The following is a 55,168-nucleotide window of genomic DNA, read 5'->3' as shown; positions in this document are numbered from 1 at the left end:
GTGACCTCTCACCGGAGCAGGTAGGGCATGTTGACCGTGACGGCTCCGGTGGGACAGCGGGCCGCGCACGGGCCGCAGTACCAGCACTCGTCGACGTGCATGTACGCCTTGCCGTTGCTCTCGTCGATGGCGAGGGAGTCCAGCGGACACATGTCCACGCAGAGGGTGCAGCCGTCGATGCACTTCGACTCGTCGATGGTCACGGGCACGTCGGCCCGCTGGGGGACCAAGGGCATGGCTGTCTCCAGGGAATGGCTCGCGAGAAAAATCGCGCGGCGGTGAACCGATCGGACCCCGCGGAACGATGAAGGGGTGAGAGCGGACGGGCAGGGGCGAAAGCGGAGGAAAGGGGCGAGCGAATGGCTGGTCGGGGCAGGTCGGTGAGGGCGGGTGGATCGGGCAGGGCGAGGGGAGGCGTCAGCGGGAGCGGTGCAGCAGACCGCTCATCGAGATGCGGTCGCCGCGGAAGCGGATGAACTCCAGATCGACCGGGCGGCCGTCGTCGAGGTGGGTGAGGCGTTCCAGCATCAGGACGGCCGCACCGCGCGGCGCTTCCAGTACGGCGGCGGAGTGGGCGTCGGCGGTCACCGCCTCCAGGGTGATCTCCGCGTGGCCGAGGCGCCGGCCGGTGACGGTCTCCAGCAGGCGGAAGACGTCGTTGTTCTCCAGGTCGGCGCCGAGCAGCGCGGTGCCGAGGTCGAGCGGGATGTAGGTGAGGTCGAGAGAGAGGGGGATGCCGCCCAGGCGGCGCAGGCGTTCGATGTAGAGCACGTCGGCGCCGGGCGGGACGTGGAGGCGGTCGGCCACCGGGGCCGGCGCCGGGACGGGACCGAGGTTGCGCACCTCGTTGGTGACCTGGCCGTGTTCGTGCAGGGTTTCGGCGAGGCCCATCAGGCGGTCGAGTCCGTGGGGGTACTTCTCGGCGACCACGACCGTGCCGACGCCGGGCAGGCGTTCCACGAGGCCCTCCGCCCGCAGCAGGTCCAGGGCCTGCCGGACGGTGTTGCGGGAGGCGCGGTAGTCGGTGGCGAGCGCCGATTCGTGGGGCAGCGTGCCGCTCGGGAAGCCGCCGGTGAGGAGCTGGCGGCGCAGGAGGTCGGCGAGCTGGCGGGCCTGGTCCGCACGCAGCCGGCGACGCGTCCGGTGGGCGGCGACGGTGGTCGCGCCCTGTCCGGCGTGGTCTCGGATGCGGTCGGTCGGTGGCATGTGCTGGACCATACCTATCCGGTCGGAATTGTGGTGTTGCAGAACTGTTGCGCCACCTGACGAACCGAAAGACGATGCGGTGACCTGGTGCTTTGGGTTCCGTGACAGCAAGATCTGCCACCGGCGCGACCGGTGTCGGCGGCTCAGCCCAGCGCGGTGAGGCCTGGCGCGAAGGTGATCAGCAGCGGCACCAGGGGGACGAGGGCGGCCACCGTCGTCGTCAGCGCGCGCTGTCGGCGCAGCAGCCGGGGAGGCGGCTGCAGGAGGCGGTCCACGCGTTCGCCCAGGAGACGGTGACTCGACGCGCAGGACAGGACGCCTCGGTGCTGGTTCAGCTCGATCAGGGCCAGCGCGGTCGTCAGGTGACCGCAGCGGCGGGACGCCGTGTCGTCGGCGGCGAGTTCGACCAGGCGGTGCGTCTGGTCGCAGAAGTGGGCGAACAGGGGGATGCGCGGGAAGCCGGTGGCCAGCGCGGTCGACAGGTGCAGCAGCCAGTCGTGGTGGGCGCGGGCATGATCGCGCTCGTGGGTGAGGACCGCGTCGAGTTGAAGGGAGGTGAGGCGGTGCAGAGCACCGGTGGTCACGATCAGTTGGGGAGGATGGCCGGGCATCCACCAGGCGTCCGGGTAGTCGTCCTCGAGCACGAGGAGCGGGCCTCGCGCGGAGGGCAGTCCCCCTGGGAGGTCGGGGGCGCGCTCGCGCAGATGCGCGCGGGTCCTGCCGCGACGCCGGCGTGCCTCGAACAGTTCACGGGCGAGCATCGCGGTCGTCCAGGCGGCCCCGCAGGCCAGCAGCAGGGTGAGGACGCTCGCCCACACGGGGGCGGTGGAGAGGTCGTACGCCTCGGTCACCGCCGGCGGGGCGGGGGCGAAGACCTGTGCGCGGACGGTGTGGAAAACGGCGGCGGCGCCCAGGACCAACGCCGTCAGACAGCACAGCAGGACCGTGGCGACCAGGCACTGCCACACCCACAGGGCGACCACCGGCTCCCGCTCGGGCCACTCGGCCCGCGTCAGCGCGCGCGGAGCCGGCAGGGCGGCCGTCAGGGCGACGACGCTGAGCAGGATCAGGCAGAGGGTCATGCTGCGGCTCCGGATCCTGGTCGAAGGGGGCTCGGCGTGCCCGCGCTGCGGGTGGTTCTGCCCTCGGGTGGCGTCCCCGGGCAGGGCGTCCCGCGGGTTGGCGTGCTGTGCGTTGCCGTGCTGTGGGCGGCCGTGCTCCGGGCGGGTGGGGCGGGTTCGGTGTCGTGGACCGTTCCCGCCGCCAGTATGACGGCGGGAACGGCCGCAGTCAGCCCGCCGGGAACTCCCGCCGGCTCCCTGCCCGCTGATCGTCTTCTCAGCCGGAGACGATGCGGCCCCTCACCTCTCCCAGCCCGACGCGCAGACCGCCCGGTCCCGGAGCCCAGGCCGAGAGAGTCACCTCGTCGCCGTCCTCCAGGTACGTCCGCTTGCCGTCGGGGAGGTCCAGGGGGTCGCGGCCGTTCCAGGTCAGTTCCAGGAGGGAGCCGCGCTGGTCGGCGGCCGGGCCGCTCACCGTGCCCGAGCCGTAGAGGTCGCCGGTGCGCAGTGAGGCGCCGTTGACCGTCAGATGGGCGAGCTGCTGGGCGGCCGTCCAGTACATGGCGGAGAAAGGGGGCTCGGAGACGACGTGACCGTTGACGGAGACGGAGATGCGCAGGTCGTAGCCGGCGGGCTCGGCGGCGGAGTCGTCCAGGTAGGGGAGGAGGGGGTGGGTGCGCTCGGGAGGTGAGACGCGGGCCTCTTCCAGTGCCTCCAGCGGAGTGATCCACGCGGAGACGGAGGTGGCGAAGGACTTGCCGAGGAAGGGGCCGAGGGGGACGTACTCCCAGGCCTGGATGTCCCGCGCGGACCAGTCGTTGAGGAGGCACAGGCCGAAGACGTGCTCACGGAAGTCGGCCAGCGGGACCGGGCGGCCCTGCCGCGAGGGCACGCCCACCACGAAACCCACCTCGGCTTCGATGTCGAGCCGCACGCTGGGGCCGAAGACGGGGGCCGGGTCGGAGGGGGCCTTGCGCTGCCCCGACGGGCGGACGACGTCGGTGCCGGAGACGACGACGGTGCCGGCGCGGCCGTGGTAGCCGATCGGCAGGTGCTTCCAGTTCGGCAGGAGGGTGTCGCCGGAGTCGGGGCGGAAGACGGCGCCCACGTTCCGGGCGTGGTGCTCGGAGGAGTAGAAGTCGACGTAGTCGGCGACCTCGAAGGGCAGATGCAGGGTCACCGAGGACAGGGGGTGGAGGAGCGGGGCGAGGGTCGTGTGGCGGGCGGGGTCGGTGACCCACTCCTTCAGGGCGCCGCGCACCTGTGACCAGGCGGGGCGGCCCGCCGACAGCAACGGCCCGAGAGTCGGGGCGGAGAGCAGGGAGGCGTGCGGGGAGCCGAGCGCCCGGGCTGCCGCGCCCGCGTCCAGGACGTGGTCGCCGAGGCGGACGCCCACGGTCCGCCCTGCGGAGCCGGGAAGGGAGAAGACGCCGTAGGGGAGGTTGTGCGGGCCGAAGGGATCGCCCTCGGGGAGGTCGAAGGGGGCCGGGAGGGGCATCGGGTGCTGCCTCGCTTTCCTGCTCGCCATGCATGCGCCGCGTGTGCGCCGCGCATGCGCCATCTGTGCACACCGGGTTCGCCGTGACCGCGGGCTCGCCGAGAGGGAGGGCGCCGCGGGTGCTCGCCGGGGCCCGGCGGTGCTCCGAGCCGCCGCACACGTTACGGCTGACCTCGCGGAAGGGACACCGGAGCGACGCGGAGGAGGCATGCGAACGGCACACCGGCGGCACAAAGGGGTGACGGGTGGGGCGGTTGACGGGGAGTGCTCCGCTTTCGGGCGGACTTGGGAAGTCGGCGACGGAAAGGGCCGCAATCTTGACGGAGCGGTGCGAACAGGGAGACTCTGGGCACCTGTTGGAAGGCCTCGGGGGAGGGGCTTTCCCCAGGCACACCTGGGGGGCTGATGGCCGTAGGGGAGGCCGGCCTCGGGTCGGCACGGCATGGTTCACGGCCGAAGCGGCTGGAAGCGGTCATGCGCGGCAGACTCGGCCGGGAATGCGTGTACGTGCCGTCGTGCCGGTTCGGGCTGTTCGTGGCCTTGCGTCACTGGTGCCCGCCCGGCGGGCGGGTGTTGATGTCGCCGGTCACCGACGACGTGATCTTCTTCGTGGTGCTCGCGGCGGGACTGCGGCCGGTGCAGGCGCCGTTGAAGCCGCTGGACGCGTCGATCGACGTGGACGCGGTGCCCGAGGAGGTGTGGGGCTCGCTGTCGGCGGTGCTGACCACGAACCTCTACGGCAACCCGGACGACGCGCCGAGGCTGCGGGAGAAGTGCGACGCTCTGGCGATCCCGTTGTTGGAGGACGGCGCGCACGCCGTCGGCAGCCGGGTGGGGGGCCGTCCCGTCGGCGGCTGGGGCGACGCCTCCGTCTTCAGCCTGTCCAAGCACGTCGGCGCCAAGGCGGGCGGCTTCCTGTCCTGTGCCGACCCGGGGCTGCGCGAGGCCCTGGAGAAGAGCTGCGCGGACCTGCTGCTGCCGGGCCGGCTCTCGGCCGAACTGGTTTTCACCGTCCGGCCGTACGCGGAGGCGGCCGTGCGGGGGCTGCGGCTGAGACGCGCGGCGTGGGCCACGATGCGGCTGCTCGGGCTGACGGAGCGCGAGGGGATACGGATGCCGCTGCGGGCGGACGAACTGGCCCGGGCGGTCGAGGCGGCGCCGGACCTCACCGCCCACGACTCCTGGGTCCGCGTCGACCTGCACGACTACCGGCTCCGCTCCGGACGTCTCCGCCTGCACCGGATCGAGCGCCGGCTCGACCGCCTGGACGAGACGCTGGCCGCTTGCGGGGCGGGCACCGAGACACTGCTGTCGACGCGGTGGGCGAGACCGGAGGGGCTCGCCACGGCGGTTGGACCTGCCACGGCGGACGCGCCTGCCACAGTAAGCGAGCCTGTCACGACGGACGGGCCTGCCACGGTGAGTCTTGTGGCGGGCAGGGGGGAGCCGCAACCGCTGTTCCGGGTGCCGCTGTTCGTCGCCGACCGGGACGCGGCCATCGTGGCGCTCGCGCGGCGGGGCATCGTCGTCGGGTACCTGTACGACCCGCCGCTCGACGACTACGCGGGCCCCGCCTTCACCGACCCCTCGCCCGATCCCGTGGGGGCGCGCTGGTTCGCGCGGCACGCGTTGCCCGTGGATCCGCTGCGGGCGCGGGAGGTCGTCGAGGTGCTTCAGGAGTGCGACGCCCGGCCGGCCGAGGCGCCGGGAGGGCTGGAGCGGACGCGTGGCTGAGTCAGGTACCGGAACACAGGCCGGGACGCGGCCAGGGGTGAGCGTGAGACCGGCGTCCGCCGAGGCTGCGAGGGGCTCCGGCTCACTGTTCAGGAACGCCTACTTCCTCATGCTCAGCACCGGCGTCTCCGCCGTGCTGGGGCTGGGCTTCTGGCTGGTGGCCGCCCGCTACTACACGGAGGAGGCGGTCGGGCAGGGCTCCGCCGCGATCGCCGCGATGCGTCTGCTCGCCAGCATCACGGCGACGACGATGATCGGCGCGGTCGTCCGCTTCGTGCCGCGCGCGGGGCGGGCCACCGGCTCGCTGGTGTGGCGGACGTACGCCGCGAGTTCGGTCGTCGTCGCGGTCGCGGGGGTCGTCTTCCTGCTCACCCTCGACCTGTGGGGAGCGTCGTACGCGCCGCTCGGCACGCCGCTCGCGGGGGCAGCGTTCGTCGTGGCGTGCGTGGCGTGGGCGCTGCTCACGCTGCAGGACGGGGTGCTGACCGGTCTGCGCAGGTCGGGATGGGTGCCGGTCGGCAACGCGGTGTTCTCCGTCGGCAAGCTGATCCTGCTGGTCGTCTTCGCCGGCACGGTGCCGGTGCTCGGCATCTTCGTGTCCTGGGCCGTGGCGATCGTCTTCTCCACGCTGCCGCTCGGCTGGCTGATCTTCCGCAGGCTGATCCCGGGCCAGGCCGCCGCCGACCGCGACCTGGAGCCGCTGCGGCTGCGCGAGATGGGCCGCTTCCTGGCCGGGGACTCGCTGGGCGCGCTGTTCAGCCTGGCGATGATCAACCTGCTGCCGGTGATGGTCGCGGTCCGCTTCAGCGCCGCGGAGAACGGCTACTTCTACGTCGCGTACACCGTCGGCGGGACCATGGAGTTCATGGCCATCAACATGGCCTCCTCCCTGACCGCCCACGCCTCGCACGACCCCGGGCAACTCGCCGACGGAGTGCGCGGGGCGCTGCGGCGGATGATCGTGCTGCTGGTGCCCGTCGTGCTGGTGCTGGTGCTGTTCGCCCCGCGGATCCTGCTGCCGTTCAGCGAGGACTACGCCGCGCACGGCACGACCGTGCTGCGCCTGCTGGCCGCGGGCGCGCTGCCACGGGTGGTGGTGGAGCTGTACATAGGGGTGCTGCGGGTGCAGGGGCGCACCGGGGTGCTCGCCGGGCTCCAGGGCGCCATGTGCGCGTCGGTGCTGGGCAGCGCGGCGGTCCTGTTCGCTCCGGCGGGCATCGCGGGGGCGGGGTGGGCGGTGCTGCTGAGCATGTCGCTGATCGCCGGCGTCTCCGTCGTGGGCCTGCGGTCCGCGCTGCGGCGCGACGCGACCCTGCCCTGCGACGTGACCCTGTCCCGTGACGCGACCCTGACCCGTGACGTGACGCTGCCCGGCGAAGCAGCCCGGCCCCTCGATCCGCCGGCCTCCGCCGCCCCTGCCTACGGCACCGGCTGGGCGCGGCTGAACGCGGCGGCCGGATACGACGGAACCGGCCTGGACCGCTGCGGGAGTCGCGGATGGACGGCCGTCGACGAGGACACGGTCGCCTTGTACATGGGGCGCCCCGGGAGCCTCACCGGCCCGAAGCGCGCCGAGGGGCGGCCTGAGCGGCGGGAACGGTGGCTCACCGGTGCACTGTGGGGGCTGCTGGGCGTGGCCACCGTGGCGTTCTGGGCCGCGTTGCGCGGTCTGCCGTGGTTCGACGGGGCGTCCAAGGCGATGAGCGGTCGTCAGATGCTGGAGGCGACGCCGCTCCCGGCGCTCATCGCGGTCGGCGTGCTGCTCGTGGTGTTCGTCGGGTCGGTCACGTTGAGGGACGTGCGGGACGCGTGGCTGCCGGGCGCGGCGCTGGGTTCGGCGCTGCTCGCCCTGCACGCCGTACCGGTGGCGCTCGGCCGGGAACCTAGGCCGGTGGACGGGACGTTGTACGTACGGGCGGCCGAAGTCCTCGCACGGGGGGCGGGGTTCGACGGCCCCGAGCCGTTGCTGCGGTGGGCGCCGCCGCTCCTGCTGCTGTCCGGTCTCGTACCGCTGTGGCTGCTGCTCGCCCGCGTGGGCGGCAGGCTGACGTGGCCGGGGCGCTGGGGGGTGCTGTATCTCGTCGCGATGGGCGGTTGGGTGTGGCGGCAGGAGCTCGCGTCGCCGGCCCTGCCGGTGTGCGCCGTGCTCGCGGCGCTCGCGGTGAGCGTCAGCGTGACGGCAGGGGCTGGTGGAAGTAGCCGTTCCGGCCGGCCTCGCGGTAACCCTCCAACCCGGGGCCCTCGTTGACGGTCAGGTCGCACTCGGGCTTCTCGGAGGGCGGCCGGTTCCAGTGGACCAGCGCCCTGACCTCCGGCAGCTTCTTCACGGCGGCGGGGATCTCGGTGTACCAGTCGCGCTGGCGCGGCGGGTCGTCGGCGTCGGGCGCGGTGGCGAACTCGGCGAGCATCACCGGCTTGGCGTCGGAGACGTTCTCGCGCAGCCATGTGTAGCCGGGCCGCTGGCTGTCGAGGAAGTCCTTCCAGTCGGTGGTGTCATGGCAGGCGTAGTAGTTGTACTGGTCCATGGCGATCCAGTCGACGTACTCGTCCCCGGGGTAGAGCGCCTTCATGTCGTCCGCACTGCCGAGGTAGCCGGAGACGGTCCACACCCACACAACGTTGTCGGCGCCCAGCGCGCGGAACCGTTCGTGGAGGTGACGGTAGGCGGCGACGAACTCCTCCGGGGTGCCCGCGCCCTCCTTCACACGGGCGTCGGTCTCCTGGTCGAAGGAGAGGAAGACGCGTTTGCCGTAGGCCTTGATGCGCCGGATCTGCGGATCGAGGAGCTTCTCGTCGTACTTCCCCGAGGCGATGTTCTTCCAGCCGAGCTGGGTCTCGGTCCAGTTCTCGTGGTGCGGCTCGGTCCAGACGGTGGACTCCCAGGCCAGCATGAGCAACCGGTCCCGGCCGAGCTGCTGCTCTTCGGGCGTGAGGAGCTGTCCGTCGAGCTCGCCGCCCGACATGTCGTGGTAGTTGTAGACGAGGTCGAGCCTGCGGCCGATCCGCTTCTCGAAGCCGAGCACGGCGTCCTTGAGGGAACCGTTCTCCGCGTACGGCACATAGGCGCCCCACCACGCCCCGCACGGCGGGACCAGCGTGCCGGAGGGCGCGCAGTCGCCGGTGGGCAGCGCGCCGGAGGCCGCGTTCGCGGGCAGATCGCCACCCGAGCCCCCCGAGCCACCGGAGCCACCCGAGCCACCTGAAACCCCCGAGCCCCCCGAGTAGTCGGGACGGCCGACCCACAGCCCGAGCCCCGCGAGCAGAGCGACGCCCACCGCGAGCACCGCCAACAGCGTCGCGGCGGCGTACCCCCGCTTGGCTCCCCCCGCCCCCGTCACGGCCGGCTGCCGGTGTCGCCGTCGTCGGTACCGCCCCCGCCGGCCCCGGGCCGCCGTGCTGCGGGCAGCGGCAATCCCGGCAGGAGCGTGACGACCGTGGTGAAGCCGGCGAGCCAGAAGAGGAAGGCGGTCACCGAGAACGCCTTCACCAGGAACAGCGAGGTCGCGGTGAGCACACCGAGGGACAGGCTCACGGGCGCGGCCAGCGCGAAGGCCTCCAGCCGCGCGCCCAGTGTCAGCCGTTCCGGCTGCGGGTAGAGCGCGGCGCAGCCCGGGCCGAACAGGACGAAGATCAGCACCGGGATCCAGCGCAGCGGAGCCGGGCCGGGGAGGGCGGTGGCGGCCAGCGCGACCCAGCCCGAGACCGCGACGAGGAGTCTGAAGCGCGTGGAGGCGGCGCTGCCGCCACCGGCGGCCGGCGCGGAAGCGGAAGGGCCGGCGTTCTCACGGCGGGCGGAGTCCATCGGTTCACCTCACTGACAGCGAGGACGGAGCGGCGGCCGGGTGGTACTCCAGGACGACGCCGTAAGGGTGGCTCTCCACCGTGCGGAAGAGCGGAGAGGCCGACAGTCTCGTGAGCAGCACCTGGAAGCCGCCGGCGGGCAGCAGCCCCTCCCCGGCCGCGTAGACGTCCTGGGTGTGGGTGAGGATGACGTACGCCTTCGCCCCCGGCGGGATGCCGGCGGCGAGGTAACGGGCCGGGTCCCTCAGCATCTCCTCGTTCTCCGGCAGTTCCTGCTCGGCGAAGAACCAGTGGTCGAGACGGTCGTAGCGGTGGAGCGCCTGAGGGAAGGAGCCGCTGGTGGCGAGGATGAGGGAGCCGTCGGGCGCGTCGTCGAGGGTCCGGGTGACCAGCGCGGTCTCCTCGGGCGGCGTGTAGAACATCTCCTCCTTGCCGTAGTACGACGGCAGGAAGCCGGCCAGCAGTGCCAGCAGCGCCGTCGGCAGGGCGAACGCCGCGCCTCGGCGCCACAGCGTGGTCGCCCTGCCGCCACGCCCGGCCCCCGCGGCGGCCGGCACCAGCGCGGCTGCGGCGAAGAAGGCCGCGCCGGGAAGGGCGAACAGATAGACCCGGAAGAGCATCTCGCCGCCGTAGTCGTTGACGGCGAACAGCGGCACCGGCGCGACGGACACCAGCAGCAGCGGCAGCGCGCTGCGGGTGAGCCGGCGCCGCAGCACGACGGCGACCCCGGCGAGGGCGGCGACCGTGAGGACCATCAGCACGTTGGCCTCACCGGCGAGTTCGGGACCGGGGCCGGTCAGCCGGCCGGCGTAACCGGCGCGGGAGTTCTGGGTCAGCTCGCCGATCGACTGCCTCAGAGTGGAGAGCGTCTCGACGAACAGCGGCCGGCCCATGGTCAGGTCCCAGGTGAGCATGAGCAGCGCGGCGACGACCAGGAGCCCGTAGTTGCGGTAGCGGCGGGTGAGGCTGAGCGCGGCGAGGCAGACGCAGAGCATCACCGGGGTGAGCTGGTGCGTGGCGTTGACGGCGGCGATCAGCGGGGCGAGGATCACGACGCAGACCGCGCGCTGCACGCGGCCGGTGGGCGGCGGCACGGCGGCGGCCGCCGGGTCGAGGAAGGCGCGGTCGCGCAGCCGGCCGGCGGAACCCGGCCGCACGAAGTGCCGCAGCACGACCGCGAGGACCGTCAGGTGCAGCAGGTAGGCGAGGCCCTGCGGGGAGAAGTAGTCCTGGCCCACCCAGTTGGCGAGCTGGAAGATCCACACGGCGGTCCAGATCAGCCGCCAGTCGTCGCAGAACGTGCGGTAGACGAGGACCAGCACCGGCATCATCAGCAACCCGAGCACGACGGGCGCCCAGTTGGCGTACGAGGAGGAGCTCTGCACGCCGAAGGCGCGCACCAGGCCCGCGTTCAGCGTGAAGAAGCCGGGCCACTGGTCGTAGGCCGACATGTTGCCCGACAGGGCCGCGCCGGGCCGCAGTTCGCCGTTGGCGAGCAGCGTCTCGACGACGGCGTCGTGCTTGGACGCCCAGGGGTAGCGCACCGCGTCGTACAGGATCGCGGGCGGGGCCTTGAGGGCGAACAGCAGGGCGGCGCAGTGCGCGGCCGGCCACCAGGGCGCGGTGCCGGCGCGCCGCAGGCTCAGGACGAATCCGCCGGTGAGGACCAGCAACGACAGGTAGTAGGCGGGCGGTAGGCGGTCGAGCAGACCGTATTCGCCCATCACGCGGAAGCCGATGCGCGGCAGGGAGTACACCCACAGTGCGGCGGCGAGCAGCAGCGCGGGCGCGGCGGGGCCGGGCGTGCGGCGCGGGAACCGCAGGGGTCTCCGGCCGTGTCGGGTGCTTCGCTCCTGGCGGCCCGGACCGGTGACGGCGTCAGGGCCGGGAGCGCGCGGCGGCGTGCCGCTTCCCTGCGCCGGCACGGGCACATGTGACTGCACGCTGGGGCTCCCTCCCCGGGCCGAGTACGGAGACGCTGTTCATGTCGATCGCTGCGAAATGCTCCGGTCTTCCAGGACGGTTCAGCCGGCGAACACCGGCCCTCGCACGACGGCTCGGGCGCGCCGGTACCACCGCCACCCGACCGTCAGGGGCCCGTCCCGGTAGGGGGCGACACGGGCGCCGCCGCCCGCGAGCCACGTCTCGAGGTCGGCGACGGTGTGGCCGCGGCGCACGATGAGGCGGGCGATGCGGTAGCGCTCGTCACGGTCCGAACTCAGCGCGTGGCGCACGGCGGTGGCCGTCTCGTAGCCGGCGGCGGCGGCCGTACGGCGGACCCGGCCGCTGTTGTAGCCGTGCGGGTAGGCGAGATGACGGACCGGATGGCCGAGGGCGTCCTCCAACACGGCTCGTGACGCCTGCAGTTCGCGGGCCAGCGCCCTCGGTCCCAGGGTGTCCAACTGGGCGTGGGTGACCGTGTGACTGCCGATCTCCATGCCGGACTGCTCAAGCCGTGCCGCGTCCGCCAGCGTCATCATCGGCGCGGGCGGCAGCAGACTGCGGCCGCCCGGGGCGATGGCGCCGGTGGTGAGGTAGGCGGTGGCGGACAGTCCGCGTCCGGCCAGCGCGTCGGCGGTCGGGCCGGGCAGGTCGGCGAAGCCGTCGTCGAAGGTGAGCAGCACCGGCCGGGCCGGCAGCGGCACCCGCCCCGCGAGGTGGTCGGCGAGCGCGCTGATGGTGACGGGCGTACGGCCGCTGTCGACCACGGCGTCGAGATGCCGGCCGAACTCCTTCGGACCGACCGTGAACTCGGCGATCCAGTCCGGCGGGTCGTCCGTCACGGCGTGATACAGCAGCACCGGTACGGCGGTCATCGCGCACCTCCCGGCGGCGTGAACGGCCCGTCCAACGGCTCGTCCGCAGAGCGCCTCAGGGGGCCGACGAGTGCTCGTCGGGCGCGGAGATAGCCCACGGGGCCGTACAGCATCCCCCTGCGCTGCAGCCGCGACAGCCGCCGAGGCCAGGCGTGCGTCCGCTCGTCGTACCCCCCGGGCGCACTCCGCGCACCGGCTTCCACTCCGGTGCTCGCACCCACGAGAGCGCCGCCGCCCGCACCCGCGCGCGCCTCCGTCTCGGCCCCCGCCTCCCGGCCGGCCGTCAGCGTCCGGGCGTGGGCCAGCCCCCGGGGCAGATGGGCGAGGAACGCCGGGAGGAGGGAGGGGCGGTTGACCAGGAGGGCGGTCAGGTAGGCGGTGAGGCCGGCGCCGTAGCCGTACGCCTGGTTCTCCAGGTCGCGCCAGGTCTGACGGTGGTGGTGCCAGACCAGGGCCAGCGGCGTGTAGTGCAGTCGGTGGCCCTGGGCGAGGACGCGGACGAACCCGTACAGGTCGTCGCCCCCTCGGGCCGGGGTGCCGGCGCCGGTCGCCGGGTCGAAGCCGCCGACCGCGCGCAGCACGTCCGCCCGGAACGCCATGTTCGCGCCGGAGCCGAACCGGCCCGCGGTGAAGGGGAACAGCGGCTCGTCGGCGGGCGGGTCGTACGGGTCGTACGTCCGTGCCGTGAAGCCTTTCGCGAAGCCGCCGTGACTCTCCAGCAGCACCTGGGCCGGGGTGCGCAGCCGCGCGGGCAGGATCAGGCCGGTGACGCAGCCGAGGCCGGGGTCGGCGGCGAAGGGAGTGGTGAGTTCGGTGAGCCAGCGCGGGTCGGCCACGACGTCGTCGTCGGTGAAGGCGACGACCTCGCCGTGCGCGGCCCGGACGCCCCTGTTGTGCGCGACGGCGAGACCGGGCACCGGCTCGACGATGTGGCGCACCCGCTCGCCGTACTTGCGTTCGATCAGCTCCCGCGTGGTGTCCGTGGTCGGCGCGTTGTCCACGACGACGATCTCGAAGTCGGGATGGTCCTGGGCGAGCAGCGAGTCGAGCGCGTGCGCCAGCCGGTCGGTGCGCTCGCGGGTGGCGATCACGACGGTGGTGAACGGCACGGGAGGCGTGGGGGCGGTGGTGGACGGTGCGGGAGGCGCGGTCGGCGCCGGCCGTGGGCCCACCTGCTCCCGGGCCTGCGCGGCGAGAACGGTCCTGGGGTCGGCGCCCTCCGGGACCCGTCCGAGCAGAGTGCCGACCGGCCGGCCACCCCTCCTCACCAGGAGGAACACCTCGCCGTGCGTGACGGGCGGACTGCCGGGCCCGGGCCTCAACGACACCTCCCCACCGGCGTCCCGACCGACACCGACGTCCCCATCGGCACCAGCGTCCCCACCCGCGTACGCGTCCCCGTCGGGCAGATCCAGTTCGGCGACCTGAACCGGACCGATGTCCAGGAACCTTCGGATCTCCCGCTGGACACGTGGCGCACGCGACACGATGTGCTCCCCTCTCCCGAACCGCAGGCTCCTCCCCGTCAACCGCCCTCACCTCCCCCGGATCCGGCCCGCGCTCCTCAGCGCCCGGTTCGCCGCCGAGGCCAGCCTCGGCCGGCTGCGGACGAAGTGGTGGGCGCGGCGGGACGGCTCCCGGCTGAGCCAGTGCAGTGCGGCGCCCGCCCACGGCCGCGTCCACGCCCCCTCGTACACGGGCAGCTCGCCCGTTCTCAGCGAGTCCTTGTACTCGGCCGCGCCGCGCCCCAGATCCAGCAGGCCGATGCCTTCGGCGGCGGCCGCCTCCGCCATCCGCAGATGCAGCACCAGACCCGGCGAGTACTTCGCGAACGCCGGGTCGTAGGCGGGGAACCAGCAGGCCAGGACGGTCGTCGACCGCAGCCCGAAGTGGGCGGCGACGGGCCGCCCGCCGGCATAGAGGACGGACAGCGCGCCGGAGCAGTCAGGGGCGCGCGTCTCGGTCGCGAGCCGGTGCACGAGCCGGGTGATCCACTGCTGGGCGAACCGGTCCCGGCGCCCGGTGCGCCGGTACTGGGCGGACTTCCACGCCATGAGCGTGCGCAGCGCGGCGGGATCCCGCTCGTCGAACACGAACCGCAGCGGTCCGGCCTGCCGGCCGAGCCTGCGCTCCTTGGCGAGCGTCGTCCTCAGGAACTTCGGCGACTGTGCGCGCAGGACGGACTCGTAGGTCTCGTACCCCTTCTCCACGTCGATGACGTAGGAGGCGTACTCGGCCGCCGCGTACCGCGTGAACAGGCCCTGCTCCGCCTCCAGGTTGTCGAAGGCGAAGCTCGACAGGGAGCAGGCGCGCATCAGTTCGGCCGCGTCCAGCCGGAGCCCCGGGCTCAGTACGGCCCCCTGCGCGTCGCAGACGCCGTACGCGAGGGCCTGCCCCCGTCCCAGCGGGCCCCGCTCGTGGGGCAGGAAGCCGACCGGTTCGCGCCCCTCGTACACCACCGCCACACGCGTGCGCGGGCGCACGCGCCCCACTGCGTCGGCGAACTCGGGTTCCATGAAGGGGTTGCGTGGAGCGGTCGACGCCGCGCGCAGCGCGCGCCACCGCTCCCGTTCCCCCTCGCCGAGATCCTCCGGCTCCAGCACACGGATACGTCCACTGTTCAACCTGACCCCCCGATCAAGTCCCCCCGGACACTGTGGACGGTACCCCTCCAGACGGTGCGAGCGGTAGGTAGCGGACCATGTTGTTGCCAACCGGTGCAGAACCGCCCTTTCCCTCCCTGCGGAACGGTTGAATCGGCGGTGAGTTGAGGGTGTCCGGGATCCGTATTCTCTGGTCATGGCCGCACCTCACGCATATGCCGCGCGCTCCGCGTACACCCTCATCGCCACCGACCTGGACGGAACGCTGCTCCGCGACGACGACACGTTCTCCGACCGGTCGCTCGACGCGCTCGCACGGGTCGCGGCCGCCGGCGCCCGTCACCTCGTGGTGACCGGCCGCCCGGCACCACGGGTGCGGCCGCTGCTGAGGATCCTGCGGAGCAGGGGGCTCGCGGTGTGCGGACAGGGCGCGCAGGTGTACGACATCGCGGCGGACCGCCTGCTGTGGTCGGTCACCCTGGACCGGGAGCTGGCCGAGGTGGCCCTGGGCAAGATCGAGGCCGAGGTCGGCCAGGTGTACGCGGCGGTCGACCAGAACGGCGTCGACGGGCTGACCCTCATCGAGCCGGGCTACCGGATGCCGCACCCGACCCTGCCGGCCCTGCGGGTCGACTCGCGCGAGGACCTGTGGTGCGAGCCGATCAGCAAGGTGCTGCTGCGCCATCCCACCCTGTCCGACGACGAGTTGGCGGCGACGGCCCGCTCGGTGGTGGGTTCGCTCGCCACCGTCACCATGTCGGGGCCGGGCACGGTGGAACTCCAGCCGTCCGGCGTCACCAAGGCGACGGGACTCGCCCTGGCCGCCGAGCACCTCGGTCTGCGGCCTCAGGACACGCTCGCCTTCGGCGACATGCCCAACGACATCCCCATGTTCGACTGGGCGGCGCGCGGCGTGGCGATGGCGAACGCCCACCCCGAGCTCAAGGCGGTGGCCGACGAGGTGACGGCGTCGAACGAGGACGACGGCGTGGCCGTCGTCCTCGAACGACTCTTCCCCTAGACGCACGGACCCTGCGGGGCTACGGGTCCTACGGGGCTACGGGTCCTACGTGTCTACGGGTCCTACGTGTCTACGGAGCCCCGGGTACTGCGGGTCTCCGGGTCCTACGGGTACGTCTAGTACGCGCCGAAGACGTTGTCGATGGAGCCGTACCGGGCCGCCGCGTAGTTGCAGGCGGCGGTGATGTTGGCGACCGGGTCGTAGGGGTCGTACGCGGTGCCGGCGACGTGGTACGCGGCGAAGGTCGGGTCGATGACCTGGAGCAGCCCCTTGGACGGGGTGCCCTTCGCCGCGTTGGAGTCCCACAGGTTGATGGCGTTCGGGTTGCCCGAGGACTCGCGGATGATGTTGCGGTAGATGCCGTGGTAGGTGCCCGGGATCTTCTTCTCGGCCATGATGGCGAGCGACTGGCGGATCCACCCGTCCAGGTTGTTGGGGTAGCCGGCGAGCGTGGTCTCGGGGGCGGCGGTGGTGGCGGCCGAGGCGGTGCTCGCTCCGGCGACGGGGAGGGCGAGCGCGGCGACGCCGGCGCAGGCGACGGCGATGGCGCGGATGAAGCGGCGGCGGTGCTGAGCGGCAGCGGACATGGGGACGTTCCTCTCCGGCGCCTGCGGGGTGAGCTGTCGGGTTCGGGCGAGAGCTGCCCGGTCGGCGCCGTGGGGCACGGCGACACGACTTCACCCCGAGCCGGCCCGGCACGTGCGTGACGTACTCCGGTCCGGCGTTCTGCCTGAGTCCCCCGCTCCTGCCGTGCGCGAGTGGTTCGTCGATGGAAGTCGCCGGACGGCGGCAGGATGAGGCGTCTGTCCGGCTGGCCGGGAACGTATGCGAGAGCACATGTCCGAAACAAGTGTCGGAATCACGGAAAACCCCTATTGACCTTGGTCTGGTGTTTATGGGGCGCTTGATCCTTTGCATTCGGCAAGCGTCAACTCGCGTGACGCGGTGGGGGATCCAGGGGCTGGCGGATTCCCGCGCCTCCGGCGGTGAAGTGAGCCAACTCACCCGCGATGACAAGACCGACTAAATCGGACATCGGGTTCCAAGTCGCTTTTAAAAGGGCGTGAGCGGAATCCGATGGAATTAACGGAGCGGAATGTCTGATTTAGTGCCCAGGTTCCGATTTATTTGGCGGGCGTCGTGAGATTCGGCACATCGGGGGTCGTCGTCGGTCGGCGGGGTGGAGGGGAGTTTCCGGGGTACCGGCGCTTCGCGGGCCGGACGCGGCACCTCCCGGTCGGGCGACGTGGGGCCGGGGGACGTGGGGGCTTATCGGTGATCGAAACATGACCGGATACGCTGACTTGAGTGAGGTCGGCGACCTATCGACAAACCGTGTGAGCGCCAGCGGACACCAGCAGACAGGAGACCCCTCGTGACCGTCGTCGGGCCGTTTGGGCTGAGCGTGCGGGACCAGGCTCTGGAAGCCGATGTCCAGGCCGGATTGGCGGCTGTCGAGGAAGGCCTGTTCGAGGCCACCAAGAGTGCGGTCCCCTTCATCACCGAGGCCGCGCAGCATCTGGTGAAGGCGGGCGGGAAGCGGTTCCGGCCCCTGCTGGTGATGCTGTCGGCGCAGTTCGGGGACCGGCACGCGCCGGGCATCGTGCCGTCCGCCGTGGTCGTCGAGCTGACCCACCTGGCCACGCTGTACCACGACGACGTGATGGACGAGGCCGAGGTGCGGCGCGGGGTGTCCAGCGCGAACACGCGGTGGGGCAACTCGGTCGCGGTGCTCACCGGCGACTTCCTCTTCGCCCGCGCCTCCCACATCCTCGCCGACCTCGGGCCCGAGGCGGTCCGGGTGCAGGCGGAGGCGTTCGAACGGCTGGTCACCGGCCAGATCCTGGAGACGGCCGGTCCGACGGACGGCCGGGACCCGGTCGAGCACTACCTCGACGTGCTGGGCGGCAAGACCGGCTCCCTGGTCGCGGTGGCGTGCCGCTTCGGCGCGATGATGTCCGGCGCCGACGAGACGGTCGTCGACGTGCTCACCCAGTACGGGGAGCGGCTCGGGGTCGCCTTCCAGCTCGCGGACGACGTCCTGGACATCGCCTCGGACTCGCACGAGTCGGGCAAGACGCCCGGGACGGACCTGCGGGAGGGCATCCCCACGCTGCCGGTGCTGCGGCTGCGGGAGCGCGCGGAGCGGCTGTCGCTGCCGGAGGACATCGCGCTCTGCGAACTGCTCGACTCCGACCTCAGCGACGACGCGCGGCACGCGGAGGCGCTGGCCGCCCTCCGGGCCCACCCGGCGCTGGAGCAGGCCCGCGCGGACACCGTGCGGTACGCCAAGGAGGCGCGGGCCGCGCTGGCGCCGCTGCGGGAGTGCGAGGCGAAGCGGGCGCTGCTGGAGCTGTGCGACGCGGTGGTGCACCGGGCGGGGTGACGCCCCGCCACTCGAGGGCACGCGCCTCCACCCCCTGAGCGACCCCCCTGGGAATCCCTTCACCCCTGAGCGCCCCCCTGGGAATCCCTTCGCCCCTGAGCGGCCCCCTGGGAATCCCTTCACCCCGTCAGATCCCCCTCCGCCCCCTACGGGTACCCCCACCCGCTCAACCCCCGTGTCATACCGCAGGCGTACGCGTAGTTGCGCCCTCGGGTTGACGTATCGAGGCGGGTTGTTTGGTCATATGGAAACCACGGAAATCACCACCGCTCACCGATTCGGGTGAGAATGGCGGCTTGTGGTGGGGACCGTCGCACCCGAGATGACCAGCCGCCGCCGACGACGGAGGTAAGGCACACATGGCACCGTTCGCATCCGACGACCGCACGCACGCCGGGGAGGCCGACGACCTGCCCGTCGGACGACGCAAGGCCGTGCGGTACGTCGTCCCGGTCACCGTGGTGGGCGTCGCGGCGGCGACGATCGGGCTCGTCCCGGCGCTCGCCGACTCGGGCGACCCCGACCTGCCGAAGATCACCGCCCAGCAGCTCATCCAGAAGATCGCCGCCTCGGACGTCCAGCAGCTGTCCGGCACCGTGAAGATCACCACCGACCTCGGCCTGCCCGACCTGGGCGGACTGGAGAGCGGGCTGCTCTCGGGCGCCGCGGGCAAGAAGGGTGACGAGTCGTCCGCCGACCCGTCCGCCAAGCTCACCGAACTCGCCGCCGGCACGCACACCCTGAGGGTCGCCGCCGACGGCCCCGACCGGCAGAAGCTGTCGCTGCTGGAGAACGCCGCCGAGTACAGCGTCATCCACAACGGCAAGGACGTGTGGGGGTACGACAGCGCCTCCAACCAGGTCTACCACTCCACCGCCGAGGAGGGCCGCGACGGTCACGAGGCGGCTCCCGCCACGCCCAAGGACTTCGCCGACGAGGCCCTGAAGGCCGTCGACGACACCACCTCCGTGACCGTGGACGGCACCGTGCGGGTCGCCGGCCGGGACGCCTACAAGCTGCTCGTGAAGCCGAAGCAGTCCGGCTCGACCGTCGGCGCGATCAGCGTGGCCGTGGACGCGAAGACGGGGCTGCCGCTGAAGTTCACGCTCACCCCCGCCGCGGGCGGCGCCGCCGTCGTGGACGTCGGCTTCACCCAGGTGACGTTCGCCAAGCCCGCTCCCTCCACCTTCGACTTCACCCCGCCGAAGGGCGCGAAGGTCAGCGAGGGCGACGAGGACGGCCCGGCCGGACTCGAGGACAAGGCTCCCGGGCAGCCGGGCAAGGCCCCCGGGCACGAGGGCGGGAGGCCCGGCCTGCCGGGCAAGGCTCCCGAAGAGGGGCTCGGCCGGGACCTCGACGGCCTGAACGTCCTCGGCGAGGGCTGGACCTCGATCGCCACCTTCGACACCGGCGGCGAGGGCGTGCCCTCCGGCAAGACCCCGGAGGCGGGCGCCTTCGGCGGCTTCCTGGACTCCTTCGGCGACAAGGTCACCGGAAAGTTCGGCTCCGGCACCGTCTTCTCCACCCGGCTGATCAACGCCCTCGTCACGGACGACGGCAAGGTCTACGTCGGGGCCGTCACCAAGGACGCCCTCGTCAAGGCGGCGGACGCCGGACGGTGAGAAGCCGGCGGTGAGAAGCCGTGCGGTGAGCAGCCGGCCGTGAGAACGGCCTGAGTACGCTGACGTGAACCGACGATCGGGGGAGCCGATGGACGAGGTCGCGGACGGCACGGCGGCGCAGGCGACGCCCGCGACCGGTCGCCTACGAGCGGACGCCGCCGACGCAGTCATCAGCACCCGCGGCCTCACCAAGCGCTACCGCGGCGGCCAGCTCGCCGTGGACGGTCTCGATCTGACCGTCCCGGCGGGCAGCGTCTTCGGCTTCCTCGGGCCGAACGGTTCCGGCAAGACCACCACGATCCGCATGCTGATGGGCCTGATCGAGCCCACCTCCGGCACGGCGCGGGTGCTCGGGCGGCCCATGCCGCGCGCCTCCCGCGCCGTCCTGCCGCACGTCGGGGCCCTCATCGAGGGCCCCGCCCTCTACGGCCACCTGTCCGGCCGGGACAACCTGCTGCGCTACGACGCCGCCGACCCGACCGCCGACCCCCGCACCCGGCGCGACCGGGTCGCCGAGGCCCTGGAGCGGGTGGGGCTGACCGCGGCCGCCGGAAAGAAGGCCAAGGCGTACTCGCTCGGCATGAAGCAGCGGCTGGGCTTGGCAGCCGCTCTGCTCCAGCCCCGCCGGCTGCTCGTCCTGGACGAGCCGACCAACGGGCTCGACCCGCAGGGCATGCGCGAGATCCGGGTCCTCGTCCGGGAACTCGCCGCCGACGGCACCACCGTCTTCCTCTCCTCCCACCTCCTCGACGAGATCGAGCAGGTGTGCACGCACGCGGCCGTGATGGCCCGTGGACGCCTCCTCGTCCAGGGCCCGGTCGCGGACCTGGCGGCACGCGCGCGTGGGCGGCTCGTCGTCACCACCCCCGACCCGGCGGACGCGGCCCGGGTGCTGAAGGAACAGGGCGTCGGAGACGTCGTCGTCGCCGAGGACCGGGTCACGGGTGAGCCCGCGGAGCTCGAACCGGCCGATCTCAACGCCGCGTTGGTGAACGCGGGCGTCCGCGTCCGCGGCTTCGGCGTGGAACGCGCTTCCCTGGAGGACGCGTTCGTGGCACTCACGGGAGAGGGATTCGATGTCGCGGGCTGATCTCGCACCGGGCCCAGGGAGCGCGGTCGCCCGACCGACCCGTGCGCTGTGGACGTTCGGCCTCTTCCGCAGCGAGTTCGTCACCACCCTGCGCCGCTGGCGCACCCTCGCCCTGCTGGGCGTGCTGGCCGCGGTGCCGGTGCTCGTGGGCATCGCCGTGAAGATGGAGACCGGCGACGGCTCGGGAGGGGGCGGTGGGGGAGGCGGTGGCGGCGAAGGGCCGGCGTTCGTCGCGCAGATCACCAACAACGGACTGTTCCTGGTGTTCACGGCGCTGGCGGCGACGCTCCCCTTCTTCCTGCCGATGGCCGTCGGCGTCATCGCGGGCGACGCGATCGCCGGCGAGGCCAACGCGGGCACCCTGCGCTACCTCCTGGTCGCCCCCGCCGGCCGCACCCGCCTCCTCCTCGCCAAGTACGCCACCACCATGGCCTTCTGCCTGCTCGCCACCCTCGTCGTGGCCGTGTCGGCGCTCGCCGTCGGCACGCTGCTGTTCCCGCTCGGCGAGCTGACCACCATCTCCGGCACCCGCATCAGCTTCGCCGACGGCCTGTTCAGAGCCCTGCTGATCGCCCTCGCCGTCGCCGCGTCACTGCTCGGGGTGGCGGCGCTCGGGCTGTTCGTGTCCACGCTCACCAACAGCGGCATCGCCGCGATGGCGACGACCGTCGGGCTGCTGATCACCGTCCAGATCCTCGACCAGATCCCGCAGCTGCACGCCGTCCACCCGTATCTGTTCTCCCACTACTGGCTGTCCTTCGCCGACCTGATGCGCGACCCGGTCTACTGGGAGGAACTGCGCAAGAACCTCGGGCTCCAGGCCGTGTACGCGGCGGTCTTCGGCACGGCGGCCTGGGCGCGGTTCACGACGAAGGACATCACGACGTAGCCCCGTCGCCGTCAGCTCTCGTACGGGTAGCGCGCGAGCGGCGCCTCCTGCGCGAAGAACGTCTTCGCGCGCGCCAGCGCCTCCGTGTCCCCGAGGACGTCCCCGGGCTTGCTGCCGTTGCCGAACAGCACCCCGCCGAAGCGCATCCCCAGGTACGCGGCCGAGTTCTGCAGCGCGCCGACCAGCGGATCGGCGACGACCGTCTCCTCGTGGGCGAGCGCCGACACGCCCCACAGGGTGCGCCCTGCGAGGGTCGCCTTGAAGTCGACTCCGGGGGTGCGCAGCCAGCCCGACCAGTGGTCGAGATAGCGCTTGGTCTGGGCGGAGAGCGTGTACCAGTACAGCGGCGAGGCGATCACGAGATCCGTCGCCGCGAGCGTGGCGTCGAGCAGCAGGGCGGCGCTGCCCTCGGTGGGACGGACGTAGTCGCTGTCGTGGCGCAGATCCTCGAAGTCGGGCAGCGGATGCTCGACGAGGCTGATCCACTCCTGCTCGACGTCGGCGGGCAGTTGTTCGGCGGCCCGGCGGGCGAGCAGTTCGGTGTTGCCCTCGTCGCGGGCGCTGCCCAGCACGAACAGGAAACGGCGCGTGCTCATGAGTGTCCCCAGGTGGTCGTCGTGGAAGAGGGCGCACGGCAGGCACGCCCCGACTAGCTGCACGTGCATCATATGTGCATGCAACTACCTGCGCCAGGGGGCTTCTTCCTCCGCGGCTCTCGCCACGGCGAGCAAGGACGCCTCCCGCCCGTGCGCCGCCACCGCCTGGAGGCCCACCGGGCAGCCGTCCTCGCCGAGGCCCGCCGGGATGCTGATCGCGGGGTGGCCGCTGAGGTTGAACGCCCAGGTCAGCGCTGTCGAGTAGCGGTCCCCGGGTCCTTCGTGGCCGTGGGGGGGATCGGGGGTGGCGGGGGTCAGCAGGAGGTCGGCGCGGTCGAAGAGGCGGGCCAGCCGCCGGTCGTTGACGCTCCGGGCGGGCGCGACGGCGTCCGGGTCACCGATTCCGCGCAGCGCGAGCCAGGCGGGCGCGGGATCGTCCAGCCGCAGGGGCGCCCCCGGTAGCAGCCGTACGACGCCGGCGGCTACGAGGCGTTCCACGGCGCCCCGTGCGACAGCCGCCACCCCCGGGTCGGTGTCGGCGAAGCCGAGATCGGGGGAGAAGACGGCCCTGAAGGGCCTGCCGGGGGAGGGTGCGTGGACGTCGGCGGCCCGGTCGCCCGGTCGGCCGGGCGATGCGCTCATCACTCTCCACCAGGCCTCCGCGTCCGCCGCGTGGCGGGCGAGCACCCCCGGTGCGGCCAGGCCGGTCCGGTCGGCGGAAGGGAGACGTCCGTTCGTGGGCTTCAGGCCGACGATCCCGCACCAGGCCGCCGGGATCCGCACCGAGCCGGCCCCGTCGCCGCCCGTCGCCAGCGGCACCAGGCCGGCCGCGACCGCCGCGGCGGCACCGGCCGAGGAGCCGCCCGGCGTACGGTCGGCGCGCCACGGGTTGACGGTACGGCCGTGCGCCCCGAGGCCCCACGTCCGCCAGGGCGTTCCGGGCCCGGGCACGGCGGTCGCCCCCACCGGCACGCACCCCGCGTCGACCAGCGCCCCCGCCGCGCGCGTCCCGTGCCGCCCCTTCACCCCGACCGGCACCCCGGCCAGCGGCAGCGGCTCACCCCCGGCGACCCGCGCATCGACCTCCCGCGCCCGGGCGTGCGCCGCGTCCTCCCACACTTCGAGGAACGCCCCAAGCGACGGGTCGACGAGCCGGATGCGCTCCAGTGCCCCGGCCGCCACGTCGACGGCCCGCACCCGCCCCTCCCGCACGGCGGCGGCGATCTCCACGGCGGACGGAGGGGCCGGATCGAGGGCGGTCGCGGGCCCTGCGGTCAACCCGGCGACCGGCGGGATCACGGGCCGCCCGCCCGGGACTGCGCCCGACTCCTCCCCAGAACGTCTGTTCCCCCCACCGGGACTTCCCCTCATCTCCCCGCCCCCTTTCCGTGCCCGCCGCCCTGCCGGAGTCCCTTGCAACGATGCTGTGACGTCGCGGTGACGTGGGGACCGTGGGCGAGCGGAGAGACTCGACGGTACGTGTACGCGTGCGTGCACGGGTTATGAGCACGACGTACGTGCACGGGTGACGAGTCCGAGTGAGGAAACGATGTCTCGACTCAGCCGCGAGAAGAAGCGGGATCAGGAACACGCCGGTCGGCCGGCCGGCGCGGCGGCACCGCTCGACGTGCACGTCCCCGTGGGCGGCCCGGCGACGATCGGCGGCGTCCCCGTCGTGCCGGGAGACGGCGAGGAACCGCAGCAGGCGGTACTGCGCCACCTCCACCGCATCGCCCTCGCCGGCGGGCGTCCCGTCGCCGCCACGGTCCACGACGAGCGCATCGGCTACGTCGTCCCGCTGCGCGTCGAGCCGAACGGCTCCAGTCACTTCACCGGGCAGCCCCTACGGGTCGCCCCGCCCGCCGGCGAGTCGCCGACGGCCACGCCCTACGGGACGGCGCCGGTGCCCGCGCAGTCCCGCGCCCCCAGGGGCGTCCCGGAGCAGCGGGACGCGGCCCCGCCCGTTCCCGGCGCGGTCACCGCCCCGACCGGCGCCTTCGGGCCGCCCCCGGAGATGGAAGCGCAGCGCCGGACACCCGCCCCGCGCGCGGAGGCCGCCCCGGGGCCCGTCGCGCGCCCCCGAGAGCTCCCCGAAGAGCACGCCCCGGTGGAACCGTCCGGCCGGGTCCCCGCTCCGGCGCCGGCCGCCGACGCGTCGGCCTTCCGGGTCACCCCCGAGCCCGCCCGCCCCCGGCCGCTCATCCCGGAGTCCGACCCCGAGGCCGACCCGGACCCCGGCCCCAAGCCGGCGCCCGCCCGCGGCTTCGACGCCGTGGCCGAAGCCGTCCTGGGGGAGGACCCCCGCACCCTTCCGGGCGCGGGCGGTGGCCCCGCCTTCCTCGGGGAGCCGATGGCGCGGATCAACGAGGCGGTGCGGTCGGGCCGGACGGACGCGGCCGCTGCGCTCGCCGAGCGGACCGTGGTCGAGGCCTCCGCGACCCTGGGGCCGGAGCACCCCGAGGTGCTGCGGCTCCGTGAACTCACGGCCTACATCGCCTACTTGGCAGGCGATCCGCTCCGCTCCTTCCATGTCTCCCTCGACCTGGCCCGGATCCACCGCCGCAGCCGGGACGCGGAGGCCGCGTACGGCAACGTCCAGAGCGCGGCGACGGCCTGGCGTGCCGTGCGCGACCCCTTCCAGGGCCTCCACCTCGGGAGTGAACTCCTCACGCTGTGGTCGGAGTTGACGACCGAGGAGGGACCGGCGGCCGGCGACGTCGAGGAGCTGGAGTCGGCTCGCGCCCGGATGCTGCGCCTGGCCGAGCGGGCCCGCAAGGCGGGCGCCGCTCAGCCCGGCTGAGCCGGACCGGCTCGGCGGGAAGGGCGGTTCGGCTTACGCCGACAGCGTCCACACCGCGTACGCCAGCGCGTCCGCGTTGCGGTTCAGCGCCGTGTCGTTGACGTTGGCGGTGGTGTCGCAGGAGGAGTGGTAGCAGCGGTCGAACGCCTGGCCCGCCGTGCCGCCCCACTTGGTCGCCTGTGCCGTCGTCTTGGTGCGGCCGGCCCCGGTGAAGAGGCCGCCGACCGGGACGCCCGCGCTCTTGAAGGGCGCGTGGTCGGAGCGGCCGTCGCCCTCGGTCTCGATCTCGGTCGGGACGCCGATGCCGGTGAAGTAGTCCTTGAAGGTCTTCTCGATGGCCGGGTCGTCGTCGTAGACGAAGTACCCGGGGTTCGGCGAGCCGATCATGTCGAAGTTGAGGTAGCCGCTGATCTTCGCGCGGTTCGCGGCGGACAGGCTGTTGACGTAGTACCGCGAGCCGACCAGTCCCAGCTCCTCCGCGCCCCACCAGGCGAACCGCAGGTGCTTCGTGGGCCGGTAGTCGGTGCGGGCGACGGTCAGCGCGGCTTCCAGGACGGCCGCCGAGCCGGTGCCGTTGTCGTTGATGCCGGCGCCCGAGGTGACGCTGTCGAGGTGCGAGCCGGCCATCACGACCTTGCCCGTGTCGCCGCCGGGCCAGTCGGCGATCAGGTTGTAGCCGGTGCGGCCGGACGAGGTGAACTGCTGGACGGTCGTGGTGAATCCGGCGGCGTCCAGCTTGGCCTTCACGTAGTCGAGCGAGGCCTTGTAACCGGCGCGCCCGTGGGCGCGGTTGCCGCCGTTGGCGGTTGCGATGGACTGGAGCTGGGTGAGGTGCGCCTTGACGTCGGCCACCGGGATGTCGGGCGCGGCGGCGAGGGCGGTGGAGCCGTGGGTGACGGCTTCGGGGGCGGGCGCCGCGCCGGCTATGGATCCGGTGGCGACGAGCGTGACGGCGGCGACGACGGCGGCCGCCGACGCCCGCCCGGAAACGGAGAGCTTCATGTGGGGGGCTCCGAATTCCAGAGGGGTCCCCGCGACAGGTCACGGAGAACCCCCGGTGAATGGGGTGCCTGGATGGTGAAGCTCTGGCCAACTGTCCGTCAAGAGTGCCTGGGGGAAAGGGAGTTAAGTCCGATGGGGTGCGCCCCTCCTCACTGCACGCAGAACTCGTTCCCCTCCGGGTCCGCCATCACGACCCACTGGCCGGACGGCTCCTTCACCTCCCGCAGCACGCTCGCCCCCAGCGCGGTCAGCCGCTCGACCTCCGCGTCCCGCCGCTCCGGACCGGCGTGCACGTCGAGGTGGAGCCTGTTCTTGGCCGTCTTCGCCTCCGGCACCCGCTGGAACAGCAGCCGCCGGCCCAGCCCCGTCCCGCTGTCCGCGTCGAACGGGTCCTGCGGATGCCGTACGGCGACCAGGTCCCGGAAGGCGAGCCTCCCGTGGAACTCCACCGTCGCCTCGCCCGGCAGCGCGCCGGCCGCCAGCAGCCGTTCGATCAACGCGCTGTTGTCCTCGGTTGTGTAGTGCAGCGCGGCGGCCCAGAAGTCGGCCTGGTCCTGCGGGTCGGCGCAGTCGATGACGAGCTTGAAGTGCAGGGGGGCGGGGGCGGCCTCGTGTGTCTCGCTCATGTGACCACTTATAGGCCCTACCGCTGCGCCCCGGGCGCACTCTGCCCGGAACCGCACCTCAGGCGGCCGCGTTCGCCCGCTGGAGATGCTGCACGAGCCCGCCGACCTCGGGGCCCGGGCCGCCCGCGGCCGGCTCCCGGAAGGGCTGGAACCGGTCGTCTCCACGCCGGAGCCGGCCGACGCGCGCCGGACGCGCGACGCGCTCTTCGTCCGACCGCCGCCCGCCCCCACGGCCGCCCGCGACGCGATCGGCCTCTTCACCGGCCCCCGCGCCGACCGCATCCGGGCCTGCGGCGCCGACGGCTGCCACCTGCTCTTCGTCGACACCGCCGGCCCGGGCCGCCGCCGCTGGTGCGGGACGGAACACTGCGGCAAACCGCGGGAAGGTGCGCGCGCACCAGGCACGCAAGGACCCTGAGGGGTCGGGTCACGCCTGTGCGTCGAGGGGGTCGGGCAGCGCGTCGTGAGCCGCGAGCTCGGGAGCCGCCATGTCGGGCGTCGCCCCCTCGGCCCGGGCCGCCGCCGTCACGCCGGCCGGCCTGGCCTCGGCGAGCGGCGCCGCGGTGACGTCCCCGGCGCCCGCCGAGGAGCGCGCGATCCTCGCCCGCGCCCGCCGCGCCGTCCTGAGCGCGTCCCACGTCAGCAGCGTCAGCGCCAGCCAGACCAGCGCGAAGCCCGCCCAGCGCTCCGGCGGCATGGCCTCGTGGAAGTACAGGATGCCGAGCAGGAACTGGAAGACCGGCGCGAGGTACTGCAGCAGACCCAGCGTGGACAGCGGCACCCTGATCGCCGCCGCGCCGAAGCAGACCAGCGGCAGGGCGGTCACGATGCCGGTGGCGGCGAGCAGGGCGGAGTGGCCGAGGCCCTCGTCGGCGAAGGTGGAGCCGCCGTCGGCGGACAGCCACAGCAGGTAGCCGAGCGCGGGCAGGAACTGGATCGCGGTCTCGGCGGCGAGCGACTCCACCCCGCCGAGGTTGACCTTCTTCTTCACGAGCCCGTAGACGGCGAAGGAGAACGCGAGGCACAGCGAGATCCACGGCGGACGGCCGTAGCCCACGGTCAGCACCACCACGGCCGCCGCTCCCACGCCGACCGCGGCCCACTGCACCGGCCGCAGCCGCTCCTTCAGCAGCAGCACGCCCATGGCGATGGTGACCAGCGGGTTGATGAAGTACCCGAGGGACGCCTCGACCACGTGCCCGCTGTTCACGGACCAGATGTAGACGCCCCAGTTCACGGTGATCACGGCCGCGGCGATCGCGACGAGCCCGAGCCGCCGGGGCTGGCGCAGCAGTTCGCCCGCCCAGGCCCAGCGCCGTACGACGACCAGTGCGACGACGACGAAGGCGAGGGACCACACCATGCGGTGGGCGAGGATCTCCACCGCGCCGGCCGGTTTGAGCAGCGGCCAGAAGAGCGGGACCAGGCCCCACATCCCGTAGGCGGCGAAGCCGTTCAGCAGGCCTATCCGGCCCTCACCCTTCGACGTCCCGGCCACCGGGCCCTCCTCTCACTTCGGGCGCGCAGCCGTGCGGCCGTGCGTGGACGAAGGTAACGCCGAGCACCTCTGGCTGTCATGCCCGTATCGCCATACGGTCATGACAGCCAGGGGTGCCCGGTCCGTCCAGGGTCTGCGCGGGGTGGTCAGCCCTTGAGCGCGGCCGTGATCGCCTCCGACAGGGGCGTGGTCGGACGGCCCGCCAGCCGGGACAGGTCGCCGGAGGAGACGACCAGCTCGCCCTTCGCGATCGACGCGTCCACGCCCGCGAGGATCTCGGCGAACGGCCCGGGCAGCCCGGCGCCGGTCAGGATGCCGACGAGAGCCTCCGTCGGGACGTCCTTGTAGACGATCTCCTTGCCGGTCTGCCGGCTCAGCTCGGCCGCGTACTCGGCGAAGCTCCACGCCTCGTCGCCGCCCAGCTCGTAGGTCTTGCCCTCGTGGCCCTCGCCGGTCAGGACGGCAGCCGCGGCGGCTGCGTAGTCGGCGCGGGCGGCGGAGGAGACCCGGCCCTCGCCGGCGGCCGCGACGACCGCGCTGTGCTCCAGCACCGGGGCGAGCTGCTCGGTGTAGTTCTCGTGGTACCAGCCGTTGCGCAGCAGCGCGTACGGCACGCCGGATGCGGTCAGCGCCTTCTCGGTGGCGCGGTGGTCGTCGGCGAGGGCGGCGGTGAGGCTGCCCGGCGCGCTGGTGTAGGCGAGCAGCGCCACACCGGCCGCCTTCGCGGCGTCGATGACGACCTGGTGCTGCTGCGGGCGGCCCTTGTCGAACTCGTTGCCCGAGATCAGCAGCACCTTGTCCCCGGCGGCGAACAGGCCGTCGAAGGTCTCGGGCGTGTTGTAGTCGGCGATCGCGAGCTTCACCCCGCGCGCCGCGAAGTCGGCGGCCTTGGCCTCGCTGCGTACGACGGCGGTGATCTGCTCCGCCGGGACCTTCTCCAGCAGCTGCTCCACGACGTGACGGCCGAGGTGTCCGGTGGCGCCGGTGACGACGATGCTCATGGTGAGTACTCCCAGAGGTGAGGGGCGGAGAAGCGGAACTGCCACTAACCCTAGGTCGTGCGCTAACTCTTGGAAAGTACCCACTTTGAAGTAAGGTACTGGCATGGCAGTAAGTGAAGTGAGCGGAGCGGGCGGTACGCGGTACGACCACGGCGCGGAGCTGTGCCCCTACCGCCTCGTCCTGGAGCACGTCACCAGCCGCTGGGGCGTCCTGGTGCTGATGGAGCTGCTGGAGCGCCCGTACCGCTTCAGCGAACTGCGCCGCGCGATCGGCCGGGTCAGCGAGAAGATGCTCACCCAGACCCTGCAGACCCTGGAGCGCGACGGCCTCGTCCACCGTGACGCCAAGCCGGTGATCCCGCCGCGCGTCGACTACTCGCTCACCGCGATGGGGCGCGAGGCCGCCGCGCAGGTCAAGGCGCTGGCGACCTGGACCACCGAGCGCATGGCCGACGTGGAGCAGGCCCGCCGCGCCTACGACGAGGCCCGGGAGGAACGCTCCCGGGCCTCGTGAAACCGTCGCTCTCGCAGCGAACCTCAGCCGACGACCGTCCAGGTGTCCCCGCCGGCCAGCAGCGCCGCCAGATCGCCCTTGCCGTGCTGGTCGATCGCCGCGTCCAGCTGGTCCGCCATCTGCGTGTCGTACACCGGCCGCTCCACCGCGCGGAACACGCCGATCGGCGTCTGGTGCAGGGTGTCCGGGTCGGCCAGCCGCGACAGGGCGAAGGCGTTGGTGGGGGACGCCGCGTGCGCGTCGTGGACCAGGACGTCGGACTCGTTCTCCTCCGTCACCGTCACCACCTTCAGATCGCCGGTCGCCGCGTCCCGCACGACGCCCTTGCCCAGGTCGCCGCCGAAGCGGATCGGCCGCCCGTGCTCCAGCCGGATCACCGTCTCCTCGGCCGACTGCTTGTCCTTGAGCGCCTCGAACGCGCCGTCGTTGAAGATGTTGCAGTTCTGGTAGATCTCGATCAGCGCCGTGCCCGGGTGGGCGGCGGCCTGGCGCAGCACCTCCGTCAGATGCCTGCGGTCGGAGTCGACGGTCCGGGCCACGAACGACGCCTCGGCCCCGAGGGCCAGCGACACCGGGTTGAACGGCGCGTCCAGCGAGCCCATCGGCGTCGACTTGGTGATCTTGCCGACCTCGGAGGTGGGCGAGTACTGGCCCTTGGTGAGCCCGTAGATCCGGTTGTTGAACAGCAGGATCTTCAGGTTGACGTTGCGCCGCAGGGCGTGGATGAGGTGGTTGCCGCCGATGGACAGCGCGTCCCCGTCGCCCGTCACCACCCACACGCTCAGGTCCTGCCGGGAGGCGGCGAGCCCCGTCGCGATCGCCGGCGCACGGCCGTGGATGGAGTGCATGCCGTAGGTGTTCATGTAGTACGGGAACCGGGAGGAGCAGCCGATGCCCGACACGAAGACGATGTTCTCCCTGGCCAGCCCCAGTTCCGGCATGAAGCCCTGGACGGCCGCCAGGATCGCGTAGTCACCGCAGCCCGGGCACCAGCGCACTTCCTGGTCCGACTTGAAGTCCTTCATGGACTGCCGGGCCTCGGCCTTGGGGACGAGCGAGAGCGCCTCGACGCCACCGCCCGTGCGTGCGGCGGCGCGCCCCGCGGAGGAACCGGTCGTCTCAGCCATCGATGGCCTCCTTCAGTGCCGCGGCGAGCTGCTCCGCCTTGAACGGCATGCCGTTGACCTGGGTGTACGAATGCGCGTCGACCAGGTACTTCGCCCGGATCAGGGTGGCGAGCTGGCCGAGGTTCATCTCGGGGATCACGACCTTGTCGTACGCCCGCAGCACCGCGCCGAGGTTGCCCGGGAAGGGGTTCACATGCCGCAGATGGACCTGCGCGACCGCTTCCCCGGCCGCCCGCAGCCGCCGTACCGCCGCGGTGATCGGCCCGTACGTCGAGCCCCAGCCCAGCACCAGGGTGCGCGCGCCGTGCGGGTCGTCGACCTCGACGTCGGGGACGTCCATTCCGTCGATCTTCGCCTGCCGGGTGCGGACCATCAGATCGTGGTTGGCCGGGGCGTAGGAGATGTTCCCCGTCCCGTCCTCCTTCTCGATGCCGCCGATGCGGTGCTCCAGACCCGGCGTCCCCGGCACCGCCCACGGCCGGGCGAGGGTCTGCGGGTCCCGCTTGTACGGCCAGAAGGCTTCCGTGCCGTCCGCCAGGGTGTGGTTCGGGCCCTGCGCGAACTGCACGCTCAGGTCGGGCAGCTCCTCCAGCTCCGGGATACGCCAGGGCTCGGAACCGTTGGCGAGGTAGCCGTCGGACAGCAGCATCACCGGCGTGCGGTAGACCAGGGCGATACGGGCGGCCTCCAGGGCGGCGTCGAAGCAGTCGGCCGGGGTGCTCGGGGCCACGATCGGCACCGGCGCCTCGCCGTTGCGCCCGAACATCGCCTGCAGCAGATCGGCCTGCTCGGTCTTGGTCGGCAGCCCGGTGGACGGGCCGCCCCGCTGGATGTCGACGATCAGCAGCGGCAGCTCCAGCGACACGGCCAGCCCGATGGTCTCGCTCTTGAGCGCCACACCCGGACCGGAGGTGGTCGTCACCGCCAGCGAACCGCCGAAGGCCGCGCCCAGCGCCGCCCCGATGCCGGCGATCTCGTCCTCGGCCTGGAAGGTCCGCACGCCGAAGTTCTTGTGCCGGCTCAGCTCGTGCAGGATGTCCGAGGCCGGGGTGATCGGGTACGAGCCGAGGAACAGCGGCAGATCGGCCTGGCGGGAGGCCGCGATCAGCCCGTACGCCAGCGCCAGGTTCCCCGAGATGTTGCGGTACGTGCCCACCGGGAACGCCCTGGCCGCCGGAGCCACCTCGTAGCTGACGGCGAAGTCCTCGGTGGTCTCCCCGAAGTTCCAGCCGGCGCGGAACGCGGCGATGTTGGCCGCCGCGATGTCGGGCTTCTTCGCGAACTTCGACCTGAGGAACCGCTCGGTCCCCTCCGTCGGCCGGTGGTACATCCACGACAGGAGGCCGAGCGCGAACATGTTCTTGCTGCGCTCGGCCTCCTTACGGGTGAGGTCGAAGTCCTTGAGAGCCTCGACGGTCAGAGTGGTCAGCGGGACCGGGTGGAGCTGGTAACCGTCGAGGGAGCCGTCCTCCAGCGGCGAAGCCGCGTACCCCACCTTCTGCATCGCCCGCTTGGTGAACTCGTCCGTGTTGACGATGATCTCCGCGCCCCTCGGCACGTCGCCGATGTTGGCTCTCAGCGCGGCCGGGTTCATGGCGACCAGCACGTTGGGCGCGTCGCCCGGAGTGAGGATGTCGTGGTCGGCGAAGTGCAGCTGGAACGAGGACACGCCAGGAAGGGTGCCTGCGGGCGCGCGGATCTCGGCGGGGAAGTTCGGCAGCGTCGACAGGTCGTTGCCGAACGACGCCGTCTCCGAGGTGAAGCGGTCGCCGGTGAGCTGCATGCCGTCACCGGAGTCGCCCGCGAACCTGATGATCACCCGGTCGAGACGGCGGACGTCCTTCGCCCCGTCCGGTTTGCGCTGCTCTCCCACCACGGATCCGTCGGTGTGCTCCGCTGGGCTGCTGACCTGACTGGTCACTGACTGGACCTCCCTCGAGGGTGGCTGTCCCGGGACGGGCCTTCCCGAAGGCCCTCCCTGGATCAACCCTACGTCGGCAGGGGTCGCCTCCCTCGGCCTTTCACATGACGGACATCGCCGTGAGACGGCCGGGCGCCCCGACTTGCCATGATTTCCCGAGTTCTCCCGACTGTCACGAATTGAGATAGGTGAGCACGGCGAGTACGCGCCGATGGTCCCCGTCGCTGGGCGACAGCCCCAGCTTCAGGAAGATATTGCTGACGTGCTTCTCCACCGCGCCGTCGCTGACCACCAGCCGCCGGGCCACCGCCGAGTTCGTCCGCCCCTCGGCCATCAGCCCCAGCACCTCCCGCTCCCGCGGGGTGAGAAAGGCCAGCACGTCCTGCTTCCGGCTGCGTCCGAGCAGCTGGGCGACCACCTCGGGGTCGAGCGCCGTGCCCCCCTGGGCCACCCGCACCACCGCGTCCACGAACTCCCGCACCTCGGCCACCCGGTCCTTGAGCAGATAGCCGACACCATGGCTGGATCCAGCCAACAGTTCGGTGGCGTACCTCTCCTCCACGTACTGCGACAGCACCAGCACCCCGAGCCCCGGATGGGCCTTCCGCAGCCGTACGGCGGCCCGCACCCCCTCGTCGGTGTGCGTCGGCGGCATCCGCACGTCCGCCACCACCACGTCGGGCAGCGCGCCCTCCGCGTCCAGCTCGGTGATGGTCTTCACCAGCGCCTCGCCGTCCCCGACCCCCGCGACGACCTCGTGCCCGCGGTCGGTCAGCAGCCGCGTCAGCCCCTCCCGCAACAGCACGGAGTCCTCGGCGATGACCACCCGCACCCTGTCCACCACGATCCCGGCCCCCCAGCGCACGTCCGCGTCCCACCCGTCTGGTTGAACGCGTACAGCATTCCAGCAAACGGTCGCGGCGTGCGCGGACGGCGAGAGGTTGTTGAGCGGTTTCGGCCGTGCGGGTGAGTCGGCTGCCCGCGAGGCCGTGCGGGTTGCCCGCGGACTACGCCCGCCAGGGCAACTCCGCGGTGATCCGGGTGGGCCCGCCCGCGGGCGAATCCACCACCAGGACGCCGTCCACCGCGTCCAGCCGTCCCGCCAACCCCGCGAGCCCGGACCCGCCGGAGGCGTCCGCCCCGCCCACCCCGTCATCGGCGACCTGCAACATCAACCGGTCCTTCACCCGCCACACGTCCACCGACGCCGCCCTTGCCCCACTGTGCTCGGCGACGTTCTGCAGCAGCTCCGACACCGTGAAGTACGCGATCCCCTCGATCGCAGCCGCGGGCCGCGCGTCCAGATCCACCTCCACCCGCACCGGCACCGTGCACCGCGAGGCCACCGCCGACAGCGCCGCGTCCAGCCCCCGGTCCGTCAGTACCGCCGGGTGGATCCCCCGCGCCAGGTCCCGCAGCTCCCGCAGCGCCGTCTTCACCTCGCCGTGCGCCTCGTCCACCATCGGCGCCGCAGCCCGCGGATCCTCCCGCAGCTTCTCCTTCGCCAGCCCCAGATCCATCGCCAGCGCCACCAGCCGCGCCTGCGCCCCGTCGTGCAGATCCCGCTCGATGCGCCGCAGATCGGCGGCGGCGGTGTCCACCACGACCCCCCGGTCGGACTCCAGCTCCACCACCCGTGAGACCAGCCGCGACCGCCCCAGCAACCCGCGCACCACCACCCGGTCCACCGTGGTCAGCGCCCGCACGATCCACGGCGTGGCCAGCGTGAACATCAGCCCCACCAGCGCCGTCACCGTGATCTCGAACGGGTTGTCGAGATAGATCCGGTGCTGCTCGTCGCCGTACAGCTGGAGCCCGCCCTGCCCGCCGTACAGCGGGAAGACCCAGAACCATAGCGGGTACGTCAGCAGCGCCCAGCCGTACGTCCAGAAGGCCACCGACACGGAGAAGGAGAAGACCGCCCAGGGCAGGTGCACCACCGAGTAGAGCGCTTGCCGCCAGGCGGCGCCGCTCTTCAGCGCGGCTCCCATCCAGGCCATCGCGCCCCGCCCGCGCGGCCGCAGCGGCTCGGGCGCCGGAACCTCCAGACCGAGCAGCGCACGCGCCCGCGCCCGCTCCAGCGTCCCGAACCCCCGGCACCCGGCCAGCCCCGCCGCCAGCACCGGAACGCCGAGGAACGTCACCAGCAGCCCCGCGGCCAGCGACAGCGTCACCACCGCGTACGTGAACAGGACGATGCTGATCGGCAGGCTCAGCAGGACGAAGGCGAACTCCCGCCAGAGCCGCGCCTCCACCGGCGCCCGCAGCACCGACGGCACCCGACGCCACCGCCCCCCGGACCCCGAATCCCCGTACGCCCCGTACTCCCCGAACTGTGTGGCCATCGGCGTCGTCCGTCCTTCTCTTCCCGTCCGCGGGTCTCGTCCACCGCCACCACCCTCCCGAGCGGCGACGCCGCCGGCCATGGAGTCCGTCGGCCTCTTGAACGGGGGGTTTTCCCCACCCCGCGCCCATGGCCGGCGACAAGGCCGCGTACCCCCTACCGGTCCCGCCAGGGCAGCTCCGCCGTCACCGTCGTCGGCCCGCCCGGCGGCGAGTCCACGACGAACAGACCGTCCACGGCCCCCAGCCGCTCCGCCAGCCCCCGCATCCCCGTGCCCCCGTCGAGCCGGGCGCCGCCGCGGCCGTCGTCCCGCACCTGGATGAGCAGCCGGTCCTCGGACCGCCACACGTGCACCCACGCCGACCGCGCCCCGCTGTGCTTGCTGACGTTCTGCAGCAGCTCGGAGACGGTGAAGTAGGCGATCCCCTCGATGGCCTGCGCCGGCCGGGACGTCAGCTCGGCCGTCACCTGCACCGGCACCGTGCACCGCGAGGCCACCGACGACAACGCAGCGTCCAGCCCCCGGTCGGTCAGCACCGCCGGGTGAATGCCCCGCGCCAGATCACGAAGCTCCTGAAGCGCGAGCTTCACCTCACCGTGCGCCTCCTCGACCATCGCCGTAGCCGCGTCGGGATCCTCCAGCAGCTTCTCCTTCGCCAGGCCCAGCCCCATCGCCAGATTGACGAGCCGCGCCTGCGCCCCGTCGTGCAGATCCCGCTCGATGCGCCGCAGATCGGCGGCCGCCGTGTCCACCACGACCCCCCGGTCGGACTCCAGTTCGGCGATCCGCCGCTCCAGCCCGTCCGACGGCGACAGCAGCGCCCGCACCAGCATCCGGTCCACGTTGGTCAGCCCCCGGGCCACGAACGGCAGCACCGGCCACGCCACGAACAGCGACGTGAAGACGACAGTGAACGTGGCGATGCCCCACGGCAGCCGGATCACGTCGTACAGCAGCGTCCGCCAGGCCACCGGATCCTTCAGCGCCAGCCACATCCCCTGGAGCGGGTTGCCCGACCGCCGCAGCGGCAGCGGGCTCGGCTCGTCGATCCGCAGCCCCAGCAGCATCCGCGCCCGGCCCCGCTCGAACCGGCCGATCAGCCGCGCGCCCAGCAGGCCGAGAGCGAGCACCGGCAGCCCCACCGCCGTCAGCGCCAGCACGGCGCCGACCAGCAGCGCGGTGAACCCGTAGCCGAACCCCACGATCGACATGGGCAGGTTCGCCAGGAGATGCGCGATCTCCTTCCAGGTCTGCGCGTCATAGGCGAAACGGGGCGGCGGCAGACGGTCCTCGCTCTCACCCGCCCTCCGGGAGGAGGGCCGAGCGGGCCGGCCGGTCACCGGCACGGCCACGGCAGGTCTGTACGCCGCCGCGGGGGCGGGCTTGGATACGGTCATACGGCTCAGCGTGCCGAGCGGGACGCCGCCGCGCCATGGAGTTCACCGCCCGGGCCCCCGGGGGAAAACCCCACCCCCTTTGCCCCGGGCGAGACGGGCTGCTTACTGTGCCTTTATCAGGCCCTAGACTCCCGTGCGTACAGATCGTCGAACAGGCCGAGGTCGGGGAGCGAGGGACGGACGGTGCCGCAGACGTCGCACGAAACGCTGACGGGTTCGACGGTCGTGGTCGCGTCGGACTACTTCGACTCCTACGCGGTAGTCGGACTGCTCGCCGCCGTCGGCGTGCTGTTCGTCGCCGTCGCCTTCGGCGCCGGACGCCTGCTGCGCCCGGTGGTCCCCACCCCCGAGAAACTCCTGACGTACGAGTGCGGCGTCGACCCCGTCGGCGAGGGCTGGGCCCACACCCAGGTCCGCTACTACGTCTACGCCTTCCTCTACGTCATCTTCGCCGTCGACTCGATCTTCCTCTTCCCCTGGGCGACGGTCTTCGCCGCGCCCGGCTACGGCGCCACCACGCTCGTGGAGATGTTCATCTTCCTCGGCTTCCTCGCCGTCGGCCTGCTGTACGCATACAAGAAGGGCGTCCTGGCATGGACGTGACCCCCTCGGAGCCCGTACTCCTCCCCGAGCCGAAGCGGCTGGGCGCGCTCGCCCGCCTCGCACCCGAGCCGATGAAGGTGGTCCTGAACTGGGGCCGCCGCTACTCCCTCTGGGTGTTCAACTTCGGCCTCGCCTGCTGCGCGATCGAGTTCATCGCCGCGTCGATGGCCCGCCACGACTTCATCCGCCTCGGCGTGATCCCCTTCGCGCCCGGCCCGCGCCAGGCCGACCTGATGGTCGTCTCCGGCACGGTCACGGACAAGATGGCCCCCGCCGTCAAGCGCCTCTACGAGCAGATGCCGGAACCCAAGTACGTCATCTCCTTCGGCGCCTGCAGCAACTGCGGCGGCCCCTACTGGGACTCCTACTCCGTCACCAAGGGCGTCGACCAGATCATCCCCGTGGACGTCTACGTCCCCGGCTGCCCGCCCCGCCCCGAGGCGCTGCTCCAGGGGATCCTCAAGCTCCAGGAGAAGATCGCCCGGGAGTCGCTGGGGGAGCGGTACGCCTCCGGCACCCCCCGCCCGTCGACGGCCGCGCTGCAGAGCGGGCTCGTCCGGCCGCCCGCCGCGGAGGGGGACACCCGATGACCGCCCCCGGCTGGCTGCCCGCCCCCGCCGAGGAAGTCTTCGGCGCCGACGCCACAGCCGAGGAGTCCTACGACCTCCTCACCGTCGACGTCCCCCCGGCCTCCTGGATCACCGCCCTGGAGACCGCCCGCGACCGCCTCGGCTGCACCTACTTCGACTGGCTCAGCGCCGTCGACGAACCCGGCACCGGCTTCCGTGTCTGCGCCCACCTCGTCGCCCTGTCCCCGGTCCGCCGCCTCCTCGTACGCACCACGGTCCCGCACGACGCCCCGGCCCTCCCCTCCGCCGTCGACGTCTACGCGGGCGCGGCCTGGCACGAACGCGAGACGCACGAGATGTTCGGCGTCCGCTTCACCGGCCACCCCGGCCTGGACCACCTCCTCCTCCCGGAGAACTTCGAAGGCCACCCCCTCCGCAAGGACTTCGTCCTCGCCGCCCGCGTCGCCAAGGCCTGGCCCGGCGCCAAGGAACCCGGCGAGTCCGAACACGGCGGCCCCAAGCGCCGCCAGATGCTTCCCCCCGGCGTCCCCGACCCCAACGACTGGGGCCCCCTCAAGGGCCAGCTCCCCCCGGCCCCCGCCCGCCCGGCCCGCGGCGCGGCAACCTCCCGCGCCGCAGGCGAACGCCCGGCGCGCCCCACCGGACCGGCCGGCGAGCGCCCGCCACGGCGCATGCGCTCAGCCTCCGCAGGCTCAGCCAGCCAGACCACCACCCCGCCGACACCGGCACCCACCCAGGAGACACCGCCCCAGCAGGAGCCGGCCACCGAGCGGCGCGCCCCCCGGGACCCGGCGAACCGACCGGAGACCGCGACCGCGGGGGAGGCGGTGACCGCGGCACGAGCCACGCCTGACGCGGCCCCCGAGCCACAGACCGCTCCCGAGTCGGCTGCCGACCCGCGAGCCCCGCGGGACGCCGTCGCCGAGCCCCCGGCCGAGTCGAGGACCACCGCCGCCGAAGCCGCCGAAGCCGACGGAACTGAAGGACCTGCCGGAGCTGCCGGAGCTGTCCGGCCCGGCGGCACCCGCGAGACCGGCGGCGCCGACCGGCCGGCCGCGCCCGAACCACAGGCTCCTCGACCGTCGCGGGGCCCCCGTCGCGCACGCAGTGCCTCGCAGGGATCGGCCAGTCAGCGAGCCGCCACCCCGGATGGGTCCGCCTCCGAAACGGCCCCTACCGGCGAGGCCGCTACGGAGGAAGCCGCCGCTGCCGAGGCCCCCGCCGAGGGACCCGCTCCCGGCGCGGTCACGCGCCGCGCCCGGCCTCCCCGTAGCTCGGACGCTCCGTGGCACCACGCCCGTCCCGCTTTCGACGACTCCGAGCCCCTCGGCGAGCGGACGGCCCCGGACCGCCCGGAGTCGTCCGGCGACGACCCACGTGACGAAGGCCCTCCCGACCCACCCGAAGGCGGAACCCCCGAAGACGGAACCCCCGAAGACGGAACCCCCGAAGACCGACCTCCCGCCGACCCTTCAGCAGACGGCACTCACGACACCCCCCGAGGAGGCCCGCAGTGAACGACGCTCCAGACGTCGCCCTGCGACTCCTGATCGTCTTCGTCGTCTTCCTCACCTTCCCCCTGATCGTGGGTCAGACCGAGCACAAGGTCATGGCCCATATGCAGGGCCGCCTCGGCCCCATGTACGCCGGCGGCTTCCACGGTTGGGCCCAGCTCATCGCGGACGGCGTGAAGTTCGCGCAGAAGGAGGACGTCGTCCCCGCGGGCGCGGACCGCCGTGTCTTCCAGCTCGCCCCCGCCGTAGCGCTCCTGCCGTACCTCCTCGTCCTCCTCGCCATCCCCATCGGCCCGGGCGAGGGCGCGGTCGGCGAGGTCGTCGACGCCGGTGTGTTCTTCGTCCTCGCGGTGATGGGCGTGGGCGTCCTCGGCTCACTCATGGCCGGCTGGGCCTCCGCCAACAAGTTCTCCCTCCTCGGCGGCCTGCGCACCGCCGCCCAGCTCCTCGCCTACGAACTCCCCATGCTCCTCACCGCCGCCTCCGTCGCGATGGCCGCCGGGACGGTCTCGATCCCCGGCATCGTCGACGCCTTCCAGTGGTGGTGGCTGCCCTGGCAGATCGTCGGTGCGATCGTCTTCTTCGTCGCCGGCCTCGCCGAACTCCAACGGCCTCCCTTCGACATGCCCGTCGCCGACTCCGAGATCATCTTCGGCGCGTACACCGAGTACACCGGCCTCCGTTTCGCTCTGTTCCTCCTCGCCGAGTACGCCGGCATCGTCGTCCTGTGCGGCCTGACCACCGTCCTCTTCCTGGGCGGCTGGCACGGCCCCTGGGGCGCCGACGGCCTCGGCTGGGTCTGGACCCTGCTGAAGACCGCCCTCCTCGCCTTCGTCGTCATCTGGCTCCGCGTCACCTATCCACGACTGCGCGAGGACCAGCTCCAGAAGCTCTCCTGGACCCTCCTCGTCCCCCTCTCTCTCGCTCAGATCGCTCTCACCGGCGTCGTCAAGGTGGTGATCCGGTAACCATGGCCCCCATCCCCGGAAGCGGCCTCGCCAAGGGCCTGGCCGTCACCCTCCGCACGATGACGCGGAAGACCGTCACCGAGCAGTACCCGGACACCCAGCCCGACCTTCCGCCCCGCACCCGCGGAGTGATCGGCCTGTTCGAGGAGAACTGCACGGTCTGCATGCTGTGCGCCCGCGAGTGCCCCGACTGGTGTATCTACATCGACTCCCACAAGGAGACGGTCCCGGCGGCGGCCCCCGGCGGCCGCGAACGCAGCCGCAACGTCCTCGACCGTTTCGCCATCGACTTCTCCCTGTGCATGTACTGCGGTATCTGCATCGAGGTGTGTCCTTTCGACGCCCTGTTCTGGTCCCCGGCGTTCGAGTACGCCGAGACCGACATCCGCGACCTCACCCACGAGCGGGACAAGCTCCGCGAGTGGATGTGGACGGTCCCGGCCCCGCCCGCCCTCGACCCCGGCGCGGAGGAGCCGAAGGAGATCGCCGCCGCCCGCAAGACCGCCGAGAAGCTGGCAGCCGCCCAGGAAGCGCAAGCCGAACCGACCAAGCCCCCGGAGGGAGAGGCATGACTCTCGCTCAGGCCCCGCAGGGCTTCCTCTCCCCGACCGGTGTCGAGATCGCCTTCCTCCTCGTCGGTCTGGTCACCTTCGGCGCGGCCATCGTCACCGTCACCACCCGTCAACTGGTCCACGCCGCCCTGTGGCTGGTGGTCGCCCTCGGCGGCCTCGCCGTCGAATACCTCCTCCTCACCGCCGAGTTCATCGCCTGGGTGCAGGTCCTCATCTACGTCGGTTCCGTCGTCGTCCTCCTCCTGTTCGGTCTGATGCTCACCAGGGCCCCCATCGGCCGCTCACCGGACGCCGACTCCGGCAACCGCTGGGCCGCCCTCACGGTCGCCGTCGCCGCCGCGGCCGCCCTGGTCTGGGTGGTCGTCGACGCCTTCCGCGCCACCTGGATCGACCTCGACGGCCCGGCCGCCGGCTCCACCGAGGTCACCGGCGCGAGCCTCTTCCAGCACTGGGTCCTTCCCTTCGAGGCCCTCTCCGTCCTCCTGCTCGCCGCACTGGTCGGCGCGATCGTCCTGTCCCGCAAGGCGAAGGCCGAGTCGAGCTCTCCCCCTGTGAACTCCCGACCCGTAACCCAGAGTTCCCGGACCGTCACAGAAAGTTCCGGGACTTCGCCGGCCGAGCCGGAAGGCGGCGCCCGCTGATGCACCTCGCCTATCCCGCCGTCCTCGCCGCCCTCCTCTTCTGCACGGGCCTGTACGGCGTGCTCGCCCGCCGCAACGCGATCCTGGTGCTGATGTCGGTCGAGCTGATGCTCAACGCCGTCAACCTCAACCTCGTCGCCTTCGACGTCTGGCTCAGCAGGACCGCCGAGGAGACCCTGCACTCCGGCCAGGCCCTCACCCTGTTCACCATCGCCGTCGCCGCCGCCGAGATCGGCATCGGCCTGGCCATCGTCCTCGCCGTCCACCGCAACCGCGGCACCGCGGACATCGACAAGCTCCGCGACACCGCAGAGGGCCACGAAGTCCTGGACGCCGACGGTCCCGACGGCCCCGGCGACCCCCACAGCGGCGCCCGCGCGGCCGAACAGGCCGGCCGGGCCGGGAAGTCCGAGGCCACCGCGTGACCACCACCACCCTCGCCGTCCTCGTCCCGCTCCTGCCGTTCCTCGGCGCGGTCGCCGGACTGCTCCTCGGCCGCACCGCCCCCGGATTCGTCCGCCCGCTCGCGGTCCTGCCCACCCTCGCCTCCCTCGTCCTGGCCGCCGTCGTCGCCGTACGGCAGGGCGGGGACGCGGCCGTCGACGCGGCCACCGAGCTCACCCCCACCGGCTCGGTCCCGATCGAACTGGCGCTGTACATCGACGGCTTCGCCGCGCTCGTCGCCGTCCTGGTCGGCCTGGTCGCCGGCTGCGTGCAGATCTACTCGACCGCCTACCTGCGCGAGGACCCGCGCTATGCGTCCTATGCCGCGCTCGTCTCCCTGTTCACCTCCGCGATGTTCCTGGTCGTCTACTCCGGCGACCTGATCGTGCTGCTGGTCGGCTGGGAAGTCATGGGCATCTGCTCCTACTTCCTGGTCGGCCACTACTGGGAGACCCCGGAGGCCCGCGCCGCCTCCATCAAGGCCTTCCTCGTCACCAAGCTCGGCGACGTCCCCTTCCTCCTCGGCCTGTTCGCCCTGGCCACCGACGCCGGCTCCTTCCGCATCACCAAGGTCCTCGGCGCCGTCGCCCACGACGGACTCGACCACCCGACCCTCATCGCCCTGCTCCTCCTGGCGGGCGTGGCCGGCAAGTCGGCGCAGTTCCCGCTGCACACCTGGCTCCCCGACGCGATGGCGGGCCCGACACCCGTCTCCGCGCTGATCCACGCGGCGACGATGGTCGCCGCCGGCGTCTACTTCGTCGCCCGCCTCCTCCCGGTCTTCGAGGCATCCCAGGCCGCCATGGTCGTCCTGGCCGTCATGGCCGCCGTCACCATGGCCGGTTCCGGTGTCGCCGCGCTCGCCCAGGACGACATCAAGCGCGTCCTCGCCTACTCGACGATCGGCCAGCTCGGCTACATGACCGGCGCCCTCGCCGTCGGCGACCGCGGCGCCGCCGTCTTCCACCTCCTGTCGCACGGCGCTTTCAAGGCGCTGCTGTTCCTCGCCGCCGGCGTGATCATCCACGCCGCCGGCACCAACTCCCTGGCCGCGATGTCCCGCATGAGCCACCTGCGCGACCGCGTCCCCGACGCGTTCTGGACGATGACCGTGGCGCTGCTCGCGCTCGCCGCGATCCCGCCGTTCAGCGGCTTCTTCTCCAAGGAGTCCGTCCTCGGCGCCGCCGAACACGCCTCCACCGGCCACAGCGATTACGCCCCCGCCGCCGCGGGCTGGATCGTCCTCGTCACCGGACTGCTCACCGCCCTCCTCACCGCCGCCTACGCGGCCCGCCTGTGGCTGCTGGCCTTCAACGGCCGGGGCGCCGAAGCCCCCGACCACGGCCGCGAGCCCCTGCCGATGACCGCCGTGCTGTGGGTGCTCGCCGCCCCCTCCCTCGCCGTCGGCGGGTTCGCCTACCGCACGCTGCCCGACTGGTTCGACGGCGGCGACCTGGCCCCGACCCTCACCACATCCGTCCTCGGCACGGGCCTGGCGCTGGCCGGTGTCCTCGTCGTCGGCGCGGCCTGGCGGCACACCACCGCGCAAGCCGCACGCATCCCGATGGGCGCGGTCGCCGCCCACCCCGAGCGCGACGCCGCAGCCGTGGAGGCCGAGGCCATCGCGACGCACACGCCCGCCTACGGTGACGTGGCCGCCGCGCCCGACCCGGCCGACCCCGGCCGGCTCCTGCTCGGCCCGCTGCACCGCCACGCCGCCGCCGGCTTCCACCTCGACGCCGTCTACCGGACCCTGTTCGTGCGCCCGGTGCAGGCCGGAGCGAGCCTCGTCCGGTTCCTCGACCGCGAGGTCGTCGACACCTACGTCAGCGGAGCGGGCACGCTGCCCCGCTGGCTCGGCGCCGCCGTACGGCGTGCCCAGACCGGCAACGTCCAGACCTATGTGAGCGCGCTGCTCGCCGGCGCCGTCGTCCTGGCGGTCGCCGCCGTCCTCGTCGCGACGGGAGCGTGAGCAGGAGTGATCGATATCAACGAGTCCGTGATGCAGTTCCTTCTGGCGTTGATCGTGGCCGGTCCGCTCCTCGGCGCGGCCGCCGCTCTCCTGCCCGCCCCACCCGGACTGAAGGGGACGTCACCCGAGCAGGCCGTCCTGCGGCACGGCGTCACCGTGACCGGCGCGATCCTCGCCGCCGCCATCGCCCTCGCGGTCGGCTTCGACCATGACCACCCCTCGAAGATGCAGGCCACGACCGACATCAGCTGGATCCCCGCACTCGACGTGCGCATCCACCTCGGCATCGACGGCATCTCCCTCCCCCTCCTGGTCCTGACCGCACTGCTGACCTTCCTCTGCGCGCTCTACTCCTACTTCAACCCGCCCAAGGGCCCGAGCCCCAAGGCCTTCGTCGCTCTCCTGCTCGTCCTGGAGGCCGGCACCCTCGCCACCTTCGCCGCCCTCGACCTGATCCTGTTCTTCCTCGCCTTCGAGACCGTGCTGATCCCGATGTACTTCCTCATCGCCCGCTGGGGCGGCGAGGGCCGGACCCGGGCGGCCTCCAAGTTCATCCTGTACACGCTGCTCGGATCCGTGATCATGCTGCTCGGCCTGCTCGTGATCGGCGTCACAGCGGGCACGTTCGACATGATGGCACTCGCCACTGACAACGGCCGGTCGCTGAGTACATCCGTGCAGGTCATCGCCGTTCTCGCGGTCGGGATCGGGCTCGCGGTGAAGACCCCGATGTGGCCCCTGCACAGCTGGCTGCCCGATGCCCACACCGCCGCCCCGACCGTCGGCTCGGTCCTCCTCGCCGGCGTGCTGCTGAAGATGGGCACGTACGGTTTCGTCCGGATCCTCCTCCCGGTCGCGCCCGACGGCTTCCACACCTTCGCGCCCTACCTCGCCGCCTTCGCCGTCGTCGGCATCGTCTACGGCTCCCTCGCCTGCCTCGCCCTCGCCAAGCGGGGCGCCAAGGGCGACCTCAAGCGCCTCGTCGCCTACTCCTCCGTCGGCCACATGGGCTTCGTCCTCCTCGGCATCGCCTCCACCACCCCGACCGGAGTGAACGGCGCCCTGTTCGCCAACGTCGCCCACGGCCTCATCACCGGCCTGCTCTTCTTCCTGGTCGGAGCCCTCAAGGACCGCACCGGCACCACCGACCTCGACACCCTCGCCCAGCAGAGCGGCGCCGCGCTCTACGGCAAGGCCCCGCGCCTCGGCGGCCTGCTCGCCTTCGCCGCGGTCGCCTCGCTCGGCCTGCCCGGCCTCGCCGGGTTCTGGGGCGAGATGCTGGCCATGTTCGGCGCGTTCGATCCCGCCGCCGGACTCAGCCGTCCCGCCTTCCTCACCTTCACGGCGATCGCCGCGTTCGGCACCCTGCTGACCGCCGCCTACCTCCTCGTCGTCGTCCGCCGCGTCTGCATGGGCGCGATCCCGCAGGGCGCGCCGCGACTCGCCGACGTCCGCGCGTACGAGTTCGCGGCCTGGACCCCGCTCGTCGTCCTCACCGTCGTCGCGGGCCTGTGGCCCAAGGCACTCCTCGGCCTCACCGACCCGGCCGTGCAGCAGCTCCTCGCAGGAGGCACCCGATGAGCTCCCCGGCCGCACCGTCCCTCGTGCAGTCCGTCGACTGGCTCGCTATCGCCCCGCCCACCCTCGCGGCGGTCGTCGCACTCGTCGTCCTCGTCGCCGACCTGTTCCTCGACGGCCATCGCAAGGCACTCCTCGGATGGCTGTCCGTCGCCGGCCTCGCCGCCTCCACCGCCCTCCTGCTGCCCCTCCTGGACGGCGACCGCTCCACCTTCTGCCTCACGAGTGACACACGCGTATGCAGCTACACGGCCGACCACTTCACCCTCGTCATCCAGTTCCTGGTGCTCGGGGGAGCGCTGCTGGCCGCCCTGTTGTCGGTCACCGCCCTGAAGGACGCGCGCGGACGGCTCCCCGAGGGCGAGTTCTGGTTCCTGCTGCTGTCCTCCGCCGCCGGCGCCGCCCTCCTGCCCGCCTCCCGCGACCTCGCCACACTCGTCGTCGCCCTGGAGGTCGCCTCCCTGCCCGCGTTCGCCCTCGTCGGCATCCGCCACGGCGACCGCAGGTCCTCCGAAGCAGCCCTGAAGTTCTTCCTGTCGTCCGTCACCGCGACCGCCGTCAGCCTCCTCGGCATCAGCTTCGTCTACGCCACCACCGGCACCCTGCACCTCAACCGGGTGGCCGAACGCATCCAGGACGTCGACGGACAGTTCCACACCCTCGCCCAGGCCGGAGTCGTCCTCACCCTCGTCGGTTTCGCCTTCAAGACGGCCGCCGTCCCCTTCCACTTCTGGGTCCCCGACACCTACGTCGGCGCCCCCCTGCCCATCGCGGCCTACCTCTCCGTCGTCGGCAAGGCGGTCGGCTTCTCCGGCCTCATCCTCGTCACCGTCGTCGCCTTCCCCTCGTACGCCGACGTGTGGGGCCCCGCGCTGGCCGCGCTGGCCGCCCTCACCATGACCGCCGGCAACGTCGGCGCCCTGCGCCAGCAGGCCACGCGCGCGTACAGCGCCGTACGCCTGCTCGCCTGGTCCTCCGTCGGCCAGGCCGGCTACCTCCTCGTACCGATCGCCGCCGCCGCGTACTCTGACGACCCCCAGCGCTCCATCGGCTCCACCGTCGCCTACGCCCTGACGTACGCCGCCGTGAACCTCGGCGCCTTCGCCGTGGCCGCCCTCGTCGGCCGCACCCGCCCGCAGAACCGCCTCGCCGACTACCGCGGCCTCCACGCGAAGAACCCGCTCTCCGCGCTCCTCCTGGCCTTCTTCCTGCTCTGCCTGGCCGGTCTGCCGCCGGGGATCATCGGCCTCTTCGCGAAGGTCACCGTGTTCTCCGCCGCCGTCGACGCGGGCCTGGGCTGGCTGGCGGTCGTCATGGCCGTCAACGTGGTCATCGCCCTGTACTACTACCTCCAGTGGACGGCCCTGCTGTTCCGCGCCCCTGAGGGCGAGCCCGTACGGCACCGGGTCCCCGCGCCCCTCACCGCCGCGCTCGCCCTCACCGCCGTCCTCGGCGTCGTCCTCTCCGGTGCACCCCAACTGGTCCTGCGCTTCGCCGGCACAGCCCTCTTCTGAGTGCCCGCCGGTCCTGTCACCGGCCCTCACCGGCCCTCACCCGGACGGCCCACCCCGGCCGCCGGTCGCACAAGGGAACCCGAGCCCCCCGTCTGGCGTTGACCAAAACGGGAGGTTCCACTGGACGTGGCACCACGACACCAGGGGCCTCGCACATCAGACGGCAAGATCAGGCAACACGTTCAGGGGTCCCTGCCGCACGACTTGGAGGGCGTACCGTGCACCGCCGGCACAACGGGCTAAGGACCGCAGTACTCCTCGGGGGACTGTCGGCACTCATCATCGCCATCGGCAGCTTCTTCGGGCGGGCGGGGCTCGTCGTGGCGGTCCTCGTCGCGCTCGGCACCAACGCGTACGCGTACTGGAACAGCGACAAGCTGGCACTGCGCGCGATGCGCGCCCGGCCGGTCAGCGAGTTCGAGGCCCCGGCGCTCTACCGCATGGTCCGCGAGCTCTCCACCCAGGCCCGTCAGCCCATGCCCCGGCTGTACATCTCCCCTACCGAGGCGCCCAACGCCTTCGCCACCGGCCGCAACCCGCGCAACGCCGCCGTGTGCTGCACGGAAGGCATCCTCCGCCTCCTCGACGAACGCGAGCTGCGCGGCGTCATCGGCCATGAGCTGAGCCATGTCTACAACCGGGACATCCTCATCTCCTCGGTCGCCGGCGCCCTCGCCTCCGTGATCATGTTCCTCGTCAACTTCGCCTACTTCATCCCGATCGGCCGCTCCAGCGACGACGACGGCCCCGGCATCTTCGGCATGCTCCTGATCATGCTGCTCGGCCCGCTCGCCGCCAGCCTCATCCAGCTCGCCATCAGCCGCTCCCGCGAGTACGAGGCCGACGCCTCCGGCGCACAGCTCACCGGCGATCCCCTGGCCCTCGCCGGCGCCCTGCGCAAGCTCGAACTCGGCACCAAGCAGCTTCCGCTGCCCCCCGAGCCCCGGATCGAGACCGCGAGCCACATGATGATCGCCAACCCGTTCCGCCCGGGCCAGGGACTCTCCAAGATGTTCTCGACGCACCCGCCCATGGCGGAGCGCATCGCCCGTCTCGAGAAGATGGCAGGTCACCGACAGTGAAGACCATCCTCAACGTCATATGGCTCGTGCTCAGCGGCTTCTGGCTGTTCCTCGGCTACCTGCTGGCCGGCGTGCTGCTGTGCGTCACGATCATCGGAATCCCCTTCGGCCTGGCGGCGTTCCGCATCGGTGTCTACGCCCTCTGGCCCTTCGGCTACACCACGATCGAGCGCCGCGACGCCGGCGCCCCGTCCTGCGTGGGCAACGTGCTGTGGCTGGTCCTCGCCGGGTGGTGGCTCGCCCTCGCCCACATCGCGACCGGCATCGCCCTGTGCGTCACGATCATCGGCATCCCCTTCGGCATCGCCAACTTCAAGTTGATCCCGGTGTCCCTGCTGCCCCTCGGCCGCGAGATCGTCAGCACGGACGAGCCGTTCGCCGCCCGCTGAACCGACCCGCCCCGGGAACCGGCGGGTGCTGCACGATCGTCGTCACATCGACAGGGCGCGAAACGGGGCACGGACCGCGAATGCCGCCGTCGGGCAGCGAGATCACAGCGCCCGGACGGTGAGCGCACAGCGCGGAAGGGCAGGTTCAGGGCATGAGCATCATCAGCTGGATCATTCTGGGGCTGCTGGCCGGCGTCATCGCCAAGGTCCTGCTGCCCGGCCGCGACCCGGGCGGTTTCATCGGCACGACCGTCATCGGCATCGCCGGCGCGTTCATCGGCGGCTGGATATCGGCCCGCTGGCTGGACCACCCGATCAGCAAGGACTTCTACGACGGCGCCACCTGGGCCGCGGCGATCGGCGGATCACTGGTGCTCCTCATCGCCTACCGCATCCTGTTCGGCCACTCACGCGACTGAGGGGGGGCCTCGCCCCCTGAGCGCCGTTCCCGCCGGCGCACGGCCACGGGAACACGCCGAGCACGCCGACGGGCGGACACCCTGAAGCGTCCGCCCGTCAGCAAAGCCGTTCCTACCGGTAGTTCACGAACTGCAGAGCGAACTCGAAGTCCTGGCCCTTCAGAAGGGCGATGACGGCCTGCAGGTCGTCGCGGCTCTTGGAGCTGACGCGCAGCTCGTCACCCTGGACCTGGGCCTTCACGCCCTTGGGACCCTCGTCGCGGATGAGCTTGGCGACCTTCTTCGCGTTCTCCTGAGAGATGCCCTCCTCGATCGACGCGAAGATCTTGTACTCCTTGCCGGAGAGCTGCGGCTCGCCCGCGTCCAGCGCCTTCAGCGAGATCCCCCGCTTGATCAGCTTCGACTGGAAGACGTCGAGGACGGCATTCACCCGGTCCTCGGAGTTCGCCTCCATCAGGATCTTGTCTCCGGACCACGAGATCGAGGCGCCGACGCCCTTGAAGTCGTAGCGCTGGGAGATCTCCTTGGCGGCCTGGTTGAGGGCGTTGTCGACCTCCTGCCGCTCGACCTTCGAGACGATGTCGAAACTGGAGTCGGCCATGTCCTGTGGCTCCTTGTATCGGTGTGCGTATCGGGTGCGTGTCGGCGTCCGTGGGGCTGCCGCCGAGCCCGCCGAAAGCCGCGGGCCGCATCCGGACAAGCCTAGCCACCCGGCCGGGTCCGGGCGGCGCGGAATCGGGTGGCGAAGCACCCCTGCGCATCAGGTATCGTTTACGTCGTTGCCAGGGAGCACCGCCGAAAAGCGGTTCGAACGGCAGCAAACCCCGGCGGTGTGCCCGAGCGGCCAAAGGGAGCAGACTGTAAATCTGCCGGCTCAGCCTTCCCAGGTTCGAATCCTGGCGCCGCCACACGGGAACGAAGGGCCCGTGATCTGCTGTCACAGTGGATCACGGGCCCTTCGTCATGCGCTGATGGCGTCCCCGGCTCTCACATCACAGGAGTGCGCGGCCCCTACTCCTCCTCCGCGGCAGTCCGTTCCGGGGACTTCGCCGCCCTTCTCACCTCCGCCTCCACGTCCGTCCGCGGTCTGCCCGCCTCCTTGGCGAAGTCGGTCATCGCGGACCTCACGTCGCGGGCCAGGTCGCGCCAGGCGCGCCAGGCGGTCTCGTAGGTGTCGCTCTGGATCTCCGACCAGGCGGCCGCCGTGGGCGCGCCGTAGGTGTCCCGCAGGTGCAGGACCCTCGCGTGGGCCTCGTCGGCCGCGCGCTGCTTCTCCACGAGTTCCTCGAAGGTATGTGCCATATGTACGGATGCTAGGGAGGAGCGCCGGGTTCCGCGCGACGAGCGACGCGGACAACCGGATCGGACCGGATGCCCGCCCCGCCCACTGGGGCACACTGACGGCATGTCCAGCCGTCGCAGAACCTGCCCCGAGTGCCGCCGCGAGATCGCCGTCGTCGCCGGACGGTTTGCCCGGCACGACCCGCCGGGCGCGCGGGGGAGCGGGCAGCTCACCTCCTGCCCCGGTTCCCGCCGGACGGCACAACTGGGCGCGGCGCAGCCCTCCTTGGACGGATACGTCGTCCCCGAGGTCCCCGGGCAGCTGCCGCTGTTCTGACACCCGGAGCCCGGGAAGCCCCGGTCAGTTCCCCGCGACCGACTTCACCGCCACCGACACCGGTGTCGACCCGCCGATCAGCTCCAGCGTGAGGCCGGCCGTCGCCGGGGTGTCCAGCAACTCCGCCAGCACGGCCGCCACGTCGTCGCGCGGGATCGAGCCGCGGCCCGTCCGCGCCTCCAGGCGGACCAGCCCGTTGCCCGGGTCGTCCGTCAGCGAACCGGGGCGCAGGACCGTCCAGTCGAGGGCGTCCAGCCCCCGCACGTACGCGTCCGCCTCGCCCTTGGCGCGCAGGTAGACGTCGAAGACCTCGTCGCCCTGGTGCCCGGCGTCCGCGCCGTAGGACGACACGATCACGAACCTTCGTACGCCCGCGCGCACCGCCGCGTCCGCGAACAGCACCGCCGCACCCTTGTCCACGGTCTCCTTGCGTCCCGTCCCGCTGCCCGGGCCCGCGCCCGCCGCGAACACGGCCGCGTCCGCGCCCCGCAGCCGCTCCGCGACCTCGTCGACCGAGGCCGACTCCAGGTCCAGCACGACGGGTTCGGCACCCGCGGCCCGCAGGTCCTCGCCCTGCTCCGCCTTGCGGATGATGCCCGCGACCTCATGTCCGCGCGCGGCGAGCACCCGCTCCAGCCGCAGCGCGATCTGACCATGACCTCCAGCAATCACAATGCGCATGCTTTCGACCGTACGCCCGACCCACCCGTACCGCCCCACGGGCGAACGTCCGTGCGATGCCCCGCTCCTCGGGGACCGCGCACGACATCGCTCACCGCACCGCGCAGGACATCGGCTGTCCTACGACAGCTCGCCCCGGCCCTGCCGAGGCAGCCCCAACTCCGAGGCCGGGCCCTCGGACAAAGCGCAGTACTCCCGCACCGCGCTGGTGCGCGCCACCACGCGCCCCGCGTGGATGACGATCCGGCTGTACGCCAGGGAGAGCGCGCTCGCCAGCCGGTCTCCGCGGACCGCCAGCAGATCGGCCGGGAAGCCCGCCTCCACGCGGACCTCGGGCAGCCCGAGAGCGGCACGCGCGGACGTGCTCACCGCGTCGTAGGCGTCCTCCGGGCGCAGGCCGTGGCGGGCGGCGAGACGGTAGGCCGCCTCCAGGGGGTCGCCGCGGCCGACGGGGTTCGACACGTCGCGCAGGGCGCCGCTCCCGGCCGCCACCCGGACGCCGGCCGCGCGCAACAGCCGTACGGGCGCGGTGCCCCGGCGTTCGACGGCCCCGCAGCCGCCCTGCGGGAGGCAGACCACCGTCACGCCGGCCGCGGCGAGCTGGTCGGCGGTGCGGACCGCGGCCTCGGCGGGGAGGGCGGAGAGGCCGGCGCACGGGCCGAGGGACACGCCGGGGCGCAGACCGCCGGCCATGGCGGCGAGACGGGCGAGCCGGGCCGGGTCGGCGGCGTCGGTGTGCAGGTCGACGGGTCGGCCGTACTCCGAGGCGAGCGCCAGGACGGTCTCCGCGTAGCCGGTCGGGTCGGGGTCGAGATCCGGGCAGCCGCCCACCACCGAGGCGCCCATGCGCACCGCGTCCCGCAGGATCGCGAGCCCCTCCGCCCCGGCCGGCCCGGTCAGCACCCGGGGCATCGCCACCGTCGTCAGCTCGGCGAGGCCACGCAGCGAACGCCCGGCCTCCAGGACGGCGGCCAGCGCGCCGAGGCCCTGTACGTCGCCCACGCGTACGTGTGCGCGCAGCGCGGTCGTGCCGTGGCCGAGGTGCAGCAGCGCGGCCTCGGTGGCCCGGCGCCGGATGTCGTGCGGGGCGTGGGAGACGGGGCCCTCGGTGTCGGCGGACAGGGCGGTGTCGGCGTGCAGATGCGGTTCGGCGGGCGCGGGGAGGAGGAGGTAGCCGCTGAGATCCACGCGGGCGCCGCGGGGCGACCCGGCCGCCAGGCTGCCCGCCGTGCCGACCGCCTCGATGCGGCCGCGGCCGAGCTGTACGTCCACCGTCCGGCCGTCCGTCAGACGCGCGCCGCACAGCAGGAGCGGGGCGGGATCCGGCGACCGGCCTGACGGGGAGGCCGAGGGAGAGGACGAGGACGGCCGAGGCGGGGGCGGCTGGCTGTCGGGCATCGCGCTCCTGGGGCATCAGCGGTGCGAAAGGCTCGGGCGCCCCGGCGCATGGAGCACAGGCGCGGGGCAAGATCACGCAGAGTGAGTCGAGCCTAGGACGGAGCTCCGGCAGCGGCGGGGAGGAGCGCAATAGTCGTACCGGTGTGGTCCAGGGGCGGAAGGGGCGGTGGAGATCGCCGGGACGCCGGGGAAACGGCGCCCGGCGGGGTACACGGAACGGATTTGGGCGATCGGCTGCGGACCGTGTAATGTCTTCATCGCTCGCCCCAATAGCTCAGTCGGCAGAGCGTCTCCATGGTAAGGAGAAGGTCTACGGTTCGATTCCGTATTGGGGCTCTGGTGTGAGAGGTTCCCGCCGCGAGGCGGGGCCCGATCGCATCAAAGCGGTGTAGCTCAGTCGGTAGAGCAAGCGGCTCATAATCGCTGTGTCACCGGTTCAAGTCCGGTCACCGCTACACACAGTAGCCGATTGCGGGGTCGGTCCTTCGATCGGCTACTCTTTCTTGCGTTAAATCAATCCTATCCGTTCGTCAAGGAGCACTCACGTGGCTGCCACCGACGTCCGCCCGAAGATCACGCTGGCCTGCGTGGAGTGCAAGGAGCGGAACTACATCACCAAGAAGAACCGGCGTAACAACCCGGACCGTCTTGAGATGAAGAAGCACTGCCCGCGTTGCAACGCGCACACCGCGCACCGCGAGACGCGATAAATCAGGCTCGTATGCGAGGCCGTCCCCGAGTGATCGGGGGCGGCCTCGCGTCGTTGAGAGACGCGTACCGTTCAGTAGAGCAACCAGGAGGTGCCGAGCCATGGCGCTCGACCAGTCCTTCGTGGGGCGGACCTACCCGCCCACCGAGCCCTACGAGGTGGGCCGGGAGAAGATCCGTGAGTTCGCGGAGGCGGTGGGGGACCCGAACCCCGCGTACACCGACCCGGAGGCCGCAAAGGCCCTCGGCCACCCCGATGTGATCGCTCCGCCGACCTTCGTGTTCTCCATCACCTTCAAGGCCGCCGGCCAGGTCGTCCAGGACCCGCAACTCGGTCTGGACTACAGCCGCGTCGTGCACGGCGACCAGAAGTTCGCCTACCGGCGCCCCGTGCGCGCCGGGGACCGCCTCACCGTCACCTCGACCATCGAGGGCATCAAGTCCATGGCGGGCAACGACATCCTGGACATCCGCGGCGAGGTCCACGACGAGGCCGGCGAACACGTCGTGACCGCCTGGACCAAGCTCGTGGCCCGCGCGGCCGAGGAGGGCTGACATGACGGCGACCATCTCCTACGACGACGTCGAGGTCGGCGCCGAACTCCCGGCGCGGACCTTCGACGTCACCAGGGCCACCCTCGTGCGCTACGCGGGCGCCTCCGGCGACTTCAACCCGATCCACTGGAACGAGAGGTTCGCCAAGGAGGTGGGCCTGCCGGACGTCATCGCGCACGGCATGTTCACCATGGCCGAGGCGATCCGGGTCGTCACCGACTGGGTCGGCGACCCGGGCGCGGTCGTCGAGTACGGCGTCCGCTTCACCCGGCCCGTCGTCGTCCCCGACGACGAGCAGGGCGCGACCATCGAGGTCAGCGGCAAGGTCGCCGCCAAGCTCGACGACAACACGGTCCGCGTCGACCTGACGGCGACCAGCGCGGGGCAGAAGGTCCTGGGCATGTCCCGGGCGCTCGTACGACTCGCCTGAGCAGGTAAGCGGCGGTAAGGGGCGTCCTCCGTTGCGGGCGCCCCTTACCCATGCCCGTAGTCTTGGGCGCGTGCAGGAACTCCACGACGCCCCCCTCGCCCCGCTGACCACCTTCCGGCTGGGCGGCCCCGCCACCCGGCTGGTCACCGCGACGACCGACGCCGAGGTGATCGCCGCCGTCCGCGAGGCCGACGCCGACGGCACACCGTTGCTGATCATCGGCGGCGGCTCCAACCTCGTCATCGGCGACAAGGGCTTCCAGGGCACCGCCCTGCGCATCGCCACCAGCGGCTTCGAGCTCACCGGCACCACGCTGGAGCTGGCGGCCGGCGAGGTGTGGACCGACGCCGTCGCCCGCACCGTCGAGGCCGGGCTCGCCGGCGTCGAATGCCTCGCCGGCATCCCCGGCTCCGCGGGCGCGACCCCCATCCAGAACGTCGGGGCGTACGGCCAGGAGGTCTCCTCCACGATCACCGAGGTGATCGCCTACGACCGCCGCGCCGGCGAGACCGTCGCCCTCAGCGCCGCCGAGTGCGCCTTCTCCTACCGGCACAGCCGCTTCAAGGCCGACCCCGACCGGTACGTCGTCCTGCGGGTCCGCTTCGCGCTGGAGGACGCGGACGGGCTGTCGGCGCCTCTGAAGTACGCCGAGACGGCTCGCGCGCTGGGTGTGGAGCCCGGGGAGCGCGTACCGCTCGCCGACGCCCGGGAGACCGTGCTCAAGCTGCGCGCGGGCAAGGGGATGGTGCTCGACCCCGAGGACCACGACACCTGGTCCGCCGGGTCGTTCTTCACCAACCCGATCCTCAGCGACGCCGACTTCGCGGTGTTCCACGCGCGCGTGAAGGAGCGGCTCGGGGACGGCGTCGAGCCCCCCGCCTACCCGGCGGGGGAGGGGCACACGAAGACCTCCGCGGCCTGGCTCATCGACAAGGCCG

Annotated in this window: 54 protein-coding genes, 3 tRNA genes and 1 riboswitch (1 of these 58 only partly in view); of the genes, 31 read left to right on the top strand and 26 right to left on the bottom strand. The window is 72.3% G+C overall.

Annotated elements, in window-relative coordinates; all coding sequences use genetic code 11:
• Nucleotides 1-8 precede the first annotated feature (8 nt).
• From ACFYXA_RS20885 to fahA, 4 genes are all read right to left on the bottom strand, one after another.
• Complete coding sequence (locus ACFYXA_RS20885) at nt 9-236, bottom strand: ferredoxin family protein (RefSeq protein ID WP_030790138.1); 228 nt, start codon at nt 234-236, stop codon at nt 9-11.
• Nucleotides 237-417: 181 nt separating this feature from the next.
• Nucleotides 418-1,206 (bottom strand): GntR family transcriptional regulator, encoded by a 789-nt coding sequence (locus ACFYXA_RS20880; protein ID WP_351332986.1) that lies wholly within the window; start codon nt 1,204-1,206, stop codon nt 418-420.
• A 143-nt stretch (nt 1,207-1,349) separates the two neighbouring features.
• Complete coding sequence (locus tag ACFYXA_RS20875; protein WP_352245240.1) at nt 1,350-2,288, bottom strand: M56 family metallopeptidase; 939 nt, start codon at nt 2,286-2,288, stop codon at nt 1,350-1,352.
• Between the two features lie 256 nt (nt 2,289-2,544).
• The gene (fahA, locus tag ACFYXA_RS20870; RefSeq protein WP_389034800.1) at nt 2,545-3,765 is read right to left on the bottom strand and encodes a fumarylacetoacetase; all 1,221 of its coding nucleotides are present in this window, start codon (nt 3,763-3,765) and stop codon (nt 2,545-2,547) included.
• A 405-nt stretch (nt 3,766-4,170) separates the two neighbouring features.
• Between fahA and ACFYXA_RS20865 the strand changes: the two genes are divergently transcribed.
• Nucleotides 4,171-5,499, top strand: a complete 1,329-nt coding sequence (locus ACFYXA_RS20865) for a DegT/DnrJ/EryC1/StrS family aminotransferase (protein ID WP_389034797.1) — start codon at nt 4,171-4,173, stop codon at nt 5,497-5,499.
• 43 nt (nt 5,500-5,542) lie between these two features.
• Nucleotides 5,543-7,747 (top strand): lipopolysaccharide biosynthesis protein, encoded by a 2,205-nt coding sequence (locus ACFYXA_RS20860; protein WP_389034794.1) that lies wholly within the window; start codon nt 5,543-5,545, stop codon nt 7,745-7,747.
• Here ACFYXA_RS20860 and ACFYXA_RS20855 read toward each other — a convergent pair.
• The 6 genes from ACFYXA_RS20855 to ACFYXA_RS20830 all read right to left on the bottom strand — a co-directional run bounded on the left by ACFYXA_RS20855 (nt 7,668) and on the right by ACFYXA_RS20830 (nt 14,740).
• Nucleotides 7,668-8,654, bottom strand: coding sequence for a glycoside hydrolase family 26 protein (locus ACFYXA_RS20855; protein WP_389035107.1), 987 nt, complete (start codon nt 8,652-8,654; stop codon nt 7,668-7,670). The two genes, ACFYXA_RS20860 and ACFYXA_RS20855, sit on opposite strands and share 80 nt — an antisense overlap.
• A gap of 179 nt (nt 8,655-8,833) precedes the next feature.
• Nucleotides 8,834-9,301 carry a hypothetical protein gene (locus tag ACFYXA_RS20850; RefSeq protein ID WP_389034791.1) on the bottom strand — a complete coding sequence of 156 codons (468 nt, stop codon included), beginning with the start codon at nt 9,299-9,301 and terminating at the stop codon, nt 8,834-8,836.
• 4 nt (nt 9,302-9,305) lie between these two features.
• Nucleotides 9,306-11,243 carry a hypothetical protein gene (locus tag ACFYXA_RS20845; protein WP_389034788.1) on the bottom strand — a complete coding sequence of 646 codons (1,938 nt, stop codon included), beginning with the start codon at nt 11,241-11,243 and terminating at the stop codon, nt 9,306-9,308.
• An 81-nt stretch (nt 11,244-11,324) separates the two neighbouring features.
• Complete coding sequence (locus tag ACFYXA_RS20840; protein ID WP_389034785.1) at nt 11,325-12,116, bottom strand: polysaccharide deacetylase family protein; 792 nt, start codon at nt 12,114-12,116, stop codon at nt 11,325-11,327.
• On the bottom strand, nt 12,113-13,603 hold the full coding sequence (locus tag ACFYXA_RS20835; RefSeq protein ID WP_389034782.1) for a glycosyltransferase: 1,491 nt from the start codon (nt 13,601-13,603) through the stop codon (nt 12,113-12,115). The genes ACFYXA_RS20840 and ACFYXA_RS20835 overlap by 4 nt, the downstream gene beginning before the upstream one ends.
• Nucleotides 13,604-13,651: 48 nt before the next feature.
• A complete protein-coding gene (locus ACFYXA_RS20830; RefSeq protein ID WP_389034779.1) occupies nt 13,652-14,740 on the bottom strand; it encodes a GNAT family N-acetyltransferase in 1,089 nt (362 codons plus the stop codon).
• 175 nt (nt 14,741-14,915) lie between these two features.
• Here ACFYXA_RS20830 and ACFYXA_RS20825 point away from each other — a divergent pair, with 175 nt between their 5' ends.
• Complete coding sequence (locus tag ACFYXA_RS20825; RefSeq protein ID WP_389034775.1) at nt 14,916-15,740, top strand: HAD family hydrolase; 825 nt, start codon at nt 14,916-14,918, stop codon at nt 15,738-15,740.
• Between the two features lie 116 nt (nt 15,741-15,856).
• On the opposite strand, the gene ACFYXA_RS20820 is transcribed toward ACFYXA_RS20825, so the two are convergent.
• Nucleotides 15,857-16,327, bottom strand: a complete 471-nt coding sequence (locus ACFYXA_RS20820; protein WP_389034771.1) for a transglycosylase SLT domain-containing protein — start codon at nt 16,325-16,327, stop codon at nt 15,857-15,859.
• Nucleotides 16,328-16,330: 3 nt separating this feature from the next.
• A riboswitch (cyclic di-AMP (ydaO/yuaA leader) is annotated at nt 16,331-16,474 on the bottom strand.
• A gap of 641 nt (nt 16,475-17,115) precedes the next feature.
• Between ACFYXA_RS20820 and ACFYXA_RS20815 the strand changes: the two genes are divergently transcribed.
• From ACFYXA_RS20815 to ACFYXA_RS20800, 4 genes are all read left to right on the top strand, one after another.
• Entirely contained in the window at nt 17,116-18,126 is a 1,011-nt protein-coding gene (locus tag ACFYXA_RS20815) for a polyprenyl synthetase family protein (RefSeq protein ID WP_352245251.1), read from the top strand.
• A 359-nt stretch (nt 18,127-18,485) separates the two neighbouring features.
• Entirely contained in the window at nt 18,486-19,748 is a 1,263-nt protein-coding gene (locus ACFYXA_RS20810; protein ID WP_389034767.1) for an outer membrane lipoprotein carrier protein LolA, read from the top strand.
• A gap of 88 nt (nt 19,749-19,836) precedes the next feature.
• Nucleotides 19,837-20,838, top strand: coding sequence for an ABC transporter ATP-binding protein (locus ACFYXA_RS20805; protein WP_389035104.1), 1,002 nt, complete (start codon nt 19,837-19,839; stop codon nt 20,836-20,838).
• Nucleotides 20,825-21,727, top strand: a complete 903-nt coding sequence (locus ACFYXA_RS20800; protein WP_389034763.1) for an ABC transporter permease — start codon at nt 20,825-20,827, stop codon at nt 21,725-21,727. The genes ACFYXA_RS20805 and ACFYXA_RS20800 overlap by 14 nt, the downstream gene beginning before the upstream one ends.
• 11 nt (nt 21,728-21,738) lie before the next feature.
• On the opposite strand, the gene ACFYXA_RS20795 is transcribed toward ACFYXA_RS20800, so the two are convergent.
• Nucleotides 21,739-22,323, bottom strand: a complete 585-nt coding sequence (locus ACFYXA_RS20795) for an NAD(P)H-dependent oxidoreductase (RefSeq protein ID WP_352245255.1) — start codon at nt 22,321-22,323, stop codon at nt 21,739-21,741.
• Nucleotides 22,324-22,407: 84 nt separating this feature from the next.
• Nucleotides 22,408-23,601 carry an amidase gene (locus tag ACFYXA_RS20790; RefSeq protein ID WP_389034758.1) on the bottom strand — a complete coding sequence of 398 codons (1,194 nt, stop codon included), beginning with the start codon at nt 23,599-23,601 and terminating at the stop codon, nt 22,408-22,410.
• Nucleotides 23,602-23,872: 271 nt separating this feature from the next.
• On the opposite strand from ACFYXA_RS20790, the gene ACFYXA_RS20785 reads away from it, so the two are divergent.
• On the top strand, nt 23,873-25,123 hold the full coding sequence (locus ACFYXA_RS20785) for a tetratricopeptide repeat protein (protein WP_389034755.1): 1,251 nt from the start codon (nt 23,873-23,875) through the stop codon (nt 25,121-25,123).
• Between the two features lie 33 nt (nt 25,124-25,156).
• Here ACFYXA_RS20785 and ACFYXA_RS20780 read toward each other — a convergent pair whose 3' ends face one another.
• Both ACFYXA_RS20780 and ACFYXA_RS20775 read right to left on the bottom strand, forming a co-directional pair.
• Entirely contained in the window at nt 25,157-26,125 is a 969-nt protein-coding gene (locus ACFYXA_RS20780; protein ID WP_389034752.1) for a M28 family metallopeptidase, read from the bottom strand.
• A 149-nt stretch (nt 26,126-26,274) separates the two neighbouring features.
• Nucleotides 26,275-26,751 (bottom strand): VOC family protein, encoded by a 477-nt coding sequence (locus tag ACFYXA_RS20775; RefSeq protein WP_389034749.1) that lies wholly within the window; start codon nt 26,749-26,751, stop codon nt 26,275-26,277.
• 85 nt (nt 26,752-26,836) lie between these two features.
• On the opposite strand from ACFYXA_RS20775, the gene ACFYXA_RS20770 reads away from it, so the two are divergent.
• Nucleotides 26,837-27,169 (top strand): CGNR zinc finger domain-containing protein, encoded by a 333-nt coding sequence (locus tag ACFYXA_RS20770; RefSeq protein WP_389034746.1) that lies wholly within the window; start codon nt 26,837-26,839, stop codon nt 27,167-27,169.
• A 9-nt stretch (nt 27,170-27,178) separates the two neighbouring features.
• On the opposite strand, the gene rarD is transcribed toward ACFYXA_RS20770, so the two are convergent.
• Together rarD and ACFYXA_RS20760 are read right to left on the bottom strand one after the other, a co-directional pair.
• Nucleotides 27,179-28,249, bottom strand: coding sequence for an EamA family transporter RarD (rarD, locus tag ACFYXA_RS20765; RefSeq protein ID WP_389034743.1), 1,071 nt, complete (start codon nt 28,247-28,249; stop codon nt 27,179-27,181).
• Between the two features lie 146 nt (nt 28,250-28,395).
• Nucleotides 28,396-29,250, bottom strand: a complete 855-nt coding sequence (locus ACFYXA_RS20760) for an SDR family oxidoreductase (RefSeq protein WP_389034739.1) — start codon at nt 29,248-29,250, stop codon at nt 28,396-28,398.
• Nucleotides 29,251-29,353: 103 nt separating this feature from the next.
• Between ACFYXA_RS20760 and ACFYXA_RS20755 the strand changes: the two genes are divergently transcribed.
• Nucleotides 29,354-29,764 (top strand): winged helix-turn-helix transcriptional regulator, encoded by a 411-nt coding sequence (locus ACFYXA_RS20755; RefSeq protein WP_389034735.1) that lies wholly within the window; start codon nt 29,354-29,356, stop codon nt 29,762-29,764.
• 23 nt (nt 29,765-29,787) lie between these two features.
• On the opposite strand, the gene ACFYXA_RS20750 is transcribed toward ACFYXA_RS20755, so the two are convergent.
• From ACFYXA_RS20750 to ACFYXA_RS20730, 5 genes are all read right to left on the bottom strand, one after another.
• A complete protein-coding gene (locus ACFYXA_RS20750) occupies nt 29,788-30,891 on the bottom strand; it encodes a 2-oxoacid:ferredoxin oxidoreductase subunit beta (protein WP_356678782.1) in 1,104 nt (367 codons plus the stop codon).
• Complete coding sequence (locus ACFYXA_RS20745) at nt 30,884-32,812, bottom strand: 2-oxoacid:acceptor oxidoreductase subunit alpha (protein WP_389034730.1); 1,929 nt, start codon at nt 32,810-32,812, stop codon at nt 30,884-30,886. The genes ACFYXA_RS20750 and ACFYXA_RS20745 overlap by 8 nt, the downstream gene beginning before the upstream one ends.
• Before the next feature lie 172 nt (nt 32,813-32,984).
• Nucleotides 32,985-33,644 carry a response regulator gene (locus ACFYXA_RS20740; RefSeq protein WP_389035101.1) on the bottom strand — a complete coding sequence of 220 codons (660 nt, stop codon included), beginning with the start codon at nt 33,642-33,644 and terminating at the stop codon, nt 32,985-32,987.
• 175 nt (nt 33,645-33,819) lie between these two features.
• Nucleotides 33,820-35,157 carry a sensor histidine kinase gene (locus ACFYXA_RS20735; RefSeq protein ID WP_389034727.1) on the bottom strand — a complete coding sequence of 446 codons (1,338 nt, stop codon included), beginning with the start codon at nt 35,155-35,157 and terminating at the stop codon, nt 33,820-33,822.
• 155 nt (nt 35,158-35,312) lie between these two features.
• Nucleotides 35,313-36,554: a sensor domain-containing protein gene (locus tag ACFYXA_RS20730; RefSeq protein WP_352245266.1), complete on the bottom strand. Its 1,242-nt coding sequence runs from the start codon at nt 36,552-36,554 to the stop codon at nt 35,313-35,315.
• Nucleotides 36,555-36,737: 183 nt separating this feature from the next.
• On the opposite strand from ACFYXA_RS20730, the gene ACFYXA_RS20725 reads away from it, so the two are divergent.
• From ACFYXA_RS20725 to ACFYXA_RS20665, 13 genes are all read left to right on the top strand, one after another.
• On the top strand, nt 36,738-37,157 hold the full coding sequence (locus ACFYXA_RS20725) for an NADH-quinone oxidoreductase subunit A (protein WP_130440974.1): 420 nt from the start codon (nt 36,738-36,740) through the stop codon (nt 37,155-37,157).
• The gene (locus ACFYXA_RS20720) at nt 37,148-37,747 is read left to right on the top strand and encodes an NADH-quinone oxidoreductase subunit B (protein WP_389034720.1); all 600 of its coding nucleotides are present in this window, start codon (nt 37,148-37,150) and stop codon (nt 37,745-37,747) included. Before ACFYXA_RS20725 ends, ACFYXA_RS20720 begins: the two co-directional genes overlap by 10 nt.
• Nucleotides 37,744-39,264, top strand: coding sequence for an NADH-quinone oxidoreductase subunit C (locus ACFYXA_RS20715; protein ID WP_389034716.1), 1,521 nt, complete (start codon nt 37,744-37,746; stop codon nt 39,262-39,264). Before ACFYXA_RS20720 ends, ACFYXA_RS20715 begins: the two co-directional genes overlap by 4 nt.
• Nucleotides 39,261-40,229, top strand: a complete 969-nt coding sequence (locus ACFYXA_RS20710; RefSeq protein WP_389034713.1) for an NADH-quinone oxidoreductase subunit H — start codon at nt 39,261-39,263, stop codon at nt 40,227-40,229. Before ACFYXA_RS20715 ends, ACFYXA_RS20710 begins: the two co-directional genes overlap by 4 nt.
• 2 nt (nt 40,230-40,231) lie before the next feature.
• Nucleotides 40,232-40,801, top strand: coding sequence for an NADH-quinone oxidoreductase subunit I (locus tag ACFYXA_RS20705; protein WP_352245270.1), 570 nt, complete (start codon nt 40,232-40,234; stop codon nt 40,799-40,801).
• A complete protein-coding gene (locus ACFYXA_RS20700; protein WP_352245271.1) occupies nt 40,798-41,442 on the top strand; it encodes an NADH-quinone oxidoreductase subunit J in 645 nt (214 codons plus the stop codon). The genes ACFYXA_RS20705 and ACFYXA_RS20700 overlap by 4 nt, the downstream gene beginning before the upstream one ends.
• A complete protein-coding gene (gene nuoK, locus ACFYXA_RS20695; protein WP_130440985.1) occupies nt 41,442-41,867 on the top strand; it encodes an NADH-quinone oxidoreductase subunit NuoK in 426 nt (141 codons plus the stop codon). Before ACFYXA_RS20700 ends, nuoK begins: the two co-directional genes overlap by 1 nt.
• Nucleotides 41,864-43,858 carry an NADH-quinone oxidoreductase subunit L gene (locus ACFYXA_RS20690; protein WP_389034706.1) on the top strand — a complete coding sequence of 665 codons (1,995 nt, stop codon included), beginning with the start codon at nt 41,864-41,866 and terminating at the stop codon, nt 43,856-43,858. The genes nuoK and ACFYXA_RS20690 overlap by 4 nt, the downstream gene beginning before the upstream one ends.
• Nucleotides 43,859-43,864: 6 nt before the next feature.
• On the top strand, nt 43,865-45,439 hold the full coding sequence (locus ACFYXA_RS20685; RefSeq protein WP_389034703.1) for a NuoM family protein: 1,575 nt from the start codon (nt 43,865-43,867) through the stop codon (nt 45,437-45,439).
• Nucleotides 45,436-46,950: an NADH-quinone oxidoreductase subunit N gene (locus ACFYXA_RS20680; protein ID WP_389034700.1), complete on the top strand. Its 1,515-nt coding sequence runs from the start codon at nt 45,436-45,438 to the stop codon at nt 46,948-46,950. The genes ACFYXA_RS20685 and ACFYXA_RS20680 overlap by 4 nt, the downstream gene beginning before the upstream one ends.
• 218 nt (nt 46,951-47,168) lie before the next feature.
• Nucleotides 47,169-48,032 (top strand): zinc metalloprotease HtpX, encoded by an 864-nt coding sequence (gene htpX, locus ACFYXA_RS20675; RefSeq protein WP_389034696.1) that lies wholly within the window; start codon nt 47,169-47,171, stop codon nt 48,030-48,032.
• Complete coding sequence (locus ACFYXA_RS20670) at nt 48,029-48,421, top strand: YccF domain-containing protein (protein ID WP_352245277.1); 393 nt, start codon at nt 48,029-48,031, stop codon at nt 48,419-48,421. The genes htpX and ACFYXA_RS20670 overlap by 4 nt, the downstream gene beginning before the upstream one ends.
• 152 nt (nt 48,422-48,573) lie before the next feature.
• Nucleotides 48,574-48,840 carry a GlsB/YeaQ/YmgE family stress response membrane protein gene (locus tag ACFYXA_RS20665; protein WP_351333050.1) on the top strand — a complete coding sequence of 89 codons (267 nt, stop codon included), beginning with the start codon at nt 48,574-48,576 and terminating at the stop codon, nt 48,838-48,840.
• 112 nt (nt 48,841-48,952) lie between these two features.
• Here ACFYXA_RS20665 and ACFYXA_RS20660 read toward each other — a convergent pair whose 3' ends face one another.
• On the bottom strand, nt 48,953-49,441 hold the full coding sequence (locus ACFYXA_RS20660; RefSeq protein ID WP_352245279.1) for a YajQ family cyclic di-GMP-binding protein: 489 nt from the start codon (nt 49,439-49,441) through the stop codon (nt 48,953-48,955).
• 225 nt (nt 49,442-49,666) lie between these two features.
• Between ACFYXA_RS20660 and ACFYXA_RS20655 the strand changes: the two genes are divergently transcribed.
• Nucleotides 49,667-49,748 (top strand) — tRNA-Tyr (locus ACFYXA_RS20655).
• Between the two features lie 103 nt (nt 49,749-49,851).
• Here ACFYXA_RS20655 and ACFYXA_RS20650 read toward each other — a convergent pair.
• Entirely contained in the window at nt 49,852-50,142 is a 291-nt protein-coding gene (locus ACFYXA_RS20650) for a hypothetical protein (protein WP_352245280.1), read from the bottom strand.
• Nucleotides 50,143-50,245: 103 nt separating this feature from the next.
• On the opposite strand from ACFYXA_RS20650, the gene ACFYXA_RS20645 reads away from it, so the two are divergent.
• Nucleotides 50,246-50,458 (top strand): hypothetical protein, encoded by a 213-nt coding sequence (locus ACFYXA_RS20645; protein ID WP_389034690.1) that lies wholly within the window; start codon nt 50,246-50,248, stop codon nt 50,456-50,458.
• Nucleotides 50,459-50,482: 24 nt separating this feature from the next.
• On the opposite strand, the gene ACFYXA_RS20640 is transcribed toward ACFYXA_RS20645, so the two are convergent.
• Both ACFYXA_RS20640 and ACFYXA_RS20635 read right to left on the bottom strand, forming a co-directional pair.
• Nucleotides 50,483-51,139 (bottom strand): SDR family oxidoreductase, encoded by a 657-nt coding sequence (locus ACFYXA_RS20640; RefSeq protein ID WP_130441005.1) that lies wholly within the window; start codon nt 51,137-51,139, stop codon nt 50,483-50,485.
• A gap of 120 nt (nt 51,140-51,259) precedes the next feature.
• Nucleotides 51,260-52,537: an amidohydrolase family protein gene (locus tag ACFYXA_RS20635; RefSeq protein ID WP_352245282.1), complete on the bottom strand. Its 1,278-nt coding sequence runs from the start codon at nt 52,535-52,537 to the stop codon at nt 51,260-51,262.
• 263 nt (nt 52,538-52,800) lie between these two features.
• Between ACFYXA_RS20635 and ACFYXA_RS20630 the strand changes: the two genes are divergently transcribed.
• The 6 genes from ACFYXA_RS20630 to ACFYXA_RS20605 form a co-directional block, all read left to right on the top strand.
• Nucleotides 52,801-52,873, top strand: a tRNA-Thr gene (locus tag ACFYXA_RS20630).
• Nucleotides 52,874-52,919: 46 nt separating this feature from the next.
• Nucleotides 52,920-52,992 (top strand) — tRNA-Met (locus ACFYXA_RS20625).
• Nucleotides 52,993-53,082: 90 nt separating this feature from the next.
• On the top strand, nt 53,083-53,247 hold the full coding sequence (gene rpmG, locus ACFYXA_RS20620) for a 50S ribosomal protein L33 (protein ID WP_003948671.1): 165 nt from the start codon (nt 53,083-53,085) through the stop codon (nt 53,245-53,247).
• A 100-nt stretch (nt 53,248-53,347) separates the two neighbouring features.
• Entirely contained in the window at nt 53,348-53,800 is a 453-nt protein-coding gene (locus tag ACFYXA_RS20615; RefSeq protein ID WP_351094567.1) for a MaoC family dehydratase N-terminal domain-containing protein, read from the top strand.
• Between the two features lies 1 nt (nt 53,801).
• Nucleotides 53,802-54,230 (top strand): MaoC family dehydratase, encoded by a 429-nt coding sequence (locus ACFYXA_RS20610; protein ID WP_351094565.1) that lies wholly within the window; start codon nt 53,802-53,804, stop codon nt 54,228-54,230.
• 70 nt (nt 54,231-54,300) lie between these two features.
• Nucleotides 54,301-55,168, top strand: partial view of a UDP-N-acetylmuramate dehydrogenase gene (locus ACFYXA_RS20605; RefSeq protein ID WP_389034683.1) — the 5' portion only. It continues 188 nt past the right edge of the window; 868 of the gene's 1,056 nt are visible here — the first part of the coding sequence; the start codon lies at nt 54,301-54,303; its stop codon lies beyond the right edge, outside the window.

Origin of the sequence: Streptomyces sp. NPDC002566, from assembly GCF_042889585.1 — a bacterium.
GTDB lineage: Bacteria > Actinomycetota > Actinomycetes > Streptomycetales > Streptomycetaceae > Streptomyces.
This window is presented reverse-complemented; position numbering and strand designations above follow the sequence as displayed.

Bases quoted from the DNA above. Each gene is read 5' to 3' on its own strand.
- ACFYXA_RS20885 (WP_030790138.1), bottom strand. From the start codon at position 236: ATGCCCTTGGTCCCCCAGCGGGCCGACGTGCCCGTGACCATCGACGAG.
- ACFYXA_RS20880 (WP_351332986.1), bottom strand. From the start codon at position 1,206: ATGCCACCGACCGACCGCATCCGAGACCACGCCGGACAGGGCGCGACC.
- ACFYXA_RS20875 (WP_352245240.1), bottom strand. From the start codon at position 2,288: ATGACCCTCTGCCTGATCCTGCTCAGCGTCGTCGCCCTGACGGCCGCC.
- fahA (WP_389034800.1), bottom strand. From the start codon at position 3,765: ATGCCCCTCCCGGCCCCCTTCGACCTCCCCGAGGGCGATCCCTTCGGC.
- ACFYXA_RS20865 (WP_389034797.1), top strand. From the start codon at position 4,171: ATGGCCGTAGGGGAGGCCGGCCTCGGGTCGGCACGGCATGGTTCACGG.
- ACFYXA_RS20850 (WP_389034791.1), bottom strand. From the start codon at position 9,301: ATGGACTCCGCCCGCCGTGAGAACGCCGGCCCTTCCGCTTCCGCGCCG.
- ACFYXA_RS20840 (WP_389034785.1), bottom strand. From the start codon at position 12,116: ATGACCGCCGTACCGGTGCTGCTGTATCACGCCGTGACGGACGACCCG.
- ACFYXA_RS20825 (WP_389034775.1), top strand. From the start codon at position 14,916: ATGGCCGCACCTCACGCATATGCCGCGCGCTCCGCGTACACCCTCATC.
- ACFYXA_RS20820 (WP_389034771.1), bottom strand. From the start codon at position 16,327: ATGTCCGCTGCCGCTCAGCACCGCCGCCGCTTCATCCGCGCCATCGCC.
- ACFYXA_RS20810 (WP_389034767.1), top strand. From the start codon at position 18,486: ATGGCACCGTTCGCATCCGACGACCGCACGCACGCCGGGGAGGCCGAC.
- ACFYXA_RS20805 (WP_389035104.1), top strand. From the start codon at position 19,837: ATGGACGAGGTCGCGGACGGCACGGCGGCGCAGGCGACGCCCGCGACC.
- ACFYXA_RS20800 (WP_389034763.1), top strand. From the start codon at position 20,825: ATGTCGCGGGCTGATCTCGCACCGGGCCCAGGGAGCGCGGTCGCCCGA.
- ACFYXA_RS20795 (WP_352245255.1), bottom strand. From the start codon at position 22,323: ATGAGCACGCGCCGTTTCCTGTTCGTGCTGGGCAGCGCCCGCGACGAG.
- ACFYXA_RS20785 (WP_389034755.1), top strand. From the start codon at position 23,873: ATGTCTCGACTCAGCCGCGAGAAGAAGCGGGATCAGGAACACGCCGGT.
- ACFYXA_RS20780 (WP_389034752.1), bottom strand. From the start codon at position 26,125: ATGAAGCTCTCCGTTTCCGGGCGGGCGTCGGCGGCCGCCGTCGTCGCC.
- ACFYXA_RS20775 (WP_389034749.1), bottom strand. From the start codon at position 26,751: ATGAGCGAGACACACGAGGCCGCCCCCGCCCCCCTGCACTTCAAGCTC.
- ACFYXA_RS20770 (WP_389034746.1), top strand. From the start codon at position 26,837: ATGCTGCACGAGCCCGCCGACCTCGGGGCCCGGGCCGCCCGCGGCCGG.
- ACFYXA_RS20760 (WP_389034739.1), bottom strand. From the start codon at position 29,250: ATGAGCATCGTCGTCACCGGCGCCACCGGACACCTCGGCCGTCACGTC.
- ACFYXA_RS20755 (WP_389034735.1), top strand. From the start codon at position 29,354: ATGGCAGTAAGTGAAGTGAGCGGAGCGGGCGGTACGCGGTACGACCAC.
- ACFYXA_RS20750 (WP_356678782.1), bottom strand. From the start codon at position 30,891: ATGGCTGAGACGACCGGTTCCTCCGCGGGGCGCGCCGCCGCACGCACG.
- ACFYXA_RS20735 (WP_389034727.1), bottom strand. From the start codon at position 35,157: ATGGCCACACAGTTCGGGGAGTACGGGGCGTACGGGGATTCGGGGTCC.
- ACFYXA_RS20730 (WP_352245266.1), bottom strand. From the start codon at position 36,554: ATGACCGTATCCAAGCCCGCCCCCGCGGCGGCGTACAGACCTGCCGTG.
- ACFYXA_RS20720 (WP_389034720.1), top strand. From the start codon at position 37,148: ATGGACGTGACCCCCTCGGAGCCCGTACTCCTCCCCGAGCCGAAGCGG.
- ACFYXA_RS20715 (WP_389034716.1), top strand. From the start codon at position 37,744: ATGACCGCCCCCGGCTGGCTGCCCGCCCCCGCCGAGGAAGTCTTCGGC.
- ACFYXA_RS20705 (WP_352245270.1), top strand. From the start codon at position 40,232: ATGGCCCCCATCCCCGGAAGCGGCCTCGCCAAGGGCCTGGCCGTCACC.
- ACFYXA_RS20700 (WP_352245271.1), top strand. From the start codon at position 40,798: ATGACTCTCGCTCAGGCCCCGCAGGGCTTCCTCTCCCCGACCGGTGTC.
- nuoK (WP_130440985.1), top strand. From the start codon at position 41,442: ATGCACCTCGCCTATCCCGCCGTCCTCGCCGCCCTCCTCTTCTGCACG.
- ACFYXA_RS20680 (WP_389034700.1), top strand. From the start codon at position 45,436: ATGAGCTCCCCGGCCGCACCGTCCCTCGTGCAGTCCGTCGACTGGCTC.
- ACFYXA_RS20665 (WP_351333050.1), top strand. From the start codon at position 48,574: ATGAGCATCATCAGCTGGATCATTCTGGGGCTGCTGGCCGGCGTCATC.
- ACFYXA_RS20660 (WP_352245279.1), bottom strand. From the start codon at position 49,441: ATGGCCGACTCCAGTTTCGACATCGTCTCGAAGGTCGAGCGGCAGGAG.
- ACFYXA_RS20650 (WP_352245280.1), bottom strand. From the start codon at position 50,142: ATGGCACATACCTTCGAGGAACTCGTGGAGAAGCAGCGCGCGGCCGAC.
- ACFYXA_RS20645 (WP_389034690.1), top strand. From the start codon at position 50,246: ATGTCCAGCCGTCGCAGAACCTGCCCCGAGTGCCGCCGCGAGATCGCC.
- ACFYXA_RS20640 (WP_130441005.1), bottom strand. From the start codon at position 51,139: ATGCGCATTGTGATTGCTGGAGGTCATGGTCAGATCGCGCTGCGGCTG.
- ACFYXA_RS20635 (WP_352245282.1), bottom strand. From the start codon at position 52,537: ATGCCCGACAGCCAGCCGCCCCCGCCTCGGCCGTCCTCGTCCTCTCCC.
- ACFYXA_RS20615 (WP_351094567.1), top strand. From the start codon at position 53,348: ATGGCGCTCGACCAGTCCTTCGTGGGGCGGACCTACCCGCCCACCGAG.
- ACFYXA_RS20610 (WP_351094565.1), top strand. From the start codon at position 53,802: ATGACGGCGACCATCTCCTACGACGACGTCGAGGTCGGCGCCGAACTC.